We start from the raw sequence: 56,181 nt of genomic DNA, 5'->3' as shown, positions 1-56,181 counted from the left end.
CGTGGTGCTGGCCGACGTGGCGCGGGAGGCGGCGAATGACGTGATCGAGCGGTTGCGCGCGATCGGACTGCACCGTACGGGCAGCATCGAGATCGAGCAGGTGCGTACCTGGCTGTCGCGCAGCGGATTCGATTGCGAGGTGCGCACGCCGGGCAGCAGTGCGGACGCCGTGGTCTGGGCCGATGTCGCCCAGCGCTCGTATGAGGAAACCGAGCTGAACTGGACCTACCTCAGCTTTATGACCTTCGCTACGGTGATCGCCGCGATCGCGATCGTGTTGGATTCCCAGATTCTGGTCATCGGGGCAATGGTCCTCGGTCCGGAATTCGGGGCAATCGCCGCGCTCGGAGTCGCCTTGGTACGCCGCCGATTCGTCTTGCTCTGGCTCGCCGTGCGCACGCTGCTGCTCGGCTTCGCCACCGCCATCGCCATCACCTTCACACTCGCCTTGCTTGGGCGCGCACTGGGCTGGATCACCGTGGATGCCGTGACCGGCCCGCGCCCCGGGACGGCCTTCATCTACACCCCCGACAAGTGGTCGTTCATTGTCGCCGTCGTCGCGGCCGCCGCCGGAGTACTCGCGCTGACCTCGGCCAAGGCCGGAGGAATGGCCGGCGTTTTCATCTCGGTGACCACGGTGCCCGCCGCGGGCAATATCGCACTCGGCGCTGCCTTCGGTGTCGGGCCGGCGATCTGGGGCAGCACCCTGCAACTCGTGGTGAACCTGTCTGGAATGGCGCTGGCAGGCTGGGCCACCTTGGCAGTACAGCAGGCGGTGTGGTCGCGCGTGTCGGTACGCCGCGCCAAGGCGATGGGCAAACCTCGTCGGATGCTGTAGCCACCACGCGGTCGGCGAGAGTCGCAGGCGGATTCGCTGATGCTTCAAGCCCTCCCCAAGCTCGTTGGCCTGAGGAAACCAATCAGCCGACGAGCCGGCGGCTCGCATCGCTGGGCGTCAAAGCCTCGCGCGGCGGGCACCGCGGCGCCGTGGCCGCAGCTGGTACAGGCGGTACCAGGCCAACGCGAGGAAGGCGGCGCCTAGGCCGGCGACGGCTCCCATGTCGACCAGCCAGGTGCCGAGGCTGTGTTCCCACAGCGGGTCGGGTCCGCCCGTGTGCGGTGAAAGGGTATCGAGGTCGAGGGTGGCGGCTCCCGCGCCGTATCCCCAACGGGACGGCGACAGGTAGGACAGTTGCTCCAGGCCGGGTGTGCCGGGGAGCCGGACCAGCCCACCCGTGAGCACCAGCTGCGCCATCGACAGCACAATCAGCAGCGGCAGTGTCTTCTCCGAGGTGTTCACCGACACCGACACCAGCAAGCCCAGTGCCAGCGAGGTGATGCCGAGCATCGACATCGCCAGGATCAGCTCCAGCTCGACCGCCGTGAAAATCCCCTTCGGCGGCATACTCACACCAATGGTGCCGATCAAGACCAACACCGCCGCCTGAAGGGTGGTGATCACACCCAGGACCAGCAGTTTCGACATCAGATAGACCCCCGCTGACAGGCCTGCGGCGCGTTCTCTTCGGTAGATCGTCTGCTCCTTGACGATCTCGCGAATCGCGTTGCCGGTGCCCACGAAGCATGCACCGAATGCCAAAATCATGAGCTTGGTCGGGGCATCGGTGTTGGTTCCCGGCGTCCCGGTGAACCCGTCGCCCGACGGCACCGCAGCGATCAAGCCACCCAGCAGCAGCGGCATCACGCCGAGGAGCGCCAAATAACTTCGGTCCGAGGCAATCACCGCCAGATAGCGCCGGCACAACGTACTCAGCTGGCTGAGCTTGGACTGCTGCGCGGGCGGCGGCGCCGGTGGACGCACTTCTTCTGGACCGACATCATCGGTCAGTCCGACCGCCACGTAGTTCTGGAAGCGTGGCGAAGACCGGAACTCACCGGCCCAATCGCGGTCGTCCTCGCGCTCGAACGCCTGGAACACCTCAGCCCAGGTGCGTTGGGCGAACTGCTGCAGCCCCTCCCCCGGCGGCCCGTAATAGGCCAGCCGACCGCCAGGCACCAGGACCAGCAGGCGGTCGCAGTAATCCAGATTCGCCACGCTGTGCGTAACGACGATGACGGTCCGCCCGTCGTGCGCCAGTTCGGACAGCATTTCCATGACCGTTTTGTCCAGGCCCGGATCGAGGCCGGAGGTTGGTTCGTCGAGAAACAACAGGGACGGTTTGGTCAGCAACTCCAGTGCAACGCTCACGCGTTTGCGCTGCCCGCCCGAAAGCCTATCGATGCGGGTATCGGCGTGCCGCGCCAAGCCGAGCTCATCGAGGACCTCGTCGACCCGTTGCTCGCGCTCCTCACTGCGCGTGTCACCGGGGAAGCGCAGTTCCGCCGCGTAGAGCAGCGCGCGCCGCGTCGGAAGCTGGTTGTGCAGGATGTCCTCCTGCGGGACCAGCCCGATCCGATGCCGGAGCTCGTCGTAATTGGCGTACAGGTCGCGTCCGTCGTAGCGGACCGTCCCCTCTGTCGCGGGCCGTAATCCGGTGACGGCGCCGAGCAGCGTCGACTTGCCCGCGCCGCTGGGTCCGATGACCCCGACGAGCGAGCGCTGCGGGATGGGGAAGCCCAGCCCGTCGAGGAGCACCTTGCCCTCGGGTGTCCGCACGGTGAGGTTCTGCACCGAGACCGACACGTCCCCGGTGTCGACCGACTCGCGCAGCTCATCGCCGACGAGCCGGAACGTCGTGTGCCCCATGCCGATCAAGTCGGACTCGGATAGGTCCGCCGCGTCCACCCGGGAGCCGTTGACGTAGGTGCCGTTGTGGCTGCCGAGGTCGACGATCCGGTACTTGCCCGCACCGATCTTGTGCAGCTCGGCGTGATGGCGGGAGAGCATGAGGTCGAGCGCGACAACGTCGTTGTCGGCGGCGCGTCCGATCCGAAGCGTGTCCGATGTGATCGGGACGACCCCGCTGGGGCGGCCCACCGGATGTGACGGTCGCGCCACTGGCCGGGGCATGCTCGGGTAGGACTTCGTGACCGTTGCTTCATCGTCGAGGTCGTAGCCGGGATCGGGGACGACCATCGTGTCTCCACCGGTATCGCCACCAGGCTCGCGGCCGGATGGGGCTTCCACCGAGCAGGCCAACTGCTCACCGTCCACGGCGTGCCCGAGCTGGAATGTCTCCTCTCGGTCGATCACCATCCGGTCGACACGGTGGCCGGCGAAAAAGGTGCCGTTGAGGCTGCCGATGTCCTCTATTTCCCAACCATCCGCACCCCGCTCCAGAACTGCGTGCAACGAAGATACACGCGGATCGGTCACAACAATGTCGGCTGCCGGATCGCGACCGACATTATATGCGCTCCCAGCGCGAAGCCGATAGACGCGTTCCCTCGTCTGCACCACAAGAATCGGCGCCACAAGGAATTCCGTGGAGGACGGTTCACCGGCCATAACGCGAGTATACGACTGTGTCGCACTGTCGCCGCAATAGTCGGTCACCCCGCGATTCCGGCGCGGTGTCCACCGCCTCGAGCCTCATGCTCTCCAGCGTGCCATCCGAGGTGGAACCAGCCTGACCAGCACAAACCATCCCGACAAGCAGAATGCCGACCACATCCTGACCCGTGGAACCCAGTGAACACGCCCACTCCGCGAAGGAAATCACGGTCGAATTCTCAATCCGAACCGGATCGTGCCGGAAAGTACTTCGAGCTGCGGTATTCGGATTTCTAAAGGTTGAAAATGAATCCGCTCCTTGATGATTGCCCGGAAGTCTTCTAGGCATCATTCGAACAGCCGCGATCTTTGTTTCGCAGACCTTCGATTATGTCGGCTCGTTGCTCGGTGTGCGCTCCTGCCCATCATGATCATCATCGGAACCGACGACCCGACAGATCACCCGCCGGACATCACCGACCACGACGGAGGGTTCGAGCACTCGCCGAATCGGCGGAGTCGCCATCGCCGCGTCCATATACTCCAGTGGTGACCATCGGATTTCGACGGCGTAGCCGCGACCTTCGACGTGACCGAACACATCAGGGCAGCGAACCCCAGCGGTATTTCCACCTCAGCGTCGGCGGCGCCAGCGACCTCAGTTCGTCATGCACTCGATTTTGAGCCGGTAGCACAGGAACGTCTCGTGTGCGGACTCGGCAGCCTCCGAGTTCGGTTCCGCTGCACTACCTTTGCCGTGTCTCACCGACTTTGCATCAGTGTGACGAAGCGCAAGCGATCTGCCACTTCGGCAGGATTCCTGTCACACCCTCATGCCGATGCGAATGCGTTGCGGTCGGGCGCATTTCAATCCTCGGCTGCATCAGCCGTTCAGGCTGCCAAGCCGGTGCGCAGCAGCGCGACCAGGCGGCGTGCGTATTCGGCGTCGGTGGCAAGGGCCGCGCCACTGGCCAGCGCCAACACGTCAGTCACGGTGACGTCCGGCCGCAGCGCCGGTCGGGCGCGCTGCACCAGGTCGCTGGCGGTGGCGGTGATCGACGCATGCCACTCCTCGAACCGTGTCGTCCGGCGGCCGCCGGGGCCCTCGGTCGCGGCCAATGCGAGCGGACGCTTCGTCGCGACGTGCACGACGAACTTGTCGAGCCAGTGGAAAAGCGCGTCGAGCGGCGACGCCGCGTCGATCAGCTCCGCGCCGCAGCGGCACAGGGCTGCCACCTCGTCGGCGTACACGGCGACGAGTAGGTCCGCGCGGGTCGGGAAGTGGCGGTACAGCGTGGCGTTGCCGACGCCGGCGCGCCGTGCGACCTCGTCGAGGGCAACCTCGTTTCCCTCCTCGGCCATGAGCTCTCGAGCAGTGGCGAGCAGACGGGCGGTATTGCGCGATGCGTCGGACCTGGGCCCACGCTTGCCATTCGGGGACATCCCCAGTTACGGTACCTGTACGTAAGTGGGGATGTCCCCGCCTAAGCGCTGAAGGGTTGCCGCCACCATGTTGACCGCTGAAGACCGGTTCGCCATCACGGACTTGATCAACTTGCACGGGCATATGACGGACCGCGGCGATTTCGACGAGTTGCACGCGGTGTTCGCCGAGGAGGTCACATACGACGTGAGCGCCCTGGGCGGCGGCATCCTTGTCGGGCTGACCGCCTACCGGGAGGCCGCCCTGGCGTTAGGCGACGCCCACCCGGTAGCCCACCACGTCACGAACATCGTGCTCGACGAAGCTCCGGACGGAACAGTCCGCGCTGCGTCCAAGGGTCTCGGCGTCATGCGGGATGGGTCCGTCGGTAGCGTCACCTACGACGACAGCATTGAGCGGACCGTCGCAGGCTGGAAAATCACGCGCCGGGTCGTCCGACCCCGCCGGGCGCCGCTGCGACCGTAACGGGCAGCGGCGAGTGCTTTCCGGTCGATAGTCACCCGCCGTTCACCTACGCCTCTTCGAGGGCTTCGCCGATTTGGTGGGCGACGCGATTGTGCTGATCCTGCACCAACCAATGACCGGCCGCGAGGACCAGCGCCACGGGCCATTCGATGATCTCCGCCGCGGCCAGCGCGCCGAGTGCACCGTAGTACGCCAACTGCTCGGGCCTAGGGATGCGGACCCGACCGACCATCGGGACGTCCACCGCGAAACCCTGCGCAGCCAGCACCCGATCGACGGCGTTTCGGTGAGTGGTAGGCAATTCTTCGGCCACTTGTTGCCTCCCCGTCATGGTGTATTCGACAATTCGACGCCTGAGGTCCGCAGGCTGTCTTTCGTGATGAGAACTGGTGTAGGCGTCTCCTCGGATCCGTTGACAGGCGCGCTGACGCAGGTGCTGACCGTGCCGTTGCGCGAGTTGTACGCGGTGCTGTGGCGCCTGGGGGTCATCGAGATCGTCGGCTGATCATCCCGTTGCTGCCCGCCCGCGGCGAACAGGCGCGGAGCGATAGCGGCGACGGCGGTCGCGACGGCGGCCGTCGACAACGCCTGCCACCAGCCGACCGGACCCAGCGGCGTGCTGCCGACCAGTTGACTCACTCCCGGCGTGCTGATCAGCACGCCGAGTACCAACAGTGAGCCGGCCGCGGTGCCGACCACCAGCGGGCTGTGCGAGTCGATGAGGGTTTGTCCCAACTGCGTCGCGACCAACGCCACCAGCGCCACCGTCGACGCGCGGCGCCGCCGGCCCGTGAAGCTCGCCAACACCCACGCGGCTGTCGCGGCGGAGGCGGTCGTCGCACCGCGCACCGCCACGGTCCGCCACAACGCGGCTCGGTCAGGCCCCCGGCCGGTATAACGCAGCTCGGCCCTCGGCGGGCTGACGGCAAGGGCCGCGGCCGGCAGCGCATCGGTGAGGATGTTGACCAGCAGAAATTGGCGGGTGTTCAGCGGTGCCCGGCCGGTGAGCGCGGTGCCGGCGATCGCAAAAGCCACCTCGCCCGCGTTGCCACCGAGCAGCACGGCCACGGCCGCCTGCACTCGCCGCCACAGTTGCCGACCTTCGTCCAAGGCGTCCAGCAGCGAACGGATCTGCCCGTCGAGCAACATGACGTCCGCGGCGGTGCGGGCCGGGTCGCTGCCGCGCGCGGCCACGCCGATGCCGACGGTTGCGGTGCGGATGGCCGCCGCGTCGTTGGAGCCGTCGCCGACCATGGCGCACACGTGACCCAGCCGCTGGATTGTCTCGACGATCTGCACCTTGTGCTCTGGTGACATCCGGGCGAACACCCGCCGGCTCTGCACTGCCTGCTCCTGTTTGCGCCGGGACAGCGCCTCCCATTCGGGTCCACTGATCACCTGATCGTCGTCGACGGGCATGCCAACGGCGGCGGCGATCGCGGTGGCCGTCACGGGGTGGTCGCCGGTGATCAGCCGCACCCCGATGCCGCGGTCGACCAGCTCGGCCAGCACCTCGGTCGCGCCTTCGCGCGGCGTGTCCGAAAGACCCAGCAAGCCGGCGAACCGCAGTCCATCGCTGCACAATTCGGCCAAGGCGTCGGCGTCGTCGCGTACCGATCGGACCTGTGACGCCGAAAGCTGCTGTGTGGCGACGGCAATTACCCGCAGCCCGTCGGCGGCCATCTTGCGCACCTGCCGCCATACCGCCTCGTCGGCGTCCGCGCACGCCGCGAGCACCACCTCCGGCGCCCCTTTGATCGATAACTGTTCGCCGCACACGGATGCCGAGAACGGGCGACCCGACCGGAACGGCAAATGCGCCGACGACTCGCCGCGGTCCAGGTGTCTCCCGGCCTCGGCGACCGCGCTGTCGGTTGCGTGTTCGTGCGGCCCACCGTTGGCGAGCGGTGTGGCACGGACGGCGTGGATGAGCACATCGTCGTCTGACAATCCGGTCGCGGCATGCACCCTGGTCACCCGCAGCCGGTTCTCGCTGAGCGTTCCGGTCTTGTCGAAGCACACCACGTCGACACGGCCGAGCGCCTCGACCGATCGCGGACTACGCACCAGCGCGCCGGCGCGGGTGAGTCGCCGCGCCGACGCCTGCTGAGCCAGCGTCGCGACCAGCGGCAGCCCCTCGGGAACAGCGGCCACGCTGACGGCCACACCGCTGCTGACGGCCTGCCGCAGACCGGTGCGCCGCAGCAGCCCGAGCGCGGTGACCAATCCTCCGCCGACAAGGCTGAACGGCCACGCCTTGTTCGTCAGATGTTTGAGCTGGGTCTGCAGGCCGACGGCCGAGCCGTCCGCGTGCGGGGTCGCGGCGGCACGGCGCGCCTGCGTCCGCTCACCGACGTCGGTGACGATCGCGACCGCGGTGCCCGCGACCACTGTCGTGGTGGCGAACAACAAGCAAGCCCGCTCGGCGACGGGCGCGGCTGGTGTGGCGTCGACCTGCTTGGGCACCGGCAGCGACTCCCCGGTCAATGACGACTCGTCGACTTCCACGTCGAGCACGTGGGTGAGCCGCGCGTCGGCGGGCACCACTTCACCTGGCCGCACCTCGATGACGTCACCGGGGCGCAGGTCGGCGGCATCAACCGTCGCGTAGCGATCGGCGCCGACCAGCTTGCGAGCCGGTGGGTCCTGCGCGGCCAGCAGTCGCCGCAGCAGCCGTTCGGCCCGGATCCGCTGGGTCGCCGCCAGGGCGGCGTTCCCGGCGAGGACCGATCCGACCAGGATCGCGTCGACCGGCGAGCCCAGCACCGCGCTGGCCGCCGACCCCACCGCCAACACCGGGATCAACGGGTCGGACAGTTCCTCGCGCATCGCGCCGGCGAAATCCCACATCGCCCGGCGCACCGGATCGACGACCGAGCGCGCGGGGCGGGCAGCGGATGCCAGTCGCGAGCGCTTGGGCGCTTGGGCGGATTGCGGCGGCTGCAGCACACGAGACACCTGTTCCACAGACATGGCGTGCCACTCGTGCACGCTCGCGGCAGGCGGCGGTGGCGCCCTCAGCGCTCCGCTGGCGAGCCGGTATCCCGTCCATACGCCGACGGCGGCCCCTGCGGTGACCGGGCCCGAGCCGCGGCCACGCACCCCGGGGATCATCAGGAGCGTACCCAAAATTGAAGCGCCGGTGGCGATTTCCACGCCGCGTTCACTGGCTCGACGGGCCGCCGGTAGGGCGTGCACAATCCGCCACACACTGTCCAGGTCGTCGACGAGCACGTCGGCGTGCCACGGCGGCGGGCCGTCTGCGGCGATGCCGATCGCGACGTCGGAGTCGGCTAGTGCCTGTGCCGCGGAACTCGACACCATCGCCACGGTGTGGCCCTCCCGCTGCAACCGGTGCACCGTACGGGCGAGCGCTTCGTCGAGGGACCCGTTCATCGGATCGAGGTCGTCGAACAACGAACGCAGGTCGTCGATCGTGTCGACGTCGACCGACACCAGCTCGGCGCCGCTGCGGCGCACTTCGCCGAGCACCGCCGACGCCAGTGGGTGATGCGCGTAGCGCACCAGCACCGCGCTGCGCCTGTCATCTCCGGACAGCGACCGTGTCACCGGCTGCCACCCGAGTTGCAATGCACCGCAGTCCAATTGGTCCTGTGCCCACTCCCATACCACCGCCCGCTCGTGCTCGGGCACGTCGCGGATGCGCGCAACCCGCAGTTCGTCGCAGCACAATGCCCGAGGGTCGAGCACCACGGCGTCGACCCGGTCGAGGCGCCGGAACACCCCGGGCCGCAAGGGCAGGGCGCCGTGTCGGTCGGCCAGGCCGCGGGCGAGTGTCGCGGCGAACGACTCGCGGCTGGCGCGGGCCGCTTTAGGGGCGGCGACCACGACGGCGGTGGCGGCGGCGTCGAGGGCGCCGGTGAGAATGCCGATCGCCGGTGCGGCAGCCGCCTGGGCCAGTCCACTGCGGTCTCCGTGGCGCTCAACCGGTCCCGGCGGCAGCGGTCCTGGTCGGTCACCAGGCCGGATACCGTCGATACACGTCGCGTGCGCCGCGAGTCCCGGTTCGCGGCGTTGCCAGATGGTGGCCGCGGCGCGGGTCTCGGCGGCCTTCGCGAGGTGGATGAACATGTCGACGCCCAGCGACGCCGGCAATTGGGTGACGGTGTACACGGCGGCCGCGGCAAGCGCGATCGCGGTATCGGCGGCGTTGGCGCCGAGGCGCTGTTCGACGGCGCGACGCAGCCTCGGCTGGTGATCGACGAGCGCGACAACGGCGTTGAGGCCTACCGGCAGCCCCCGCAGACCGACGACGCGGCCGGCCAGTGCGACACCGAGCCCGGCGGCGTTCATCGCCGCCGAGACCATGCTGCCGGCCAGCACGATGCCGTCGGCGGGCAGGTCGACCGGCAGGTGACCGGAATCGGGGCGCCGATTTTCGGCAGCGGCCACCACGCCACACAGCTCGTCGATGGTTGTCGTTTCGTCGACCTCCGCGATGACGCGCGACAGCGGATAGTTGAGGGTCGCCGAGATCACACCGCGATGCCCGCGGAGGGCGGCGAGTACCGCGGGACCCACATCGCGGTCCGGTTCGCGCTCGGAGAGGCCGCGCACTTCGATCCAGCAGCGGTCGTCGCCGCGCCACCGGCGCCGGGCCGGCTTGCCGCCGAGCAGTTCCGTCGCGGCCTCGGTGATCGCCTCGACCACGCGGCCGGCGGGCATCATGCGCATCGGCAAGGTCGCGAGGTCCACGCCCGCTGCGGTGACGGCCGCAGCCGACCGCACACCCGTGTCGAGGGCGCGCAGAGGCATCGACACGGAGGTCCGTATCAGTCGGCTCAGGTCCACGTCGACGGCTAACGCTTGCTCGGAGAGCGCTTCGACGGCGCCGTGCTCTTACGCGCAGGGGTCGCGCCTCCGTCGCCTCGGCGGGGCGCTCGGTCGCCTTCCGAATGCCGCTCGAGTTGTTCCGGACGACCGGGAGCGTTGGGCGCCGAGTGACTGCCCGAACGCTGACTGAGCTGCCGGACCACCAGGGCGGTGCCTCCGACGCCCAGCAGCACAGGCCAGTCCACCAGACCCACGGCGCCGATCGCCACCAATGTCAGCGCGGCCGCCGGAGTCGAGTGACTACCTCTGCTCAGCCCGCTCTTCACGCCGGCCGCGGCACCCTGCATGCCGCCGATCACGCCGTTCACCGCGGCCCCACCCACAGCCCCGGCCGCGGCCGTCGTAGCATCGGCCGTCCAGGTAATCACGTCTACCGCGCCTTCGGAAATGTTCATTACCCCTCCGTCGCGTTCACCATTCGGACACCAACTAGCAAACCGGAGTTTACTCCGGAGACAGAGTCATGTCGTTCGGAGCGCCGAAGACGTGCCCGCCAACTTGCCGAACTCTCGCCGGCACCGCCCCGAAGGCCGCACCACACAAAATGCAGGCATGTCGCTACATAATCGCGACACCGACCTGCCGCTGGAGGAACTGGTTTGCGATCCGCCGCTCGGCGATATAGCTCCGGTCGGCCAGCTCTTGGTAATGATGCAGACCGGGTTGGCCAACTTGTGGCAATCGTCCAGGCGCGAGCGCAGAATGGTCGCGGGGACCTGGTCGACGGCGCCGATCCGGAATCCCATGTGCACCAGGGTGATCGTGTACATGCCCGCGCCGTAGCCGAGGTCCGGCGCGATGCGTGGCGTTCTCGGACCGCGCTGGCATTGACACATGCGGCGAAACACGGTCAGAGACCAGACTCGACGGGATCCGCAGCGACAGGGCAAGCGCTTCAGTTGTGTGCATCGGCAGGTAGAGATGGTGCAGTCGGCTCCGGGTTACGATGCCGCGCAACCATTTCTGCATCAACGCTCGTTGCCGTCGCTGTGGAACAGCCCGCCGAAGCTCTCCGGCGTTACCTATCCTCGGCGCTCCAACGCAGTCATCGTCTCGAACCGCACGAGCCGTAACCGCTCATTGGGGCACCATCCCTTCTGCAGCCCGAACAGATAGGGTTGTTGTCTCTCGGTTCCGGTGGGTGCATGGCCCGCATCGCGTGCCACTAGATGGCCAGCATGAGTATTGCCAGCCCCACCGGGCCGAGGGCCGCAGACCGGCATCAGGGACATGCCCCGCGCACGCAGAGGGCCGATCAATGAGCTTCCGGCGACGGCCCTCGCTTCCGGAGAGGCAGCGCATCGACCTCGAAGGAGATTGTTGGTGTTCGCTGGCTGGGACTGGGGCACTGTTGCCCACGACGTGACCGTGATCGACGATGCCGGCGGCAAAGTCGAGAGGTTCGCGCCGCCACACACCGAAGACGGCATCGCGCGGGCATTGGCTCGCCTGGCCACTCACGGTGATCCCGGCACGCTGCCGGTAGCGATCGAAACCACCCGCGGGCTGGTCGTGGACCGGTTGCTGGCCGCCGGGCACCCGGTAATCCCGGTCCATCCCAACGCTTTTCACGCTGCCCGTCCCCGCTGGGGTGCTGCCCGCGCCAAGAACGACCCAGGCGATTCGTTCAAACTGGCCGACTACATCCGCACCGATATCCACCGGCTGCCGACCCTGGCCCCCACGCTGGCGCAGACCTTGGAACTGCAGGCGCTGACCCGCCAGCGCGGCGATCACCTGGGCTTGCGGATCGCCGCGGTCAACCAGCTCTCCGCCCTGCTGGACGCGCATTGGCCCGGCGGCAGAACAATCTTCGCCAACCTGCACTCGCCGATCGCATTGGCATTCCTGGATCGCTATCCCAACCCCGAGTCGGCCGCCTCGCTCACCGCTGCCCGTCTCGAGGCGTTCTGCCGTCGGCGCAGCTACAGCGGTCGACGCTGCGGCGCTGAGTTGCTGGCCCGGCTGCGGGACGCACCGACCTCGGCCAGCCGCCTCGGCCAACCGATCATCGCGCAACTCATCCGCGCACAGGTCGCGGCCGTTCGGTCGCTGCAGACCAGCCTCGACCAGCTCGACACCGTGATCGCCGAAGCCGCCACGGCCCACCCGTATGCCCGGCTGCTGGCTGACCTGCCGCGCATCGGCGTGCTCAACCTGGCCCAAATCATCGGTGAGATCGGCCCAATCCTGGAGCGCGCCAACAGTTTCGACCAGCTCGCCGCCGAAACCGGTCTCGCACCGGTCACCAGGGCCTCCGGCAAGACCCACACCGTCGCGTTCCGCCACGCCACCAACCACCACGCCCGCCAAGCCCTGGTCACCTGGATCGACAACAGCCGCAGAGCCAGCGACTGGGCCGACCAGCGCTACACCGCCGCCCGCCAACGCGGCCAACGACACCCCCACGCCATCCGAACCCTCGGACGAGCCTGGCTGCGCATCATCTGGGCCTGCTGGCGCACCAAAACCGCCTACGACCCCGGCAAGCATCAACCAGGTCAACGACCGATCGCCGCGTAGGGGTTGACTCAGGGAACTCATGCGGGGTCATCAGAACCTTTGCCATCACGCCGCCTCCCGCGCTGCCTGATCCCAGTCGATGACAACGCGTTCCGGCACCCAGCCGCGGTGCAGGTCGAACACCTTCGACACCACACGCACGCGACACCGCCGGTTGATCCTCCCTACGATGCTGAGAGCGTCACCCAGGTCGTCACACTCGTCGAAGTCCGCGGCTGCGTCACTGCCGGGGAACCGCAGCTCAACCACATGCCGGACCTGTCCCGCCAGCGTGTCCCGGTACGCCGACTGCCGCGCCCGCGACCGTTTGCCGGTGGCGGCGACCCAAGCCTCGACCTCACGCTCGGGCACAATCCCGGCGGGGCCTTCTATACACTTCGGGGAGGTGTGGACGCTGTCGGACATTACCGCGAACCAGCTGAGCGCATCCTCGAGGCTGTCGTGTTCTTCCACTTCCAAGTCACTCCACCCGTACGTCCACACGAGGTAAATGCCTGCAGGGCCGGTGGATTCGCTGCCGTCAAGACGGATCGTGTACGCGTTCATACTGCTCGTTCTCCAGTGTCGGGTACCCACTAGACACGATCATGGGGTTCGACTGGTTCATCGACGGTGTCCACGATGACGGGACCACCCTGATTCAGATTCAGTTGCTGCCGCAGGCCGCGGGATAATGGGGGCGGCAGCGGCAGCGGACTCGTGGCCGCATCGCGCGCAGTGCCGACCCCTACCGCCAGCTAGCTGCGTGCCATGTTCGGTGACCTCGAAGTGGCCTGATCAGCGAGCCCGTTCCCAGCGGTGGGTGGGCGTCGTCGAATTACTCGCGGACCTGAGCGTTCACTGTGGGATGCGCGTCACCGCTGTCCGCGCCCAGACCCGCGAGCAGGCGCAGCCCGTCCTCGGCGGGGCTGCCGGGGGCCGCAGACAGCACCAGCAGTTCCATGCCTGACTCGTCCGGTAGTGCGAAGTTCTCCTGGTGCAGTTCCAGCAGTCCGACAAGCGGGTGCCGGTACGCCTTGCGTCCATGTGCGCGGGCGCGCACGTCCGCGCGGGCCCAGAGGCGGCGGAAGCGCTCGCTGCCCATCGCCAGCTCGCCGATTAGCGAGGCCAGACGGGGATCCTCGGGGTATTTGCCGGCGGCCAGGCGCAGGTGCCCCACCACGTCGAGGGTGCATTTCTCCCAGTCCGCGTAAAGACCGCGCTCGGCCTCCTCGAGGAAGATGTGCCGGGCGGTGTTCAGGCCCGGCATCGGCCGGCCATAGAGGAGCCCGGCGAGGCGGTTCCCGGCGAGCACGTCCAGTCGGTGGTCCATGATCAGGGCAGGTGCGTCGGCGACCAGGTCGAGGACGCGCAGCATCTCTGGCCGGACCCGCCCGCCCGGCACCTTCGCGTGGCGGCGGCGCTGCCGGGCGAGCCGACAGAGGTGCCCGCGTTCGGTCTCGTCGAGGCCGAGGACGCGGGCGAGCGCGTCGAGGACCTGCTCGGAGGGCTGGGTCGCGCGGCCCTGCTCCAGGCGGACGTAGTAGTCGACGCTGACTCCGGACAGGTGCGCGACCTCTTCGCGACGCAGCCCTTCGACCCGGCGGTGCCTGTCGGTGGGGATGCCGACGGCCGCCGGGTCGACCCGGGAACGCCGGGTCCGCAGGAAGCCCCCAAGATCGTCCATGCCCCCAGTATGACCTCGGTGGCGCCGGTGAAGGTGGTCCTGCCGTTACCAGGAAGTCCCGTCCGATGGAAGAGGCGCCCCTGAACGCCGGGCGCCGCGGCGCCCAGGATCGAAGGCACCCGATCCGAAGGAGTTCCTATGAAGACGCTGATCGTCTACGCCCACCCGGAGCCGAAGTCGCTCAACAGCTCGCTGAAGGACCTCGCGGTGTCCACATTGGAGACCGCCGGGCACGAGGTACGGGTGAGCGATCTGTATGCCATGAACTGGAAGGCGGTCGTAGACGCCGCGGACTACGGCCCCGACGCCTCGAGTCCGCTGAAGGTCGCCCTGGACTCGGGCCGGGCCTTCGACGCTGGGACGCTCACCCCGGACGTCCTCGCCGAGCAGGAGAAGCTGCTGTGGGCCGACACGATCATCTTCCAGTTCCCGCTGTGGTGGTACACGATGCCCGCGATACTCAAAGGCTGGGTGGACCGGGTGTTCACCTACCACTTCGCGTACGGCGTGGGCGAGCACAGCGACACCAGGTACGGCGAGCGCTTCGGCGAAGGCACCCTCGCGGGCAGGAAGGCTCTGCTGTCGGTGACCGCCGGCGGCCCGGAGTCGCATTACGCCGATCGCGGTATCAACGGCCCCATCGACGATCTGCTGTTCCCGATCCACCATGGCATCCTCTACTACCCAGGCATCGAGGTGCTGCCGCCGTTCGTGCTGTACGGCGTCGACCGGATGACCGGTGAGGACTACCCCGACCTCGCCAAGGCCTGGGAGCAGCGCCTGCTCACCCTGGAATCGACCGAGCCGATCGCGTTCCGGCGGCAGAACTTCGGTGACTACGAGATCCCCTCGCTGCACCTGAAGGAGGGACTGGAGCCCGCGGGCCGCACGGGTTTCGGGCTGCACGTGCGCGGCTGACCGCCCGCCTCGTAGCGAGAAGCGACGAGGCTGAAAGACAGGTTCGCTGCGTCATGGTCGAGCGGAATGTAGCCGACCTCGTCGACGATGATCAGTTTGTAGCGCCGGATTCTCAGCTCGGTATCGATTGGCCCATCTGATGTGCGGCTGCCAGCCGGGCATTCGGTGTCGAACAACACCGAAAGCCCGGCCTGAGCCGCTTCGACTCCGAGCCCGATCAGCAGCCTGCGAGAATCCCGGAAAACCCGGATCAACTCGTCTCTTGACCCGACGATCTCGGCTGGTCAGATAGCGTTTGTGGGGCGGGCGGGGCTCGAACCCGCGACCAATGGATTATGAGATCAAACACTCCGAACACTGTCCTGACCAGGAAATATGCGGGTCAGTCACCAGCGAATGAACAAAATACATTGCTGTCGGACAGCTAAGCTGGCGATCTTGATTGCCTCACGACGACACCGGACTCACTCCCAGTATCTCGCACCACCGTAGGACCAGATCAGGCTCCCTTTGCGAGACAGCATCCTTGTACCGTGAACTGTTCGTGACGAGTATCGATTTGTTGGAGGGCCAACTCATCAGGTGTAGGCGATCACCAGAGGCATGCCGTGCAATGTATCAACCCCGACCGGCGGTGTCCGGACAGTACTGGCAAGGCACACTGACGGACCCGAGCGTCAACTCTGTCCATATAGACGCATAGGCTCCAAACCTACCGGCGGGGCTGCTGCACCGGGGGAGATGGTAGACATCTTGCTATGAAGGGGAAATCGCTTCTGAGGCAACATGTTTGGACAGGTATGCTTCGCCGAAGCATACCTATACTCGCAGTATGCGTTCTAACACTCGCGACCGCGTGGGTTGGTTTGATGCTGCCCAGGACAGTCGACTTCTGGAAGATCGCCGCCCAGCCCCTAGCGACTGCCTTTGCGGGGGTCGGAGCAATCACTGCAGGTGCGTTAGCCTATCTGAACGGTCATCGCACCCGAAAACAAGACCATCTCCTCCACGAGAGCAAAGAGTTGCGCGCCCAGGAGCTCGCACTCCGGGAACGCTACATAACAATTGCTGGTCAACTCGCCGATGCTTCCCATGCTATTCGACTTGCCGCCGTCTACTCCCTTTCATCCCTCGCCGATAACTGGAACGGATTCGGAAATACTGCCGAAAGCCAGGCATGCATCGATCTTTTAAAAGCCTACCTCAGGGTTCCGATTGAAGATTTACCAAAACCAACCAAAGAAGATCAAGCCGAACGCGAACTCCGACAGATAATAGTGCATACTATCGCAACTCGTCGAAAATTGCCGATCGACGATCAGAGATCCTGGGCTTTATCTGATACAAACTTGCCAGGCGCTTCGCTACGTGGATGCAAACTCGATGGTATTGATCTGACCGGCGTGAATCTACGAGGCGCCGATCTCAGAAATGCGTCACTGTATCAAGCGAATTTGACTGATACGTCACTAGAAGCAACGCGTTTGGAGAAGGCGAAATTTTCAAGCGCAGATCTGTCTCGATGTAATCTAACGTTCGCATGGGCGAACGGAGCTTTCTTCACGGGAGCCAAAGGGCCAGGAGCGAAATTCACTCACGGAAGATTGCAAGGTGCCGTACTCTATGACTGCAACTTGATAGACGCCAATTTCGATGCCGTGGAGATGCAGGGAGCCTTGCTTGCAGGTGCGGTCCTCCGAGGCGCCAGCTTTGTCGGCGCAGATGCTGCCAAAGCCCACTTCCAACGAGCCGACCTCACGTCGGCTGAACTTTGGATGGCCAGAATGGAAGACGTCGATCTGAGTCATGCGAATCTAGTTGAAGCAAAGTGTTCGAATGCCAAGTTGGCCGGATCCAATTTGCAGCACACCGATTTCTCCGACGCAGATCTGACGGGCAGCGATCTACGCAACGCAAGATTATTCGGAGCTATTCTTCATCGCTCGAACATGTCGAATGCTGATGCTCGGGGGGCCTTATTTTTGAATGCTGACCTGAATTCAGCGAACCTGTGCGGAACAGATCTAACCGGAGCCATGATTCACACCGCGAAACTTTCCAAAGAAACGGTCGATCAACTCTTACATCTGCGCGTTCAGCTTGAATTGGTCGAGAACCAGAAGCCAGACGGACATTCTGACGCAATGATAACCGTGCGGAGTATGCCCGATATCCAGGGAGTCGTTTTCTCACCCGAGACGAAATGGCCAATTGGGGGAATTTATTTCCCAACCAACGACGATAGAAGCAGAAGCAAACCTCCCATCCTCTGACTCTATGTAGATTCGAATCCGACGGAGGTCACACTGTGGCCAGCGCGAATGCACCGCGATCCCTGGATGCCAGATATGTGCCGTATGGCGGGATTTTCAGTGCCCATTTCGCGGCGCTACGCAGCCGATTCGCCAGACCCGCTAGGCGGCGATCTCATCGGGCGCTGCCGACTCGGCCCACGCCCCCAGGGTCGCGGGTCGAACGTCACATCGCAATCAGCACACTTGACGAGCATGGAACCTCCTCGCCATATTGGACCATCGGCCACTGACAACCTCGGCGTAGCGCAGGCCAGACGCCCAGCACCCGCCCCGCTGAATCGGCTACTCAGCCCCAGGGTGTCGACTCGAAGCCCGCAGCCTTCATATCGCGCTTGGCCTCTTCCATGTAGGAATCGACCTGCTGCTTCAACATGTCCATGAAGCTCATCGCGTCCCGCTCCGCGTCGGGGGCCTCGTAGCGCTGCCGACCACACTCCTCGCGGAAATCATTGATGAAGGTGTTCAGCTCGTCAGCAGCGGCCTTCAGCGCCACGGGTTTCGCGAACGGCTCAGTGGTAGTGCGGAACACGGTCAAAACCGCTGTACACAGCCTCGTTCCGCTCGCCACAAGTTTGTCCGAACCCACCATCTTCAGCCGATTGAACGGTGTCGTTATACGCTTCGTCGCCTCTGCTTGTTGGCTGCTTCATCCAGCTTTCCGGCGGCATTGGGGTCTGGTTTCCCTGTCCCGGTGATGAAGGCGTCTCGCAAGGCGTTGAACATGCCCTTCGTGTCGATCGCGTTCATCAATACGTCGCTGCATTCAGCTGCTAACCCAGTAGCGGCATCGAAGACCGTCTGTTGCTCGCGTAGCTGATCCTCGCGGACCTCCTTGCGGTTAAGCACCGAGTGCTCTTGGTCAGCCTTGCGCTTGTCGCTCGCTCGGAGAGACCACCCCGCGATGACGGGTCCGACGACACCGGCTCCAAACAGGGCTCCCCACCCAAATCCAGGTTGGGTGAAGAAGTCAGACACGGGGCTCATGCTGGGGAGCATAGAGGCCGTCGCCGACAGACTCGGCAGTCTCTATGCCCAGCCCACTTCTGGTGTACCGCCAGCGTCCCTACAGTGTCCCTAAACGGGCAGATACGAGCGGGATGGGGCAACATGCCCCCAGTGTCGAGACAGCAGATGAGCTGCTGCCCGATCCGCAATTGTCGCCAGGCGGCGTTCTCATCGGTAGATCCCGATTCGAGATCAACGTTGACCGATGGCTACTGCACCACACCCGGACCTGGGACGGGACCCAACCCTCACCCTTCCAGAAGCTATCGATGCCCATGCACCAACACGCCCCGTTTCGTCTTGACGCATAGGCATCAACTCGACCTCGGCTGACTCACGAGAATTCCGGCCGGTGGGTTGGTGCAAGCAGCCCATTTTGGCGCCCGTAGGCCAGGTAAACGCAGTCGTCGCATACGACACGGTTACGGCCGCCGGGGTCGTAGATGAATCCTCCGTCGGCTCCGACCCCTCGATTGCATTCGATGCACAGGCTGCCGAACTGATTGCGTTGCATAACGTTCTCCCTAATCAGGTTGGTGATCCGGATCAGCGGGGCATAACTTGGCGCTGCTGGTCGGCACCGCTACCGGTCGCGAGCGGGGGCTCAGAGCACGATCAGCAGCGCGAGCAGGATTGCTGCAATGATCCCGAGGGTGACGGCGAGCTTTCGCGCGGTCCGCACCGCGCCGGTTTCGCTGTGAAGGGCTGTGGAGAGCCGCTGATTTTCCTCCTTCAACCGATTCGCGGCCGTGATAACTCTGTCGAGATCTGTGGTGGCCTTGTTGGCTTCGGCGCTCTTGGTGTCGAGGTCGGCTTTGAGCTGACCGATCTCGGCATCCCGGGTTTGAAGGTCGTGTTTGAGGTTGGTGATGGTGGCGGATTGTTGTCGGGTGCGTTCTTCCCAGTCGGTCACGGTGGCCCATCCTCGACGGCTGAGATCGATGTACGCCCAGCCGAGTTCGTTGTCGATCCATTGCTGCAGAAATGAACTCACCGACAGCTGCGACTCGCGCATCCCGCGGCTATGCGCGCAGTAGAAGCCGGTGAACGCGGTGTATTCGTCGTCGGGTGGGTCGAAGTCGGCGATACCGAGCGCTGGTATGCGCGACACCCAGTCACAGTGGCGGGTCAGCCAGACGATGTGGTCGACGCCGGCGATTCTCAGCCCAGTTGTGCGCTCACGGGCGACTTTCTCGGCCAGCGGCGACCATTGCACCTCTACGGCGAATGATCGGTCCTGGTAGTGGCCGTAGACATCCGGGGTCTGGTTGCCGACCGATTGTTCGACCTGGGCGTCGGTCATGCCCATCTGGCGCAGTTGATTGCGCACCCAGTGCTTCATCCGATTGTGCAGGAACGTTTCCTCACCGCTGTGGGCCTCGGACCGGCCGGCCGCGACCGTGCCAGGTCGGTGGCGCAGGAACCGGCTCTGGTCGCGTTCGACGACGGTGAGGTCGTTCTTGCATCCCAGGCAGCTCAGTCCTTTGCGGAGGTGCCAGCTGTTGAAGACGGCGGGATCGATGATGTTGACGTACTCACCGCCCGGTGTCAGTGCTGCTGTCATCATCTGCCGGGCGGGGCGTCCCGCAGCCGATGCTTTGTTTCCGTTCCCCGCCATGGCCCTGCCCCTGCATGTTCTGATCCGGGTCCTACGATCGCTGACTGTACGGGTGGGCACCGACACTTTTATGGTCGATGGACTTTCTCTCAAGACGCGAAAATGCTGTCCCCATTGATGCCTATGCCTCAAACGTTTTGATGCATAGGCATCAATTACGCCGCCGCGACGCCGAACGGCTGTTGACATACCCCGCAAAGGATCGGTCCAGCATCGATCGTGCGCTGGGCAGCCCGTACCCGACGCACCGGATCGCATTCACACGTTAGGGCTCGCCCGCTGCGTGGGGCGCGCTCCTCCTCACCTTCGCCATCCTCACCGCCGTCGGCTCCGGTTCCGGCTTTGCCTCCTGGTCCCGGGTCATGCTCGGAACGGCGGTGCGCGATGAGCACGGCTTCCAATGCTTCGATCTGTTCGCGGTACGCGCGCGCGGTCGCGTCGGTGATGCTGGTCTCTGACCATCCACGGTTGGCCTGGCGCGCGATCGCCAACCCGAGCTCGTTCGCGATGGCCCGATATCTCGCGTTGTGGTAGGCCCCGCCGCGGCTGGTGTCCTGAATGCCACGTGTGCGGGCAACCCCGTGGGCAGCTTCGTGAAGCAGTGTGCCGAGCACGTCTCGTGCACCGAGTGCGAACCCTTCGCCGCCGACGAACAGCTCTGGCATCCACTCCTCACCATGTACCCAGCGGTCCGCACCGAAGTGACCCAACCGCACCCCGCGTGGTGAACCGATCGAACCGGCCGCCATAGTCACGACCACGTCGGGAACGTCAATGTGCTTGGTGCGGATACCCGCCCACACCGCTTCGATGACAGTCACGACCGATCCGGCAAATGCATTCATCGCAGAACCTCCCCGACTTGATGCTTATGCATCAATAATACTCTCGAAAACTGTTGTTCACCAAGGCTTTTCATGAATTTGACGCATAAGAATCAAGTTGATGCACAAGCGTCAATTCTCCGAATTCGCGTTGACGCGTGTGCATCAACGCACCCGTTCCTGTCTTGACGCTTGTGCATCAACCCGCCCCTGCTGACTCTTCTGTTGTGGTTCCCTACCACCCCGGCACCGCCCCGCCCGCTCGCGTTCCACGACGGTTCCAATGCACTCCTCGCGGCCTGAAACATCCGCTCGCGCACCTGAACTTGCTTCCCCGCACTGAGCGCGCCCTTGCGCGCGAACACGACACCGTAGGTGGCGCAGCTCTATACGCAACTTCCGCACCTGACGCAACCCCGCTCCCAACCCCTCTTTTGTGGTCCCTCCCTTTGTGGTCTCCCCTCCCCTACTGAACTTTCCCTCTTGTGTTTTGTGTTGTTTCCTGCCCTGCCCGGCTGACACTCTCTATGAACAGCGAAGCCATAGAGAGTGTCAGCCGGGCAGGGCAGGAGGCGGCGCAAAACACCCCAGGTCAAACGCCAGTTTGACCTGGGGATGCCGGTACACTGCCGGGACTTGAAAATCCCGGCACGCTCCCGGCACTGTCCCGGCATTGTCCCGGCACCGAACCACCTTTGATCTACGCAAAGCGCGCCGCTCGGCTGGCCGTGCACAGGTAAACTCGTGGGGCAGTAGGGGTTTGACACGGCCTCCGCCATGCACGCCGGCGGGTGGTTGAAGGGGAGACGTGATGAATAAGAATCCGGTTCCGTGGCCGATCGAGCCTCACACGATCGCGAAACACGCTCTGTATCGGCAGTACTTCAGCAAGTGGTTTCCGATCATGACCAACGGCTTCGGCGGAAACGTCACCTACGCTGAAGGATTCTCCGGGCCCGGCGTCTACACCAACGGCTCACCTGGCTCGCCGGTGATAGCACTGCAAACCCTCGTCGGCGATGCTCGCAATCGCACCCGCTACAAGAAAATGCGACTGCTGCTTGTCGACCACGACGAACGCTGCGTAACGCTTCTACGAGAGCGTATGGCAGTCGCGTCGCAGCCGGTCAGCCTCGAAGAACTGGCGAAGTACGGTATCGACCTCGACATCCGCAAGGGCTCGTGCGTCCCCACACTCGAACAGTTGCTGACTGAGCACAAGGCGTGGGGGCGGCCGATGCTGGTCGTGCTCGACACCTGGGGCGGCGGCATACCGATTGACCTGGTACGACGGATCGCGCAGAACCCCCACAGCGAAGTCCTGATCACGATCCAACCCCAGTACTTCGCTCGGTTCGCCGACGTCGACTCGATCAACCACGGCGATGAGGTATTCGGTGGGAAAGCATGGCGTCAAGTCAGCGATCTGCCTGCCGATCGAAAGGCGCGGTGGGTGATCGAGCACTACCGTGATGTGATCCGGGAAGCCGGTTTCGCGTACATCTTGGATTTCGAACTCATCGACAACCGGGGGCAAGCTCTGTACCTGGTGTTCGGAACCGATCACCCCCGCGGCCTGCAGAAGATGAAAGAGGCCATGTGGGAAGTCGATGACGTCGCAGGCGTTGGTTACCGCGACCCCCGTGATCCAGATCAACAGACGCTGGAGATCGTCTTCGAACCGAACACCGAGCCGCTCAAGCGACTCCTGCTGGACGAACTACGCCGGAATGGTCCGGCGGCGGGGAAGTCGGTCATGCAGCTACGCGCATTTGCGTTGTACCGCACCGTTTTTAAGGAGAGTCAGGTCCTTCCCGCTCTCGAAGCGCTGCTCGACAAGGGCGCTATAGAAACCACAGAGCCCGGACGCGTGCGTATGAACAGCAACGTCCGGGCTCTTCGGCAGTGCTAAACCACAACGACAGGATCTACATCGGCAGTTGTCGGCATCTCGTCCCACAATTGGCCGTCCAGTTCGCGCCCGAGCGCCTTCGGTGTCCGGCCACCCCATTGCTTGAAGAAGAACGGCACATCCGCAGCCTGGCAGGTATCTCGAATGTGGCGAACCCATGCCGGGTCCATCGGCCGGTTCTCGGCGCCGGATTCCCCGCCCGCGATCACCCACCCGATCCCGTCAAGCACCAAGCCATCCAGCGGCCCCAGCAACGGCTCACACGACAGGAACCGCACCGCGGCGGGCACATCTCGCAAATGGTCGATACGGTCGAGGTAGTCGGAGTTCTCCACCGATACACCCATCCACACATTGCCCGGCCATTCCAGCCGGTCAGCCAACCGCTTCAACCGCACCGAACGCTTGGTGAGCACTTGGTAGGTGTGCTGGGGCGTTTCACGCATCACGTCGAACACGTCGCGGATGAACCCAATCGGCACCTTCGCATGGAATAGGTCCGACATCGAGTTGACGAACACCACCCGCGGGGCCCGCCACCGACGTGGCACGTCTAAGGCTTGCGGATGGATGCTCACGCCGAACCCCGGGCCGGACGTACGGGCGTCGCCGTCGCGCTGGTATTTATCAGCACCCATCGCTTTCAGCCGTTTCGCCAGCACCATGGCATAGCAGTGATCGCAGCCCACCGACACCCGGTCACAGCCGGTGACCGGATTCCACGTCGCCTCAGTCCACTCGATACCCGACTTATCCGACATGACACCCTCCTCCCGAATGCCCCTGACACTACGACACGATGTATTCGTAACCCCGGAGCACGCACCGTTCGGCTCCTTTCTCAAGAGTTCTCGTCCGTCACAACCGGATTCGTGTACTTGGTGGCGGCGGTCAACGTGCGCGTCACCGTGGACGAACTCAGCTCGACGTACTCGGCGATGCGGGCATGAGACCAACCCTCCTCGTGCCGCAACCGAAGAATCGCCGCGACAGTGTCTGGATCACGACGCCCAGCAGGGTCGCCACTGCACACCTGCTCCGCCACCATCACCCACCGGTCGATGCGCGCTGGTGCGCTGGTGCGCTCGTGGTGCGTTGGAGCTTCGATCTCGACCTGATGCGCGCTATCCAACTCCGGCACCGCCCGGTGGGCGGTCAACTCTGTAGATGTCGAGCGGGTCTCGGTGTGGACCTCGCGTACCGAGACGGTGCGTACTGGTTCGGGGTCGTGCACTGGTTCCGGTTGGGTGTGCACGGCTTGTGCGGTGTGGTGCTCACGGCCGATCATGTGCGCGAGCGCGGCGCCCATGCCGAGGACGGCGACCGGGAGGCAGGCCACCAGGACGGTGACCGGCCACGGCGCCGAGGTGACGCCGGTGGCTTTCATGAGGTGGTAGGCGACCTGACCTACTGCCCCCAGTACCAGGCTGCCGAACGCTGACCACTTCGCGTAGCTGCGGGTTCGGTCCGAACGGATCCGTCCCGACAGCCACACATACAGCGCGTAGGAGGCGTAGGCCTCCATGCCGATCGGCAGGGTGATCGCGGTGTTGATCTCGAAGTCGTCGGCGATACCGGGCAACGGATGCACCGGGCCGAAGCCGGTCAGCTCGCCGAGCCCGACCCAGCCGGACCAGATCGCGACGAACGCAGGCAACGCCAAAAGCATTACCGGCCATGGCCGTAGAGCGTTTCCGGTGGCGTGTGCACCGGGTTGTGCATCGTCTGGTGCGCTGCGGTGCGCAGCCTGGTTGCTGCGCACCGTCTGTGCACCGGGGTTCCGGTTCACTGCTTGCTCCATGCACCGGCCGCACCGGTCGGGGTGTAGGTGGCGGTGAACAGTCGTGCCTTCGGGTAGGCGGGGTCGGGTTCGGTGTAGGTGACCGACAGGGTGTCACCGGTCTCGAACTCGACATCGCCGGCGGCTTCGAGAGCGGCGCCGATGGCCTGTTCCATGCGCCAGCTCACATACAGGTTCCGGGGTCCGGCGGCGGTGTCGAGGGTGATGACCAGCTGGGTGACCGGCTGGCCGTTCTCGTCGCGTTCGACCTCACCGGGTGCGCCACCGAACTTGAGCTTCGGCTGCTCGACCGCGGCAGTGATGCGCCCGGTCACGGTGGTGCCCGGCTGGGCGTTCTTCCCGAACGCCGATGTCGGGCGGGCGGCGTTGCGGAAACGGGCACTGAGGTTGGTAGTCATGAGGATGGTTCCTTCCGGTTGTGGTGAATCGGGTTCAGCGGGAGCGGGTTCGGTCAGGACGGTGAAACCGCGGACGGGCCTGCTCCGGCCGGGACTGCTGCCGGTGGGGTCGGTCCAGGTGCGGGACCGGTTCGAGGTCGGTCAGGTCGTATCCGGCGTCGAAGTGGTCGGACAGGTCCTTGCCGCTGCGGGCCTGCACGACGCGGACTTCGCCGACGCGGTCGGTGAGTGTTTCGGCGACCTTGCCGGCGTGCTGGTAGCCGGGGCGGTCACGGTCGGCGACCACAATCACCCGCCCTGCCCCCGACAGCCAGCGCGCATGCTCGGGCGTCCAGGACCCGGCGCCCATCGCGTTGCAGGTCGCGATCAGCCCGGCCTGGTTTGCCCGTTGCACGTCCTTCTCGCCTTCACAGACGAAGATCTCCCGGCCGGTGTCCAGGGCTTCACGGATGTCGGCGAGCTTCCACGGGATCGGCGCGAAACCGCCCTTCTCCCACTCGGTCCCGGTCCAATGCGCCTGCCAGAACGATTTGGCGTGCCCGTGCTCGTGCGGGGTGTGTACTCGGGTGACCGCGCCCTCGACACGGCCGCCCGGCCATTTGTAGACGTAGGTGTCCACGTTCTGCCCTCGCCCGGTCTGCGCCCCCAGGTCCCGTTTCGCCGGGATCGGGAACTGGGCTGCGGCGATCGCGCGTTCGACCGGGGTCAACGCTCGGCGCTCGGTAACGCCGTACCGCTGACCGTGCACACCGGTGTTTCGCCGGTTCGGATCGCGGTCGGGCAGCCGGTCCCACAGGTCGCGCACCCGCAACCCGACCCGGTCGAGTACCTCTTCGTCGTTGCAGCGTGCCCAGCACCGCACCATCGTTTTGCCCTGTCGCGGGTCATACCGCACACCCAAACTGGGGTTGTGATGGTGGCCGTCGGCCTCGTGCACCGGACACAGGTAGTTCGTCCACTGCACCGGATCACGCGGGATCCGCGCCGGACCCACCGTGCGGATGAGCGCGTCGGTCACGACCTGATACGAACGCCCCTGCAGCGGTCGCGACTCGGTCATCGTCACCGCCCCCGCTCGATCTCGGAACGGGTGTGGGCCGCGGTGAGGACGCGGGCCTGCTCGATACTGCGCCGCTGCACCCCGTCCAACCGGTCCGCACCGGGCGAGGCGAGTATCCGCCGCATCGTGCTCGGATTGCACGCCCACTGGGAATGGGCTTCCTTCAGGAACTTCCACTCACCCGGGTGCGGGCCGTAGTGCCAGCCCTGATCGATCGCGGCACCTTCGGTGTACAACCGGTGGATATCGGCCTCGGTCGCCTCAGGCCGATCCGTCATCCGCCTCAACCGGTCGAGTTCGGTGAACGCCTCACGCATCGCTTCCTCATGCTCGATGTGCATCGCTCACCGCCCCCGCTCGACCTGCGGTCGTGGCCGGTCGTTGCCGGTCAGCTGGCGGGCCTGCTCCAGGCTGCGGCGCTGTACCCCGCTCACCCCGGCTCCGCCGTTGTGGTCGATGTCGGCGAGCATCCGGACCATCACCTTCGGCGACCGTTTCCAGTCCTCGTGCGCGTCATCCAGGTACTGCCAATGCTGCGCGTGCGGCCCGGACTCCCACCGGTCCGCCAGGACCTGCTGTTGCATGTCGATGAGCTGGATCTCGGCCTCACTGGTCGAGGGCCGGAACATCTGCCGCCCCAGCTCGGCGTAGGTGGAGTAGTCCGCGCGCATCGCTTCTTCGTGTTCGCGTTCCATCACCGGCTCCTCTCGATACCGTTGCGGCCATGCCCGTTACGTCCCGGATGCGGCCAGGACTGAGTGTCCGGGCCGGCCTGCTCATGGCCGGTCCCGGTGAGGTCGCGCAGGTAGCTGGCGCGCTTGCCCACCGGACCGGTGTCGCTGGACTGCCGTGCCTGTTCCGAGTTCGGTTGCGGGTCGGCGCCATTGCCGTTGCTGTGCTGGCGGTTGCCGTAGCGCTCGTGGGTCGGGGTGGCTTGGGCCAGCTTCTGCACCGCTTCGTCACGCTGGGCTTTGAACTGATCGCGTTCGGACTTGTACTGGTCACGCTCAACGGTCAGCTTCACCACCCGCAGCGAGTTCTGCCGCAAGTCCTCCAGTTCACGGGTCTGACGCAGGTTGATGTTCTTCAACGACTCCACCTGCGCCTGCGTGGCCTCCAACTTCCGCTTGTGCTCGTCACGATCGGCGCTGACCGCATCCAACCCGCGCTGCAGCATCCCGACCCGCGACCCAAGCCGGTCCCGGTCGTCGCTGATGTCCTTGAGCTGGCGCTCGACCTCGGCGAGGCGGTCACGGCTGGGCTGCGGCTGTTCGACGGGGGGGTTCGTCTCCGGCTCAGCTGTACGTGTCTGGGGTTGCGCGCCGCGGCGAGTGTGCTCGTCACGCAGAACGCGGATTTCGTCGGTGACCATCCCGAGTGGTCCGTCCACGACCTCGCTGCTGTCGCGGCGGCCGCGCTCGCGGATGGTGGCGGTGAAGTCCTCACCACGGCGGCTGCTGGTTTCGCGGTAGGCATCGAGCTGGTTCAACGCCCAGTCGTAAGCCTGCTCGCGGGTTTCGAACGTCCGCAGCTGCGGATGATCCTCACGCGCCACTCGGGCAAACTCGTGCTCGTCCATATGGATGACATCAGCCGGACCGACGTTCACCACGAACGGCTTCGACACCACATCCCTTCCCTGCCAGGGACGATCGACCGTTGGACGGGACTGCTCGGCGGCATGCCGGGTGGTGGCGACCGTTTCGGCCTGATCGGCACCGAGAATGTGGGTGTCGGCGATGATGCGGTGGCGGTTGGCTGCGGTCTCGCGGTCGTAGGCGGCCCTCTGCTCGTAGGTCATCTCGTCGTAGGGGGCGCGCTCGGCTCGCAGCTCACCGTAGCGAGAGAGCCGCTGGTTCAGTTCCTCCAGAGACACACGCTGCGCAGCGTTGGTCGGCTGCTCACGGACGGTGCGGGCGACCTGCGCACGATACTTCAACGCGTCGATACCGCGGACCTTATGCGCCTTGGCGAACAACCGGCCCGGCTCGAACCGCGGGAACGTCGTGGCTGCGTCCAGGCCGTCCAGGGCGATGCCCTGCTCGGTTTTGGTGAGCCGGTCGTTTCCGACGATTCGGGCGCGTAGGTCGGTGGCGTGCCTGTTCAACGATTGGGTATCGCGGTAGCGGCGTTCGTGGTCCACGCTCGGGTTCTCGGCGCGGTCGGTGACCGCGAGGGCGTGGGTGCGGTAGCGGTCGATCATCTGCTGTGTCCACACCAACTGGTGCTTGCGTGTGGTTTCCTCGGCGCGGCGCTGCTCACGCAACACCACACTGATCTGCTTGCGCACCCGACGCCGCTCCAACCAGGTAGCGGCTTGGGCGTGCAAACGCAGCATGTGGGTCAGGGAGTGGCCGAACTTGCGGGCCTCGGCGATCAACTCGTCTTCGACACTGCGGTCAGACATAAGAGTGGTTTCCTTTCTTGGAGTGGGGTGTTAGAGGGACTGGGAAACGGGTGTGGTGCGGCTGGTTTCGTGCCGGGTGCGGGCGGTATCGATCCGGTCGACCAGGCCGCGCACGATCGCGGCGAGGGTGGTGATGACGACGGCGAATGCCGTGCTGACGGCGCTGGTGAGGGTGGTGAGGACGTCGGGGATGCTGGGGCGCAGTGCGGCGTTCCACCACAGGTAGGCCAGCCACCCGGTGCTGTAGGCGGCGAGCGGGCCGGCCACCATCCAGGGCTGCCCCCACGTGGCGAGCGCGGTCGCGGTGACCACAACAGCGGAGCCGCCCGCCGCGCCGCGGACCAGCCGCCGCCGCGCCGCCCGCCCGGCCGCGGCGGCCGCTCTCGGGTCGAGCGGCTTGTCCCCCTCGTCGGTGTCGGTGTCGGTGTCGTCGTTCTTGACCAGGCGCAGCGTCGGCCTGGCGGGTGGTTCGGTGTCGTCGGTGGGCTGCCGGTGCTGTGGTGGTGGGTTGTCGGCGGCGGCTGTGACGTCGGCGAGGTAGTCGGCGAATTCGTCGGCGAGGATGTCGCCGATGGCCTTCGGGTCGATCGGTTCGTGGCTCTCGTTGCGGCCCTCGTCGGGGTCTTCGTCGTTGTGGTCGTTGTTGTCGCGGAAGATGCGCATGGTGTTGCCTCGCAATCAGATTGGTGAAAGATGTGGATGGGTTCAGGCGACGGCGGTGTCGCCGGAGATCTCGGGCTTGGCCGCGGGCTGGGCGGCGGATTCGGCCGCCGGTGTGCCCGGCAACGGGGTCAGTTCGGTCGGGTCGACCTGAACGACACGGCCCCATTGGGCGCGGCGTGCGCGGGCGTAGACGACCTCGCCGGTGTCGAGCTGGCGCAGCACATCTGGGTCGACCAGCCACTTTTCGCCGACGGAGACCTGGCCTTCGTCGCCGTGGCGCTGGCCCTTGATCAGATGACGGCTGGGCAGCATGCCGCGCACGGAACCGAGGTGTTTGCAGAGGTCTCCGGCGTTTTCGTTGTAGCCGAGGATCAGCCCGCCCGCGCAGGCTTTGAGCAGCCGGTTCAGGGTCCACTCATCGCGTGCGAGTCCTTCTTGGGATTGGGCGGCGAACATCAGCGCCACCCCTTGGGAGCGGCCTCGCTCGCACACGTCGATCAGGCCGATGGAGCCCTGTTCGGTGGTGGTCGCCGAGACCTCGTCGATGATCACCGTCACCGAGCGCCGCTGGTCTTTGGCGGTTTGCCCGGCGCGCAGCATCACCATCCGCAGGATCGCAGCGACTTGGGCGCGGGCGGCGTCCTTGTCCAAACCGGGCACCGTCACGTACAGCACGTCGAGGTCGTCGAGGTTTTTGCCGCCGTCGAACACCATGCGCCCGTTCTGGTCCTGCAACAGATCGAACAAGTTGCTGGCTTTGATCAGGGCGTCGTCCAGTTGCGGCACCTTCTCCGCCTGCAACGCGTCGATCATGCGTTTCACGTCGGGGGCACCGCCCCAGAGATCGAGCAGGGTGTCGGCGTTCAGCCGCTCCAGGAACTCCGTCGACGAGCGCGGCGGCCCGACCGGGGCGTCGACCACAAGGGAGATGATGCGGCGGCGCATCTCATCGAAATGCTGGCCCTCACTGGTGGTTGCCTGACCGGCGTTGAGCAGATCCCCGACCACCCCGCGCATGTCACGCGGCAGCATGGTCTTCCACATCTCCAGCCGATCCCCGTCCGGGCCGACCGTCGCGATACGGGCGGGGTCCATGCCCTTGCGCAGGGCGATGTCCCGGATCTCCATGCCGAGTTCTTTGTCGTCCTGGCCGCCCTTGCAGGAGATGATCACCTGCAGCGGGCGTGGGTGCTTGCGCCGCATGCCCGGCACGTCTTTCCAGGCCTGCCAGGCGGTCCACTCGTACTCGAGCATCCCGGCGAAGTAGCGTTTGATGGTCTCGGTCTTGCCGCCGCCGGTGGTCTTGACCACGGCCAAGTGCCGACGGGCCTGCTTGTGTGGGATCACCAGCCACTGCTGATGCCGCGCGGTCAGCTCCTGCCACAACCCGGACGTTTTCGCTGTCGTCGTGTTCGCCAACGGCCCCAACACGATCCCCTCCCCCACCGTGTAGGGGGCACCCAGCTTCGCCGTGGCGGCGGCGCGAGCGAACTTGCGCGCCAACATCGCGTCCTTCACCCGCTCGGTACGACCCAAGTTCTTGAGCCCCACTGTGTGGGTCTTGTGCACGAACTTCGCCCACACATACGTCGCGGTCAACGCCGCGAACGGCACCCCGAGCGCGAGCATCATCCGCAGGCCCGACCAGTCACCGTCCGCGAGTTGCCCAGCGCCGGACCACAACAGAGCAGCCGGGGTGGTCCACGAACCGCCGGCCAACGCCGAGGTCGCCGGGAGCAGCAGGGAGGCGATCGCGAAGTTCCGTAACCGGTGTGGCGCCAGCGGCCAGCGTGCGGCGACAGCGACGATCATGACCAGCATCGCCACGATCACGACACCACACACGGTGGCGGTGCCGACGGCGTGGGTGACGGCGGTCAGGTCGGGCAGGTCGATACAGTCGAGCTGGCGGATCGGCGGTTTCTCCGGGTGAATCCCGATCGACGGCGCCGGTCCCTGCTCGATCGGCGGCGCGACCGGTGCTGGTGTCGGGGTGGCGGTGTGGAGTGGGTCGCAGTCGTCGGGGGTGATGATCCAGTGGCAGTTCTGGTTGGTCATGATGCTTCCTGCTGGGTGAGATGAATGAGGGTGCGGCGGCGGCGATTCGGGCTCTGCTGCTTGGCTGCTTCGCGCATCGCGGCGTAGCGGGGCAGGAATTTGCCCCATTCGCGGTCGAAGTCGCGGATCACCAGATCCAGTGCCAGATCGCCGAATTCCTTGTCCGGCAACCGCTGTGATGCGGCGGTGACGTTGTCGTAGACGCCGGTGGTGCGGCACAGATACAAAACCCCGACCATCGCCTCGTCGGTGCTGTCACGGGCAGCGCGGATCGCGCCCCGCAATGCGACATCCATGTGCTCGGGGTCCTTCTTCGACAACTCGACCTCGAGCGCCCACCAGCCGTGCCGGCCCTTGACCACACCCAGGAACCGGCCGTCGTGCACATGCGGGCGACCCAACCGCGGTTCGCGGCCGCTGCTGAACAACACGGGCTCGCTCGGCTTGCGCCGCGACACCGGTCCGGCGGCGTTCTGGGCGCGATGCCGCAACACCCGCTCCGAGGTCCAAAGCTGCGGGTCGGAGCCGACCAGCATCACCCGGGCCTGGGCGACCGCGCGGTAGTGCTCGGCCAATCCCAGCGGCGGATGCCAATCCGACGGGCGCCACCCCAGATAGCGGGCCGCGGTCACCCGGGTCGGCACCACCCACTTCTCGCCCGCTTGGACGTCGTCGAGCTCGTAGATGCGGCCCTCGGCGTGTAGCTGTTTGGCCAGGCTGTAGACGTGGTTGCGTTCCATGCCCAGAAACCAGCCCAACACGTCCAACTGCATCCCGTGCATGTCCACCAGCCCCCGCAACGCCGTCGTCTTCCGCGGCGTCGACCGGCTCACCCGCTGACCACGCAACAGGTCCTGAACGGTGGTGCGTGGCAGTCCGACCCGGCGGGCGATCTCGGCCTGGCTGACCTCACGAGCACGCAGCGCAGCGACCTCGCCGAGCACCTGCTCCACCTGCCGCGCCCGGACACCCAACTGGCGGGCGATGTCCTGATACGTCGCGCCGGTCGCGCGTAGACCGGCGATGATCTGATCGCGGTGATCGAACTCCAACTCGGCGTACCGGTCCGGCCGCGCCGCGGTCTTCGTGTTGTGGTTCATCGGGTTCGCTCCCTTCCCTGCCCCCGAGTGCGGCGTGCGGCGATATCGGCGCGGGCCTGCTGAATGAACTCCCGCATATCGGTGGCGTCGATCCCGCGGCGTTCACACGCCCGCACCGACCGCTGCCAGCGCGCGAGCTGCAACGCCTCCAACTGCGCTTCAGACGGAACACGTTTCGGCACAGCGGTTTCCGTGTCGTACAAGTACGCCTTCAACGGCCCCCGTGCCCCGCCCCGCGACCGCAGGATTTGGGCCTCGTACTCGCGGGTGGGGCGCTGCCCCTCGCGCGCCAACTGACGCCGGGTACGCAGATGCTGCGGCGCCATGCCCCACGGCCACGTCGGCAGCCCGAACTTGCGGCCTTCCGGATCCAGAAACTTGCTCATCGCGACCGTCCGCCCGGTCGAAGGCCAATGGCCTGTGCGTGCCGGTTCCACGCCGCGATGTAACGGTCGAACGCCTCGACCTGGTCGCGTTCCACCGATGCCCACATCACGCAGCAGTGGGTCAGCTTCGCCTGCTCGGCCTCGCAATCTCGCCAGCGCTTCAAGTCCTTCGACTCGATCGCGGCGACGATCATGTCGTTCAGGACCTCAGCAACGGTGTCGACTCGATCGCAATCAGCCTTGGCCGCCACCCAATCCGCGCGTTCCATGTTCACCGCGCCACCCCCGGCAGCTGCTCACGAGGGACACACGACCCCGGCCGCTCCACCGGAACCCCGGCACTGACGGGGCGGCAGATGTTCGGTGACGGCGTGTAGTCCTGCTGATCGATCCACGCCGCCGTGCACCCGCTCATTCCGACGAGCAGCAGCAGCCCGAACGCGACCAGGCGCACCGTCGGCGGCAGCATGCCCAGCGGCGCGAACACCGCACCGGTCCCGGTGAACTCGGGGCCAGCCATCGAATGCAGCGGGTTATGTGGACCGCGGCCACGGTCGAAATGGGTGACCGTGTACCCCTGCACAGGCTGGTCCTGCCGCCACGGCGCGCTCACCGCGACCGCCACCGATCAGCCTGCGACCGATCAACCTGCTCATACTCCGGCTGCGGGTACTCGCGCACCTTCTCGGCCAGCTCCCGCACATGCCGAAGCCAGTGCTTCAGCGTCCCGGCCATATCGCCAGCCGCGTAGCCCAGACCGGAAGCGGTGTACTTGACGTTGACGCTGCCGAGCTCTTCGCACTGCCACGGCTGGGGTCCGGGCTTGTCATACCGGTCGGCATGGGACTCCAGCGCCTTGTACCGGCCCTGCAACGCGGTCGTCCGCAGCTGCAAAAACTCCTGCTCACGGATGATGGCGTCCAACTCATCCAGCAGATCGGCCGGATTATGCAACGGCTCGCTCGCGCTCATCGCCGAACCCCCCACCGCCGCGACGACCGCCACACCGCGACCGCAACCAGCAGCATCACGGTGACCCCGACAACGGCGGGATGAGTGAGCGTCAGGAAACCGACCGACACCGCAGCGACCGCGGTGCCAAACGTCCGGGCGCGCATCACGAGTCACCACTTCCACGACGGTTCTGCCCCCGCCGACGGCGAGACTGAGCTGACTTCAACGCGAGTCGCGTGTAGTGGGCCTTCCGCGCCTGCGCCGCCCGGTATGCGCGCTCCTCCGGGCTGAGCAGCCCATCAGGATCGACCAGGCGGTCGAACTTCGTCAGCAACGCATCGCGAGCCTTCGCCGTCCTAGCAGCCCGATCTGAGGTCTTCGCCCATGACTCGTGCGCCGCGATACGCGCCTGCAACGTCCTCTCGACCGGGGTGCTCACGCCGCACCGCCCGAGTAAGTCGCCAGCACGGCGGGCCGAACCAGAGCCAGCAGCTCATCACGCTCGACGCGCAGCAGTCGCCCGTTGATCCGGTATCCGTTGAGGTCGCCGGCGGCGATCCAGTTGCGGATCGTCTTCGTATCGACGTCGATCAGCGCGGCTGCGGTCTTGAGACTGATCAGGTTCCGCGCCTCGGGCGTCTCGACGAATGTCTTCTCAACCAACGCTCGTTCCCTTCGAAAGTAGGAAATTCCTTGCGGTTCCCTACTTTTCGACAAATTGAGAGGCACGAGCACCTCATAGGTGGACTTCTGCGGACGTCTCCGGTAACGTGAAGACGTCCCTACTCGTCCCTCAATTTTGGAGGCGACATGCCGAACGAGCGACTGCGTGATGCACTGCTCCGGAACGGTCTCGACATCACTCACGTCGCGGAAGCCGCTGGCGTCGAAGCGAAGACCGTTGAGCGATGGATCACGAAGGGACGGATTCCGTACCCGCGGCATCGCAACACTGTGGCGGCGCTCGTCCGGGAAACGGAGAACTACCTCTGGCCGGATGCCGTTGCGGCGGAGCGTAAGGCGGAGATTGGCGAATCCGAGGTGGTAAAGGTGTATCCACACCGGAGCGCAATTCCGAGCGACGTGTGGAAGCGGCTTCTAACTGGCACCAGTGAACAGCTCGACGTACTTGTTTTGGCGGGATTGTTCTTGGCAGAGGAGCCAGAGTTCGCGCGGACGATACGACAGAAAACGCGAGAGGGATTGAAGGTCCGGCTGTTGTTCGGCAGACCCACCGCGCCCGAGGCGAACAAGCGGAGCGCCGAAGAGCGACTGGCGCCCGGCACCGTCCCATCACGTATCAGCAATGCTCTCGCCCTTATCGAGCCACTCTCGAAGATTGACGGCGTCGAACTTCGGTACCACGACACCACGCTGTATAACTCGGTGTTCCGCTTTGACGAGGAGATGATTGTGAACGCCCACGTCTATGGCTTGCCTGGCGCTCACGCCCCGGCCTTACACCTTCGCCGACTTCCTGCTGGCGACCTGTTCGAGACATACATGACAAGCTTCGAACACGTTTGGGCGGGAGCCAATTCGGAAGTTGGTAGCAATGAGTCGAACTGACTACTACCACGACCCGAACGCGCCGACCCCGAACAGCGTCAAGGTCGCGGTCAGCGCTGTAGTTCGGGATTCCGTCGGAAGAATCTTGATGATTCACCGTACAGACAATGACCTTTATTCGATCCCGGGCGGCGCACTGGAGGCCGGTGAGACGATCACACAAGCGCTCACACGAGAGGTCAAAGAAGAAACCGGGATTGACGTGCGAGTGACCGACCTCATCGGCATATTCTCCAATCCGGAGCATGTCATCGCGTATGACGACGGAGAGGTGCGCCAGGAGTTCTCGATCTGCTTCCACGCCGACCCGATCGGTGGCGAACTTCGAACCAGCTCAGAGTCGAAAGATGTCAGATGGGTTGAGCCCAGCAAGATTTCGTCGTTGAGCGTCCATCCCTCGATCGCGTTGCGAATAGAACATGGTCTGAGCACATCAGCAGACCCGTTCTACACGTGACAACCGAATTCACAGCCCTATCAGCCATGCAGTAGCTTCTCGGTACGCTCAGCTGCTTCGATCAACTCAGGCGCCGCCTCGTCCAGCGACTTGGAGACGACATGGTCCGGGCCATACCGTTCGCGAACCTCGGCAACGCGACTGCGAACATCTGTTGTTTCTCCGGTTGGGGTCGTCGTCATATCGGCCCACCAGAGGGCATCGCGCAGCGCTGTCTGCTCATCTGACCAATCAATCTCGATGTCCCGGTTTCGCGCCTCTACACGCGCACAGGAATGGTTGGCGACGAGAGCGCACAGGCGCGTCGGCGCTCCCTGCTGTCGCAGGAACTCAGCGCCGTCGACGGGATGGAATCCAGTCCTTCGGATCGATGGCGCATAGCCGATATCGTGCAGCCAGGCCGCGACAAGCAGGAGGTCGGCGTCGTCAACTACGTCAACGGCCTGCTTGGCGTGTCGAGCGACGCCCTGGACGTGCTGCCATCGTCGAGACATACCGTCGAGACTTTCCTGCGCGAGCCGCGCAGCCCAGGCGACGAAGTCCTCGGTCATAGAGATAACCGTAACGCCTCGCCGGACGGCCCACCGATGCCCCAAAGGTCGATTGGCGATACCGAGGAAGCCGCCGTCCTACAACTTGTCGCCCAGCCGTGCCCGGCGGTGCGCGGACTTCGCCCGGCTGTCCGCGACCGCGGCGCCGTACCGCGCGAGCATCTGCCGCGACCGCCATCCCGCGAGCATCATCAGGTCTTGCTCCTGGCCGCCACTGTCGAGCCAGGTGTGGGCGAAGAAGTGGCGAAGTTGGTGCGGATGTAACCGTTCGATTCCAGCTGCGTCGCAGCGGCGTTCGAGCATCTGCCGGATTCCGGAATCCGTCATCGAACCGCGATACCCGAGCCAGAGTGCGGGATTGTCGTTCTTCGCGCCGGAATGTTTTGCCCGCACCCGGAGGTACCGCCGTAGCGCCGTTCGGGTCTTGTCTCCGAACGGGCACGTTCGCGGCCGGCCGCCCTTGCCTAGCACCAGCACCGTGTTCTCGTTGAAGTCCAGCGAGTCCACCTCGAGCGGTGCGAGCTCGCCGCACCGCATCCCGGTGTCGGCGAACAGTCGGATGATGGCGTTGTCCCGTCGGTCGGTGAAATCGACCCCGTCGCATTCTGCGAGCAGTGCCTTTACCGCGTCCATACTCGGCACCGGCACTTGCTGATCAGGGACCGCCGGCGGGCTCATCTTGTCGAACGGATTCGCGTCGATGATCTCCTCGGCAGCGAGGTACTTGAAGAACTGTTGCAGCGACCGGTACTGACCGCGTGCGTACTCCGGCGACAGCGGCTCGCCGGTCCGCTGATTGGGCCGCGTGAGCAGGTCCTCGATGTAGCCGCCGATATGGGCGCGGGTGATGTCGGGTGCCGTGGTCGGCAGCTCGCGCTGTTGAAGGAAGTCGGCGAAGTACCTGATTCGGGTGAGGTAGCCGTCGATGGTCTGCTTGCTCCGGTTCTTGCGGCGCAGCTCCGTCGCGAAGTCTTCCGCAAGCTCTCGGATGTCGTCTAGATCCAGCCCCATCACCGGATTCTACCGGCAAAATACATTGCTGTCGGAGCGCTGTTCTGGACTAACTCGGCTGTCGAGTTCAGCGTTTCCGCTGGTCAGATAACATTTGTGGGGCGGGCGGGGCTCGAACCCGCGACCAATGGATTATGAGTCCACGGCTCTAACCGACTGAGCTACCGCCCCTCGCCGCGGTAATCCGCGAGCATGGGGGATGCTACCGGGTCGGGCGGGGTATAAACCAGTTGGATGGCCAGTGGCTCAGGGTGCGATCGTTCCGGAAACCTTACTGGAGGGTCAGATATGGCCGGTCTGTTCAGGAACGTGCTGAAGGCGCATCAGTGGGTGTACGAGCACAGCGGCGGGCTGGTGGGGCATCGGTTGCTCTTGGGGAATCCGACGTTGCTGCTTCGGATGGTGGGCCGCAAGACGGGAAAAGAGCGGACCGCGGCGCTGACGTACGGGCGCGACGGCGAGGATTATCTGGTGACGGCTTCCAACGGTGGCTCGCCGCGGCCGCCGGCGTGGTTGGCGAACCTGAAGGCCAAGCCGGAGTGCGAGATTCAGGTCAAGCGGCGGAAACTGACGGTGCTGGCGCGGCCGACGCTGCCGGATGATCCGGACTACGCTCGGCGGTGGGCGATCGTCGACAAGGTGAACAGGGGCCGCTATAGCGCCTATCAGAAGCTGACCAAGCGGCCCATCGCGGTCGTAGTGCTTACCCCGGTCGGCTGAGCGGGCTCAGCTGTCGGGGTAATCGTCTCGCCAGTCGTCCTCGTAGTCCTCGGCGTCACGTCCACCCCAGGGCTCGATATCTTTCGGCGGCCTGCTGGCGAACTGCACCACAGCTACGACGATGCCGAGGACCACGATGACGGCACCGACGACGATCAGAGTTTCCACGCAGGCACCCTAGCGCCGTCGCCGACACCACGCACTACAACAATTCTCCAGTTACGGGGTAGTTCACACTGTTAACAAAGTGCGTCCTAAGGTCGCCCGGGATTCGATGAGGGCGTGCGCCCGATCGGCCTGGTCGAGCGGAAAGGTCTGACCGATGACGACCTCCAGGCGACCCGCGGCGACCTCAGCCTGTGCGCGCTCGGTGACCGCATGCCAGTCGGTGTCGGCGCTGGTGATGTCGAACAGCCCGTACACGGTGATGCCGCGCGCCGCGGCCGCCGCGCGATCCAGTGCGGCGAATTCTCCTGCGGCGGCGCCGTATCCGAGGAACCGGCCACCGTCCGCAACTGCCGCGAGCGCGGCCTCGCCCAGTGTGCCGCCAGCGCCGTCGAAGACGACCTGCACTCCCCCGCTGGCGGCGTGCGCCTTCGCCGACCAGTCGGGTTCGGAGTAGTCGACCACCGCATTCGCGCCCAGTCGTGCCGCCAGCTCGAGCTTCGCGGCGCCGCGGGCGGCGGCGACCACGTTCGCGCCCGCCGCACGGGCGAGCTGGATCAGCAACGTGCCGAGCCCGCCCCCGGCGGCGGTGATCAGCACCCACTCCCCTGGTTGCACGGCGGCGCGGTCGAACACCGCCAGCGCGGTCCTGCCGTCGTGCGCTAGCGCGACAGCTTGCGGCATGCTCAGCCCATCAGGCACGGTGACCAGCGTATTTGCCTTGGCCAGCGCCTTCTCGGCGTACCCACCGATCGGCAGTCCGCCGCCGATCCCGCTGGCCGCGGTCGGGGTGGACACCCGCTTCCCCACCCAGGCCGGATCCACATCCGGGCCGACCGCCGCGACAACGCCCGCGATCGCACCGCCTGGCACGTATGGCGGCTGGATCGCGAAGAAGTCGGTGCCCCAGCCGCCGCGCAGCCGGGTATCCAAGAACATCACGTCGGCGGCCGCTACGTCGACCACCACCTCACCTGGTCCGGCCACCGGCTCCGGCAGCTCGCGCACCGCGAGCACTTCCGGTCCACCGAACTCACTGGCCTGCACAGCCCGCATGACATAACCTCCATCGTTCCTTGCCGCATCGGACACCGACCAGCATGAAACATGAAGCATGGTTGAGGTCAAGTCGTGCGACGACGGTCAGGAACCTCCACCGCAGCCGCTGCTACTTCCGCCACCACAACTGCTACTACTTCCCCCGCCGCAACTACTGCTACTTCCGCCACCACAACTGCTGCCACTCCCCCCACCGCAACTGCCGCCGCCCCCGCAGCTGCCGCCGTGGTGATGATGATGGCCGCCCCCGTCACCCGGATTCCAGCCCCCGCCACAGCCATTCGACCGACTCGGGTCGTAGCCGCCTCCGAGACCGACTCCACCAGCCGCCCAGAACGGGTCCGAACTGCTGGGCGCCCCGCCGTAATACCCTTCGCCGCGATGTCCCGGGCGCCATGGCCCGTACGGTGGCGGAAGGTACCGGTTGCGTTGGGAGCGGAGCACAATGAACACCACGAGGGCAGGTACGGCCCCGAACAACACCACCACCAACAACCCGAGGAAGACAAGAATGATGGTGGCGCTCATATCAAGACGGTAGCCGCAGTGATGCGCATGCGTACAGTGAACTGTGGCGTTATTCCGCTTCCGTAAGTCCACGGTCGACCTGACGACGGTGCACACCATCGTCGACGCGCTGGAACTTCCCGAGGCCGTGTACAAGACCTGCCCGTGGCAGCCGCGCGAACTGGTGGAGACCGGCCTGCGGCAGTGGCTGCGCTGCTGCGGCGCCGCGATGCGCGATGACCAGGTGATCGGCATGCCTTCACACGCGGTGGACGAGGCATGGCACGGATTCATCCTATGCACGCAGCGCTACGCCCAGTTCTGTGCGGCAGCCTATGGCCGCTTCCTGCACCACTTCCCGGAAGGCGCTGGGCCGCCGGGTAATTCACACGGCACGATGGCCGAACAGCTCGGCCGTACCGTGGTGGCATGGTCGCTGGTGGCCGCACGGGACGAGGAGTGTGTGCTGTGGGACCTGGACCGCAGGGCTGGCGTCGACCAGCCGTGGGGCGTCGATGCCGGGCGGGTCGAAGCCGTCGAGGCCGAAATCGCCCGGACGACTGAGAACCTCATGTGAGCGTCACCCGTCTTCTCCTTGCCGACCGGGTCGGGCTCACAAGTCGAGCACGAGTCGCTCACCGTCGGCACGGGATACGCAGACTAGCATCTCACCCGCCTCGTGTTCTGCGTCGGCGAGCACGCTGTCCAGGTGGTCGGGTTCACCCGCCGGCACCCGGACCTTGCATGTGCGACAGAAACCCTGTCGGCACGAGTACGGCTGTTCTGGCCGGCCTGACAGGATGGTGTCGAGCGCGGAGAAGTCCACAGCGACCTCGACCACCGGTCCGTGAGAGGCGAATTCGATCCGCGCGCCTTCCCGCACGGCTGTAGCAAAGATCATGCATATATAGAACTTTTAGTAACATACAAATTCAGGACTAACTGCCGGATATTAGAACGCGTTCCAGTAGGCTTTCGCTATGGAACGATTGACCGGATTGGATGCCAGCTTTCTCTATCTGGAAACCGGGACACAGCACTTGCACGTGTGCGGACTGCTGATCCTGGACCCCTCCTCAGGGGACTACTCGTTCGACAAATTCAAGGCCGAACTCGGTCGTCGACTATCCCTGATTCCGCAGCTGCGCCGCCGGGTCGTCGAGGTGCCGTTCCACCTCGACCACCCCGTCTGGATCGAGGACCAGGATTTCGACCTGGACTACCACGTCCGCCGCATCGCGATCGCCGCACCGGCCGGACACCGCGAACTCGCCGAACTCGTGGGGGACATCGCCGGCCGCCCGATGGACCGCGATCGCCCGCTCTGGGAGATGTCCCTGGTGGAGGGCCTCGCCGACGGCGAGGTCGCGGTGATCTGCAAATATCACCATGCCGCGGTGGACGGCATCACCGCCGCCAACATGATGATGCACCTGTGCGACCTGGAACCAGGCGTCACCAGGCCGGAGCCGGACCAGGACTGGCAGCCCGAGCCGAGGCCGAGCGAGTGGCAACTGCTGGCCCAGGCGGTGATGAAGTTCCCGGCGAAGATGGGGATCGTCGGCATGGTGCCGAAAACCCTCGGCGTGGTCGCCGGTCTCGCGCAGCGACGCCGAAACAACAAGGCCGGCATGGCGATACCGTTCTCCGCCCCTCGCACACCGTTCAATCTGGCGATAACCCCGCATCGCGCCGTCGCGTTCACCCAGGCCGAGCTCGACAAGATCAAAGAGATCAGTACCGCGTTCGGGGTGAAGGTCAACGACGTCGTGCTGACCATCGTGGCGGGTGCGCTGCGCGACTATCTGGAAAAGCACGACCATCTGCCGGATCGCTCGCTCATCGCGTCGGTGCCGGTCTCGGTCCATGATTCGACGCGACACACCGCGGGCATCAACAAGGTGTCCACACTGTTCGTGCGGCTCGGCACCGACGTCGCCGATCCGGTGGAACGCCTTCACCAGGTGGCCGAGGCCAATTGCGGAGCCAAAGAGGAACACGACTTGATGGGCTCGGACTTTCTGCAGGACTGGTCGAAGTACGCTCCGCCGAACACCTTTCGGCTCGCCGCACGGATGTACTCGTCGCTGAAACTGGCCGAGATGCACCCGGTGGTGCACAACCTGGTCGTGTCCAACGTGCCCGGTCCGCCGATGCCGCTGTACTTTCTCGGCATACGCGTGGACGGCATGTACCCGTTCGGGCCGGTGTTCCATGGCGCGGGACTCACCGTGACCGTGTTGTCGAACAACGGCAAGCTGCATTTCGGTTTCATCGCCTGCAAGGAACTGGTACCTGACATCGCGCAGCTGGCCGACGCGGTTCCCGGCGTGGTCACCGAATTGCTGTCCGCGGCACGAAACTCAGTGTGATCGCCGCTCATACGGCGGATTTCCCCGCAGCGCCACCTTCGCCATCGCCACAGGACCGAACCGACTCAGATGACCTCGGGTCGCCACAGTCGATCTCGGGACGGCGACCGGCTTCGACCGCACCTGAGCTACTGTCGCGGGATGCGCAGCGGCGCATTTCTGTAACGTGTTGCGGACGATTTCGGAGAGACGGAGGTACCGCCATGGGTCGGTTGACCGGCAAGGTGGCGTTGATCAGCGGCGGAGCGCGCGGCATGGGCGCCGCGCACGCCAAGGCGCTGGTCGCCGAGGACGCGCGCGTGGTAGTGGGCGATGTGCTCGACGACGAGGGTGCCGCGGTCGCCGAGGAACTGGGTGACAACGCCGCTTACCTGCACCTCGACGTGCGTGAGCCGGAGCAGTGGCACGCTGCCGTTACCGAAGCCGTGCGGCGCTTCGGCTGGCTGAACGTGCTGGTGAACAACGCGGGCATCGCCAACGGCAACACGCTGGTCGCCTTCGAGCTCGCCGAATGGCAGCGGATCGTCGACATCAACCTGACCGGCACGTTCCTCGGCATGCAGGCCGCGACGCCCGCCATGATCGAGGCGGGCGGCGGCTCGATCATCAACATCTCCTCCGTCGAGGGCATGCGCGGCAGCCCCGGGCTGCACGGCTACGTGGCCACCAAGTTCGCCGTGCGCGGGCTCACCAAGTCCACGGCACTGGAGTTGGCGCAGCACAAGATTCGGGTGAACTCGGTCCACCCCGGCCTGATCCGCACCCCGATGACCGAGAACATCCCCGAGGACTTCCTGCAGATCCCGCTCGGCCGCGCGGCCGACCCGTCCGAGGTCTCCGCCTTGGTGACCTTTCTGGCCAGCGACGAATCGTCGTACTCCACCGGCGCCGAGTTCGTCATCGACGGCGGTCTGACGGCGGGCATCCCGCACAAGTTCTTCGACAGCTGACCGATGCCGAGAAGGATCACACAGCTGCGGTAACCACGCCCAGTGGCGGCGCGCCCTGCGCGGCTGCCTCCGACTTGCAGTCACCCTGCGTCGCGCAGTCAGCGCCACCGTGCTGACCTGCCGAATCGCGCTCCGAGCCGGCCGCGGCCGCCCTATCGGCACAGACCTGACGAAAGCGTGACAGCCCGGGCCGTGGCACGCGACTTTCCGGGGAGCACCCGCCCGTCTCGCCTCGCACGAATCTGATGCCGATGCGCATTCTGCTGACCGACGGTTGTCGAAGGACCGCCGGATGGCGGGGCGGCCCGGCGAGTTGGCCAGGTCACAGCTTGATTGGGCCTTTCGGACCGGGGTATGCGGTCGGTGTCAGCCGACAAACGATTCGGAGGAATGTCATGCCGGAGCATCAGAGCGGACCTCGGGAAGCTGTCGAGGGTGTCGTCGAGGACATCAAGGGCAAGACGAAGGAGGCTGCGGGCGTCGTCACCGGCGACGAAGACCTGAAAAAGGAGGGGCGCGCGCAGCAGGACAAGGCCGAATCCCAGCGTGACGCGGCGCAGAAGGAAGCGGAGGCCGAAAAGGCACGCGGGGAAGCCGATCTCGACGAGGCGCGCCAGAGCGCGCACCAGAGTGGCAAGGACGTCTAGTTTCCGATGCGGCGGTAGGGGGGTACGACCCGTTCCCGGTCGGCGGCGATTTGCCGCCGCCGGGCCGCCATCGTTCCCCCTGGTGGAATTCGTTGCCCGCCAATCATTCGCTATAACGTCCGCAGTATCCGCGCGATGACCTGACACCAAGGCCTCTTGAAGTTCCCAAGATTGGGGGTACAGCAGTGACAGGCACTGAGCCCACGCGTCGACTGCGGACGTGGCCGGCATTGCGCGTCGATGACTGGACTCCCACGCGCGAAACCCTGCATATGTGGACGCAGATCGTCGGCAAAATCAGACTTTCCCGGGCTCCGCTGGTCAACCACTGGTGGCAAGTCACCCTCTACGTCAGCCCGCGGGGACTGACCACTTCTGCCATTCCGCACTCTGCGGGCTCATTCGACATCGAGTTCGACTTCGTCGACCACAGGTTGCACATCCGATCCAGCGATGGCCGGACCCGGCAGGTTGCGCTCGAACCCAAGCCGGTAGCCGATTTCTATGCCGAAACTATCAGCGCCCTAGGCGAGCTGGGAATTCCTGTGCAGATCCAAGCCAAACCCAATGAGGTTGATCCGGCGATCCCGTTCGCCGAGGACCACGAGCATCGATCCTACGATGCCGCGGCCGCCAACTTGTTCTGGCAACAACTGGTCGCCGCCGACCGCATCTTGCACGAGTTCCGATCGCGCTTCACCGGCAAAGTGAGCCCAGTGCACTTCTTCTGGGGAGCGATGGATCTCGCGTGCACCAGATTCTCCGGGCGGACAGCGCCGCGGCACCCGGGTGGTGCCCCGAATTGTGGCGACTGGGTCATGGTGGAGGGCTACTCCCATGAACTGAGCAGCTGTGGATTCTGGCCTGGTGGCGGGGCCGAAGGTGCCTTCTACGCCTACGCGTATCCGGAGCCCGAGGGATTCGCCGACTACCGCATCGGCCCGCGAGAAGCCTTCTACAGCCGAGACCACCGGCAGTTCCTCCTGCCGTACGAGGCGGTCCGGACCGCCGAAGCGCCGGAGCGGGCGCTACTAGAGTTCCTTGACACGACATATGAGTCCGCCGCCGAACTCGGCCATTGGGACCGCTCCGCGCTGGAGGCCGACCCGGGGCGCTGGAACCACAAGCACCGAATACACAACCCATGGCAGGTGGAGCCGTGACCGACCGCCAAGCTCTGCCGGCCCCGAGCACGGAGGCGCCGATGCCGTCCTGGCCGGGCACCTCTAATTTGCCCTTCCCCGTTGGGGATCGGCCTGCGCGACACCGTAGAAGTCGGGCAAGTGCGCAGGAACAACACGTTGATCCGATCCCGGCCCGATAGCCGACGCACTGGTTCGATTCGCCGAAGTGGTCACTTGGGATCCGACTGGGCGGGAGCCACACCGCGCGTGCTGCCGTCGGTGGTGTCTCCGACCCACACAGCATCTGGCCCCAACCATCGTTGTACGCGGGTCGGGGCGTCGGCCGCAATGAGCATCATGACCACGAGCGTCAACCCGAATGACAACATCGCCAGCGCGGTACCAAGGCTGATGCGCTCGGTCAAAGCCACGCCGAGGGCCGGTGCCACCGCTCCGCCGAGGGCCCCGACGTTGTAGGTCAACCCCAAGCCCGCGGCGCGCTCGCGAACGGCGAAGTATCCGCCGATCCATTTCGGTAGCAGGCCGGAAATCCCCTGGCCGAACATCTGCTGGATAAACAGCAGAACGCCGAGCAGGACCAGACTCGCGCCGCCGACAGCGAAGACAGGGAAAATCAGCAGCTGCGACAGCGCCAGGCTCACCCAGTATGCCCGCGCCGTCCCGAACCGGTCACCAGCGAATCCGGCAACGCAACAGCCCACAGCCGTACCGAATCCGGCGAAGAACAACACCGTACTGGCGTGGCCAGGGCTGTATCCGAGATCGCTCTTCAGGTACGTGGGCAGTAGTGCCTGGATCGGCCACGAGTATAGGAACGCGGCGAATACGGTGACCATCAAGGTGACCGCGGTCGGCCAGCGGACACCATTGATCTGCACCGTGTATGACACGAAGACCAGTGCGGCCGCTACCGCGAGTACAGCCACCACAACGCCGTGCACCGCATTGGTGAATATCAGCAACAGTGCGGCGAACGCCACTGCGGCGAGCACGGCATTCACCACCGCCCTACCTCCACGAAACAGCACATGCAACGCCGATGACGACTCTCGCGGAACGACTGTGACTTCCCAATCTCGTGACTCGGGCAGACTGCGCCGCAACCAGACGGCGACAATGATCGGCGCGACTCCGATCAGGAACAACGCGCGCCAGCCGAAGACGGGAACCACGAGGGCGTAGGCACCGGCCGCCACGACAGTTCCGATCGAATAGCCGGAAATCAGGAACCCACTTGCCTTGTTCCGCAGCTGCGTCGGCCAGGACTCGATCACATAGGTGGAGCTGGCGCCGTACTCTCCGGCCATCCCGAGCCCGATGATCAGCCGCGCGACGAACAACACACCGAACGACGGCGCCAGCCCGCAGCCGAGGGTGCCGACGCTGAACAGTCCGATCGAGGCCACCATGGCCGGTCGCCTGCCGTAACGGTCGCCCAGCGCGCCCAGCGCGAGACCACCCGCCCAGCGGGAGATGAACGTGGCCGACACCAGGCTCGCCGCCCGGGCCGTAGTCAGCCCGAAGGCTTCTTCGACTTCGGTCAACACCAAGGTGATCAGCACGAAATCGAAACCGTCGAGCAGGTAGCCGAGCCAGGCGGCCGTGAATGACTTCCACTGCTGCACATCGATCTGCCGATACCACGGAAGTGCCTGGGCCCGCGCGGATTCCGCGTCACTGGTCACGGGAGTGTCCACACCGAATCTCGTCAGGGCAGCAGGCCGGCTTCGGCGAGGATCGCCTCGATCTGCTCGACCTCTCCGTCATCGAGCGGAAGCTGCGGTGGTGCCGTCACGGCGTTGCCGATCACCCCCCGCAGCTTCATCGCGGTTTTGAAGGCCCCCAACGCGGCGGAACCGCGGCCCATCCGGTCCGGTGCACCGACATCGACGATCGAGAACAGGCGCAGCAGCCGCTCCTGCTCAGACCGCGCCGCAGCTGAATCGCCATTGCTCATGTGTCGGTAGACGGCGACGAACCCTGCCGGATCCACGTTCGCCAGCCCAGGGACGGCTCCGTCGGCACCGAGTGCGAGCATCGTGTCGACCAGAAGTTCCGAGCCCGTGAGCACGGCGAAGTCGTGCAATTTGCGATCCTGCTTGCCCAGCACGAGAGCACGGAAGGAGGCATCGGCACCGCTGGAGTCCTTGATTCCGGCCAGCACCCCATCCTCGGCCAAGCGGAGCACCAGGTCCGAGTCCAGTTTGCTGTGTACCGCGATCGGAATGTCGTAGGCGATGATGGGCAACTCGGTCCGGTCACGCAACATCCGATAGTGCAGCTCGATTTCGGCGGGATGGGTCCGGGCATAGAACGGCGCGGTGACCACCACACCGTCTGCGCCTGCTCGACCGGCCATGTCGATGTGCTCGGCGACACGCAACGTCGTCGTATCGATACATCCGACGAGCACCGGCACACGTCCGGCGACGTGGTCCACCACCGCCTCCACCACCAGCGCGCGATGGCGATCGGGAAGATAGGCGACCTCGCTGGTGGAACCGAGTACGAACAGACCGTGCACACCCGCCGCCAGCAGGAAATCCACTGTCCTGCACAGAGATCGCGCGTCGACACCGAAGTTGTCGAGTAGCGGAGTGCACACCGGCGGGACGATGCCCCGAAACGTCGTTGCCATAGTCGGCTCCAATGCCTCTGGATGGGTGAACCGGTGTGCCGTAGCACGCTCGGCGACGATTGAAAAGTCCGTCATCCGACGCAAGGCGAAGTCTTAGTCGTAGGACGTAGGATGTCTCATGACGGTAGAAGGCGGACCAAGGAGAGTCAAGGCCGACGTCGCCACGGTGAGATCGGCTCGCCGAGCCCCGAGTCGTACCATGTCCTCTGAGACGAACAAGTTGACGGCATGGTTGCCAGAAGAGGTCCACAAGGGATGTCACTGCAGGAGCGGGTTGTCAACCTGATTCTCGAACGTGGTCTGGGACCGGGCGATGTGGTGCCGCCGGAACCGCAGCTGATGGCCGAACTAGGGGCGAGCCGCAACTCGGTGCGCGAGGCCCTGCGGGCCCTGCATACGCTGGGAATCGTCGACATTCGGCACGGCCACGGCACCGTGGTCGGACATGCACCGATGACCGCGATGTTGCCCGCCTTGCGGTTCCGGGCCCAGCAGGCGGTCCGGCATGACGCCGACGACCTGGCGGAGCTGGTCCAGGTGCGCCGAATACTGGAGGTCGCGCTGATCGCCGAGGCGGCGCGGCTTGCCGATGACCAGTTCCTGGCGGACCTCGAAGACGCGATCGCCGAGATGGAGACCGGGAATCTGGCCGAAACGGATCGCCGGTTCCATCTGACGCTGTACCAGCGGGTGGACAACGAGATCGCCACCCAGCTCATCGATCTGTTCTGGACTGTTTACCACCAGATCGACGCCGACCTACGTCCCACCACCTGGAAGCGCTCCGAGATCATCGCCAAACACCGCTTGATCCTGCACGCGCTGCGCGCGGGTGACCCAGAGGCCGCGCAAGCGGCGATGTCGGCTCATTTCGCTGATATCGAGACGCGCTCCAGGCGACCGCCGCGGCCGATACCCGCCTCGGCCTGACATCATCCGCAGCGCCACCGGCAAGGCCTGACACCTGCAACGCGAAACACCGGACCGGTGAAACCGATTCGCCGCAGCGCACCCGCCTCGGGCAACGGCACCCCGATCCGATCACCGGCTGAAGCCACAAAGCTGAGTTCGAATCCGATGTCGCCTCCAGCGAGCGCGGTTCGGCCCATCGCATCACGGCCGCAACCGTCCTGACACAGGCCGAAAGTGCGACGAAGCCCCTGGCGTTCGATCTAGCCAGGGGCTTCGTCGTGCCGATCCCGTTCAGCCCTTGACCAGTTCGGGAGTCGTTGTCTCGGGCTCCTCGACTTCCTCCGGGGTGACGGCCCGGCTCGGCAACAGCACTGCCATGACGATCACGATCAGCGCCAAGGCCGCGGAGACGAGGAAGGCCAGGCGCATGCCATCGAGGTGAGCGGTGACGGGATCGGCGCCATCGGCGACGAGCGTGGTGCTGCGGGCCGACATCACCGTCACCACCAGGGCGGTACCGAAAGCCGCGGCGACCTGCTGCAGGGTGCCGAGCATGGAACTGCCGTGCGAATACAGGTGCTGCGGAAGCGCGCCGAGGCCGAGAGTGAAGACCGGGGTGAAGGTCGCGGCCAGCGACACCATCAGCAGAATATGCAGGGCCAGCAGCTGCCAGTACGGCATGGTCATGGAGATCTGGGTGAACCCGGCCAGCGACGCGGCGATCCCGATCGACCCTGGAATCACCAGCAAGCGTCCGCCGAACCGGTCGAACAAGCGCCCAATGGTAGGTCCGAGCAGACCCATCGCCAACCCACCCGGCATTACCAGCAAGCCGGTCTGCAATGGGCTCAGACCACGCAGGTTCTGCAGGTACAACGGCAGCAGGATCATCGACCCGAGCATCGCCATGAACGCGACCGACATCAGAACCAGCGCCTTCGTGTAGATGCCGGACAGCAGGACCCGCAGATCCAGCAACGGAGTGCCGGTGCGCTGCAGCCGCAACTGACGGAGCACGAACGCGGCGATGAGGGCCGAGCCCGCGGCAACGATCAGCGCCGGGCTGGTGAGGTTGCCACTCTCGAACCGGCTGAGCCCGAACACCAGCCCACCGAACCCGAGCGCGGCCAGTGCCACGCTTGCCGAGTCGATTCCCCCGGCTTGTGGTTCACCGACGTTCTCGAGCTGGCGCAGGCCCAGCCAGGTGATCACCCCTGCAATCGGCAGCACCAGCACGAAAAGCCAACGCCACGAACCGATCTGCAGCACCACTCCGGAGATCACCGGCCCCATCGCGGGTGCCACCGATATGGCCAGGGTGACATTGCCCATCACCCTGCCGCGGTCATGCTCGGGCACCACCGTCATCAGTGTGGTCATCAGCAGCGGCATCATCACCGCGGTGCCGCCGGCCTGGATGATCCGTCCGAGTAGCAGCACCGCGAACGACGGCGCGACCGACGACAGCGCGGTACCGGCCAGGAAGACCCCCATCGCCACGGCGTAAGCCTGCCGGGTCGACACGCGCTGCAGAAACCAGCCGGTGGTCGGGATGATCGCCGCCATCGTCAGCATGAATGCGGTGGACACCCATTGCGCCGCCCGCTCGGTGACCGCGAGATCCTCCATGAGTCGCGGGATCGCGTTGATCATGATGGTCTCGTTCAGGATCACCACGAAAGTCGCGAGCACCAAGACCCGGATGACGGTCGGTGTCCGTCCTCCCGAGGCGGGAGCGGATGGTTCGGCGGACATCGGATACCTCCGGAGTATGGACGTTGGCAGGAGTGTGTGGCCCGTTGCCGAGTCACCGGATCGCGTCCCGGCGCCACAGCGGTTGAGACGGCGTCGGCTGATCGAACTCATCGGGCGCGGGTCAGTATTCCGGTCGGCACCGACACAAATCACCCGGTTTTCCCGCTGATAGACCACGCACCCTACTCGGAACTTGCTGTTCAGCAGCCTTTCCCATGAGCTGTCGATACCAGATCGTGAGCCTGGTCACCTATCTCCGGACGGCGTCACCGTCGCCTGACCACGTCTCGCGCGCGACCACGGTTGTCATCACCCGAACGGCCATACGCCGGCGCAACCCGTTTCCGTGTCGTTCGGGCCCCGAAACGGACAAACCGGGGTCGAACTGGTACGTCCAACCTGGTCGCAGCTTCTCCCGACCCGCACCACCTCGCCGATGAACCGGCGACTTGCTGTGCTCGAACCTCTTTCCCGTCCGTTGACTACTCCAGACTGCGCCACGGCATTCCGGCATGTTCGTGATGCCGGGACCGGACGCTACTCGTCCGACGTCGCGGGGCGGCGAGATCCCGGCCGTCAGCATGAATTCAATTCGAGCAGCATGTCATTACAGTCACCTCGTCAGGGCGTTCAGCTGCCGCCTCGTGCGCCGACGAACGTCGTGCCGATCTCTACCATCCGCTCTACGACATAGGCCGGGTCGAGTAATGCCTCCGGGGTGTGGATGCCCGGCGCCACGGCTTCGCCGCGCAGACCGAGCAATCGTTCGACGCCGAGGGCGACGCCGAGTGCGGTCAAGGGGCGCTGCCCCGCCGGGTGGACGAGGGAGCAGCTCGTGCTGAGCGGGGCACCCGTGGGATCAGTTCCTTCGAGGTCGATCCTGACCTCGGTAGAAGCGGGTTCGCCGCGGCGTCTGCTCGCGGTTTCACCGACCGCGAATTCGAAGAGGACGTTCGGTGCGCCTGTCGCGAGGGCCAGGCTCGGGACGTCGAGGAAGGCGAGAATCTGGCCGGGCAGGACGGTGCCGTCGACACTAGGCACGCCCACCTGAGCTTCGGGGCCGGTGACCCAGGTGAAGACGCCGTCGCGGCGGACAAGTCCCCCGGAGGGTGCTGCCGCCAGGCGCTGCATATCCGCTATCCCCGCGGGCCCGCCGGTGTCGGTTTCATCCAGTACGGCGCTGATCCGGATGGTGTCGATCCGGTCGAACTCCCTGGCCGAGTCCAATGTCGCGAGGACGAGGATACCGGCGAAACAGTGGCTGGCCACCAGGATCGGCGCGGCACCTGCCCGCTGGCCGCTCGCGACGACCTCCGGTGCGATATCCAGCAAACCGCTGGAGATACTCAGATAGGGCAACCCGTGGTGCTGTGCATAGCGCAGCCCGTTCAGGCGGTTGTCCCACAGTGCCGCCACGACCGCCGAGTAGTTGTGGTCAGCCGGGAGCCCGAGATCGCGGCGCCGTAGATCAATGGTCACGGCCGTCGCGGCGCCGAGTTCGTCGGCGACGCGCTGCGCGCGATCGAGATCGCGGCCCGCGATTGTCAGCGGCAGTGTTGGGTGCCACCGGCGCAGGATGGTGGCGGTGTTCGCGCCTGCCTGGCCCGAACCGCCCATGATCAGCACTGGTTTCGACTGTTCCACTGTGGTTTCCTCTCGATCGCACATTAAGCTACATTTTGTAGTCTACATTTTGTAGCTAACTGAAGCGACAGCGCAAGGGAGGGCAATGACGACAGCACCGGCACACCGGCACGCGTAATGTAGATTGAATCTATATAGATTCTATCTACATAGACTCGTCTCAGGAGCGGGCAGTGACATCAGGGTTCGTCGGCCGGAGTGTCGAGCTAGGACTGCTGCAGGCTCGCTTGCAGCGTGTCGCGGAGTCCCGCAGGGGCGGCGCCATTGCGATCAGAGGGCGCCGACAGGTCGGAAAATCGCGGCTGGTTCAGGAGTTCTGCGACACGGCGCAAGTGCCATACCTGTACTTCACCGCCACCAAAGGTATGCCGGTCTCCGAATCACTCGCGATTTTCCTGGCGGAGTTGAAGAGATCCGGGATCGCACCCGATCCCGAGACCCTCCCTGAGGGCATCGGCGGCGGCTGGACCGACACATTCCGACTGTTGGCGGCCTCGCTCGGTAATACTCCGGCCATCGTCGTGATCGACGAATTGCCTTGGCTAGCAGAACAAGACACGGTCTTCGACGGCGCGTTGCAAACGGCGTGGGACAGGTTGCTGCAGCACCGCCCGGTCTTTCTGCTACTGCTGGGCAGTGACATCCACATGATGGAACGACTCACCGCCTACGATCGCCCGTTCTATGGGCGAGCCGACAACCTCGTACTCGATCCGCTCAACCCAGCCGAAGTCGGTCGCGCTCTCGGACTCGACGCAGCCCAGAGCATCGACGCACATTTGATCACCGGCGGGCTGCCAGGCATCTTGCGTAGCTGGCCGCATGGACTGCCGCCGCTTCAGTTCATCCGACGCGAATGCGGCGATCCCGCCGCGGCGCTGTTCGGAGTGCCCGAGTCCACCCTCCTGGCCGAGTTTCCCGCACCCGACCAAGCGCGACGCGTACTCGAAGCGATCGGCGGCGGGGAACGCACCCACGCCACCATCGCGGCCGCGGCGGGCAGCCGCAGCGGCGCATTGCCCTCCGGATCATTATCGCCCCTGCTACACCGACTTTCGGCGGACAAGCAGGTGCTGTCAGTAGACCAGCCACTGTCGGTCAAACCCGGGAAACCAGCACTCTACCGGGTCGCTGACAGCAACCTGCGGCTCTACCTCGCCGCCCTGCGCTCGGTTCAGGACCTTGTTCGACGGGGGCGAGGCAACGCGGCCTATGAATTGTTCGCTCGACGCTGGACCTCCTGGCGCGGCAAGGCTGTCGAACCCCTCGTACGAGACGCGCTCGAACTGGCCGCGCTCGCGGGAACGCTGCCCTGGAACGGCGTCACCGCGGTCGGCGGCTGGTGGAACCGCACATTCAACCCCGAGATAGACCTCATCGGCGCCGACCGCTCCCCCGTTGCCAATCGGGTGATCTTCGCCGGATCGATCAAATGGCTCGCTACCCCGTTCGACCGCCACGACCTAGCCGAACTGACTCGCGGGGTCGCCAATGTGCCAGGCTTTGCCCCGCGCGAAACAGCACTGGTCGTGGTGTCCTTGACCGATATCGAACGCACCATCGCCGATACCGTCGACCTGGTGTGGAACGCCGCTGACGTGCTGTCGGCGTGGAGTTGAAAGTTCCGTATCGAATCTTCGCAGAACTCCGACTCATTCGCGCTGATTGCATTCAGCAGTTCCCGACCGCCGATTCCTGTTGTCATTGCATATTCGATAACGCGGGCCGGTTTGATGATCCAGTTGCGTCTTGGCTTCTCCACATTCCATGCCACGCCACCACCATAGGATCAACCCCGGACTGATACGCGTACCGCGTCGTCCGGTTCACATTCGTAGCGCCAAACCGCACCCGGTGGCGTCGTTATCGAGTTCGACTCGTCGCAACCTGGATCAATCCCCGCCCACTCCGCATGCCCTGGGATCGACAGGGTGCCGATGACACAGCGATACCCGCTTTCGGCATCAGCTCGGAACCCGGGCCTCGGCCAGCCCGCCATTCCCACCTCTGCACATCCCTCGACCGCCTCGCAGTATCCTTACGGTCGGTAATATGGCAGATCGATGCCCGCCTCCCTCATCATGGACTCGTAGAGATCTACCCATTCAACGAGAGTTTCATGGGCAAGTGACCCCGGGCAGTCCTCCTCAACGGTCTCTAGGAGAGATTTCAGGGTATCGCCTTGTACCAATAACCCTGGGAATTTTCGATTAGAATCACGAACCAATCGAATGTTCCCGCGATTCGCTAACTCTTGAAGTTCGATATCCACTTTCACTACCTTGGGTAGAAGGTTATATATGGCCTGCTCATGTCGACTGGACCTCTTAGGATGTCGAATCTTCGGCCGTATCCCAGCTCGGCCGGCCCAACCGGAAGTGAGTTATAGATCTTCTTTCTGATCTTGTTGTTAAAATCTTCGACGATGTAGTCCCAGTCGGAAAATGCATGTGCGGTCCCCTCGGCCCGACTGCCAACCAGACTTATCGGCTGCCCGATCTTGTCTGCCGCATTTTGAATACGCTGGGCATCACTGACACTTATGTTGTCAAGAGACGCACCGCCGCCGACCTCTACATTGCACGGCTGTGGGACAAGACCGAGTGGGTCGACCCAGGTTGTGGGGTTGTGAGGGTAAATGCTCGGGTTCGAGGCCGGTAGCAACCCCAGCGGGTCCTGTGTCAAATAGCGACCGGTAGCGGGGTCGTAGATACGGTTCAGATTGTAGTGCAGACCGGTTTCAGAATCGTGTTGCTGGCCAGGAAAACGCAGAAGTGTGGTGACGTCGCCGTTCCAGATCGAGTTACCCCAAAGTCCGACAGTGGCGATGGCCGCAGTGGTTGCGGCGTGTGGGTTGACAACTTCGACGGGAGCGCCTGCGAGGTCCGTGACGATTGCGTAGAACTGGCGATCCACTGTTTCTTGGTCAGTGGCCTGGGTGATCGGGGTGTACGAATCCGGATGGTAATGCCAACGGGTCACCGAATCGGCGGTGGTCTGTTCGATCAGATGGGTATCGTCCCAGGTGTAGTGGGTACATTCGAGGACGGTTCCGTTGGTGGCCAAGCGCAGCTTGGTCGTGCGGCGCCCAAGTGCGTCGTAGGTGTATCGCCACCATTGATGGTCAGGGGTCCAGACGTCGACGAGCTGGTCGAAAGAGTTGTAGCGGTAGTGCCAGACGTCAGGTTTGCGGGACAGGCGAGTAGTGGTCTTACGGATGAGACGACCGGCCTCGTCATAGTGGAAGCGGGTTCGGCCGTCGCGGATGAGCAAGTTGTCGCGGTATTCGCGGCGATGATTGGGTTCGTGTTGCGCTCTGTGGGAACTGTGCCGGGAGGCAAGCAAGGTCGCGGTTTTCCCGCCATCTGTGTCAAGCGAGTTATCCAGGGTCGGCCATGCGCTGGTGATGTTGCTGAGTGGGTCGTAGGTGTATTGCTCGGCAAGCATGCTGTTGCGGGTGATCGATGTGACGCGCCCGGCAGGGTCGAGGATGTAATCGCTCACCACAGAATTGGTGTCGGGGCGAGTGAGGGTGTGGTTGACGAGGTAGCCGTCGGGTCGGTAGGCGTATTCGTCGTGACGGAGTGTCCGGGGGGTGAGGCGCGGTCCGGTGTCGAGGTTCAGTGATGTGGCGGGGTGGGCGATTACCTGCTGGCTGGTAACGCGGCCGATATCGGAAAGCGTTCGGCTGATAGCGATTTCGCCGACACGCCAGCTGTTGAGGCGCCCGATCGGGTCGTAGTGGAAGGCGAGTTTGTGTCCGTCGGTGGTAAGGCCGCGGACTTTGCCGGTGCTGTCGTAGTCCCAGCCCGTGGTGGCGCCGGCGGGGGTGGTGCGACGGATGAGGCGACCGGAGTGGTCGTGGTCGTGGCGCATCGCCGGTTGGTCGTCGAGTTGTTGTGAGGCGAGTTGGCCGGTGGCGGTGTAGGTGAATTCGAGGGTGTGGGTGGGATCTTCGTCTAATCCCGAGACTGCGGTCAGGACTCGTCCGCCGAGGTCGTGAGTGTATCTGATCCAGTCGCCGGTGTCGGTGATAACCGCGGTGAGGCGGCCAAGGATGTCATGAGTATGGTGGCGGGTGACGCCGGTGGCCGGTGTGATCGAGGTGACTCGTCCGGCGGCGTCGTGGGTGTATCGGGTGGTGGCGCCGGTGTAGTCGGTCTGGGTGATCAGGCGCCCGGCTGGGTCGTAGCCGTAGGTCCAAGTCTGACCGAGGGGGTTGATGACGTTGGTGAGACGACGCTGGCTATCCCATATGTAGCGGGTGGTGGCGCCGTCGGGATCGGTGCGGGAGTGCAGTAGGTCGAAGGCGCC

Annotated in this window: 56 protein-coding genes, 1 tRNA gene and 1 pseudogene (2 of these 58 cut by a window edge); 18 read left to right on the top strand and 40 right to left on the bottom strand. The window is 65.1% G+C overall.

Features of this window, described 5'->3' with window-relative positions:
* On the top strand, positions 1–838 hold the 3' portion of the coding sequence (locus OH799_RS33235; RefSeq protein ID WP_406272588.1) for a DUF389 domain-containing protein. It extends 125 nt beyond the left edge of the window; only the last 838 of its 963 coding nucleotides appear in the window; the start codon falls outside the window, past its left edge; its stop codon occupies positions 836–838.
* Between the two features lie 117 nt (positions 839–955).
* Here the strand turns inward: OH799_RS33235 and OH799_RS33230 are convergent, their stop codons facing one another.
* Entirely contained in the window at positions 956–3,409 is a 2,454-nt protein-coding gene (locus OH799_RS33230) for an FHA domain-containing protein (RefSeq protein WP_406272585.1), read from the bottom strand.
* A gap of 876 nt (positions 3,410–4,285) precedes the next feature.
* A complete protein-coding gene (locus OH799_RS33225; RefSeq protein ID WP_406272582.1) occupies positions 4,286–4,837 on the bottom strand; it encodes a TetR/AcrR family transcriptional regulator in 552 nt (183 codons plus the stop codon).
* A gap of 67 nt (positions 4,838–4,904) precedes the next feature.
* On the opposite strand from OH799_RS33225, the gene OH799_RS33220 reads away from it, so the two are divergent.
* Positions 4,905–5,303: a nuclear transport factor 2 family protein gene (locus tag OH799_RS33220; RefSeq protein WP_406272579.1), complete on the top strand. Its 399-nt coding sequence runs from the start codon at positions 4,905–4,907 to the stop codon at positions 5,301–5,303.
* A 46-nt stretch (positions 5,304–5,349) separates the two neighbouring features.
* Here the strand turns inward: OH799_RS33220 and OH799_RS33215 are convergent, their stop codons facing one another.
* Complete coding sequence (locus tag OH799_RS33215) at positions 5,350–5,634, bottom strand: hypothetical protein (protein WP_406272576.1); 285 nt, start codon at positions 5,632–5,634, stop codon at positions 5,350–5,352.
* A 48-nt stretch (positions 5,635–5,682) separates the two neighbouring features.
* Here OH799_RS33215 and OH799_RS33210 point away from each other — a divergent pair, with 48 nt between their 5' ends.
* On the top strand, positions 5,683–5,808 hold the full coding sequence (locus OH799_RS33210) for an Rv1535 domain-containing protein (protein ID WP_357267593.1): 126 nt from the start codon (positions 5,683–5,685) through the stop codon (positions 5,806–5,808).
* Between the two features lie 98 nt (positions 5,809–5,906).
* Here the strand turns inward: OH799_RS33210 and OH799_RS33205 are convergent.
* Together OH799_RS33205 and OH799_RS33200 are read right to left on the bottom strand one after the other, a co-directional pair.
* A pseudogene (locus tag OH799_RS33205) lies at positions 5,907–8,132 on the bottom strand (cation-translocating P-type ATPase); the annotation flags it as partial.
* A gap of 1,991 nt (positions 8,133–10,123) precedes the next feature.
* Positions 10,124–10,552, bottom strand: coding sequence for a hypothetical protein (locus OH799_RS33200; RefSeq protein WP_406272573.1), 429 nt, complete (start codon positions 10,550–10,552; stop codon positions 10,124–10,126).
* 157 nt (positions 10,553–10,709) lie between these two features.
* On the opposite strand from OH799_RS33200, the gene OH799_RS33195 reads away from it, so the two are divergent.
* Complete coding sequence (locus tag OH799_RS33195) at positions 10,710–10,940, top strand: hypothetical protein (RefSeq protein ID WP_406272570.1); 231 nt, start codon at positions 10,710–10,712, stop codon at positions 10,938–10,940.
* A gap of 540 nt (positions 10,941–11,480) precedes the next feature.
* Positions 11,481–12,680 carry an IS110 family transposase gene (locus tag OH799_RS33190; protein ID WP_406272567.1) on the top strand — a complete coding sequence of 400 codons (1,200 nt, stop codon included), beginning with the start codon at positions 11,481–11,483 and terminating at the stop codon, positions 12,678–12,680.
* Between the two features lie 45 nt (positions 12,681–12,725).
* On the opposite strand, the gene OH799_RS33185 is transcribed toward OH799_RS33190, so the two are convergent.
* On the bottom strand, positions 12,726–13,226 hold the full coding sequence (locus OH799_RS33185) for a hypothetical protein (RefSeq protein ID WP_406272564.1): 501 nt from the start codon (positions 13,224–13,226) through the stop codon (positions 12,726–12,728).
* A 271-nt stretch (positions 13,227–13,497) separates the two neighbouring features.
* Entirely contained in the window at positions 13,498–14,346 is an 849-nt protein-coding gene (locus OH799_RS33180) for a helix-turn-helix transcriptional regulator (RefSeq protein ID WP_406272561.1), read from the bottom strand.
* A 138-nt stretch (positions 14,347–14,484) separates the two neighbouring features.
* Between OH799_RS33180 and OH799_RS33175 the strand changes: the two genes are divergently transcribed.
* Positions 14,485–15,264 carry an NAD(P)H-dependent oxidoreductase gene (locus OH799_RS33175; protein ID WP_406272558.1) on the top strand — a complete coding sequence of 260 codons (780 nt, stop codon included), beginning with the start codon at positions 14,485–14,487 and terminating at the stop codon, positions 15,262–15,264.
* Here OH799_RS33175 and OH799_RS33170 read toward each other — a convergent pair.
* Positions 15,183–15,518: an ATP-binding protein gene (locus OH799_RS33170; RefSeq protein WP_406272555.1), complete on the bottom strand. Its 336-nt coding sequence runs from the start codon at positions 15,516–15,518 to the stop codon at positions 15,183–15,185. The genes OH799_RS33175 and OH799_RS33170 overlap by 82 nt on opposite strands.
* Positions 15,519–16,133: 615 nt before the next feature.
* On the opposite strand from OH799_RS33170, the gene OH799_RS33165 reads away from it, so the two are divergent.
* Positions 16,134–17,537 carry a pentapeptide repeat-containing protein gene (locus OH799_RS33165; RefSeq protein ID WP_406272553.1) on the top strand — a complete coding sequence of 468 codons (1,404 nt, stop codon included), beginning with the start codon at positions 16,134–16,136 and terminating at the stop codon, positions 17,535–17,537.
* Between the two features lie 328 nt (positions 17,538–17,865).
* On the opposite strand, the gene OH799_RS33160 is transcribed toward OH799_RS33165, so the two are convergent.
* From OH799_RS33160 to OH799_RS33145, 4 genes are all read right to left on the bottom strand, one after another.
* Positions 17,866–18,114, bottom strand: coding sequence for a hypothetical protein (locus tag OH799_RS33160; protein WP_406272550.1), 249 nt, complete (start codon positions 18,112–18,114; stop codon positions 17,866–17,868).
* 77 nt (positions 18,115–18,191) lie between these two features.
* Positions 18,192–18,563: a hypothetical protein gene (locus OH799_RS33155; protein WP_406272547.1), complete on the bottom strand. Its 372-nt coding sequence runs from the start codon at positions 18,561–18,563 to the stop codon at positions 18,192–18,194.
* A gap of 625 nt (positions 18,564–19,188) precedes the next feature.
* The gene (locus OH799_RS33150; protein ID WP_406272545.1) at positions 19,189–20,202 is read right to left on the bottom strand and encodes a hypothetical protein; all 1,014 of its coding nucleotides are present in this window, start codon (positions 20,200–20,202) and stop codon (positions 19,189–19,191) included.
* Between the two features lie 155 nt (positions 20,203–20,357).
* On the bottom strand, positions 20,358–21,023 hold the full coding sequence (locus tag OH799_RS33145; protein WP_406272542.1) for a hypothetical protein: 666 nt from the start codon (positions 21,021–21,023) through the stop codon (positions 20,358–20,360).
* An 814-nt stretch (positions 21,024–21,837) separates the two neighbouring features.
* Between OH799_RS33145 and OH799_RS33140 the strand changes: the two genes are divergently transcribed.
* The gene (locus OH799_RS33140; RefSeq protein ID WP_406272540.1) at positions 21,838–22,938 is read left to right on the top strand and encodes a three-Cys-motif partner protein TcmP; all 1,101 of its coding nucleotides are present in this window, start codon (positions 21,838–21,840) and stop codon (positions 22,936–22,938) included.
* Here the strand turns inward: OH799_RS33140 and OH799_RS33135 are convergent.
* The 16 genes from OH799_RS33135 to OH799_RS33060 form a co-directional block, all read right to left on the bottom strand.
* Positions 22,935–23,699, bottom strand: coding sequence for a DUF5131 family protein (locus tag OH799_RS33135; RefSeq protein WP_406272537.1), 765 nt, complete (start codon positions 23,697–23,699; stop codon positions 22,935–22,937). The two genes, OH799_RS33140 and OH799_RS33135, sit on opposite strands and share 4 nt — an antisense overlap.
* A gap of 80 nt (positions 23,700–23,779) precedes the next feature.
* Positions 23,780–24,727, bottom strand: a complete 948-nt coding sequence (locus tag OH799_RS33130) for a hypothetical protein (RefSeq protein ID WP_406272535.1) — start codon at positions 24,725–24,727, stop codon at positions 23,780–23,782.
* Positions 24,724–25,137 carry a hypothetical protein gene (locus OH799_RS33125; RefSeq protein WP_406272532.1) on the bottom strand — a complete coding sequence of 138 codons (414 nt, stop codon included), beginning with the start codon at positions 25,135–25,137 and terminating at the stop codon, positions 24,724–24,726. Before OH799_RS33125 ends, OH799_RS33130 begins: the two co-directional genes overlap by 4 nt.
* Positions 25,138–25,171: 34 nt before the next feature.
* Positions 25,172–26,197, bottom strand: coding sequence for a toprim domain-containing protein (locus OH799_RS33120; protein WP_406272529.1), 1,026 nt, complete (start codon positions 26,195–26,197; stop codon positions 25,172–25,174).
* Positions 26,198–26,199: 2 nt separating this feature from the next.
* Positions 26,200–26,538 carry a hypothetical protein gene (locus OH799_RS33115; RefSeq protein WP_406272527.1) on the bottom strand — a complete coding sequence of 113 codons (339 nt, stop codon included), beginning with the start codon at positions 26,536–26,538 and terminating at the stop codon, positions 26,200–26,202.
* 3 nt (positions 26,539–26,541) lie between these two features.
* Entirely contained in the window at positions 26,542–26,892 is a 351-nt protein-coding gene (locus OH799_RS33110) for a hypothetical protein (protein WP_406272524.1), read from the bottom strand.
* Positions 26,892–28,604: a hypothetical protein gene (locus OH799_RS33105; protein ID WP_406272521.1), complete on the bottom strand. Its 1,713-nt coding sequence runs from the start codon at positions 28,602–28,604 to the stop codon at positions 26,892–26,894. Before OH799_RS33105 ends, OH799_RS33110 begins: the two co-directional genes overlap by 1 nt.
* Positions 28,605–28,634: 30 nt before the next feature.
* Complete coding sequence (locus OH799_RS33100; protein ID WP_406272518.1) at positions 28,635–29,267, bottom strand: hypothetical protein; 633 nt, start codon at positions 29,265–29,267, stop codon at positions 28,635–28,637.
* A 42-nt stretch (positions 29,268–29,309) separates the two neighbouring features.
* Positions 29,310–31,325, bottom strand: a complete 2,016-nt coding sequence (locus tag OH799_RS33095) for a hypothetical protein (protein ID WP_406272515.1) — start codon at positions 31,323–31,325, stop codon at positions 29,310–29,312.
* The gene (locus OH799_RS33090) at positions 31,322–32,425 is read right to left on the bottom strand and encodes a hypothetical protein (protein WP_406272512.1); all 1,104 of its coding nucleotides are present in this window, start codon (positions 32,423–32,425) and stop codon (positions 31,322–31,324) included. Before OH799_RS33090 ends, OH799_RS33095 begins: the two co-directional genes overlap by 4 nt.
* Positions 32,422–32,811 carry a hypothetical protein gene (locus OH799_RS33085; RefSeq protein ID WP_406272509.1) on the bottom strand — a complete coding sequence of 130 codons (390 nt, stop codon included), beginning with the start codon at positions 32,809–32,811 and terminating at the stop codon, positions 32,422–32,424. The genes OH799_RS33090 and OH799_RS33085 overlap by 4 nt, the downstream gene beginning before the upstream one ends.
* Positions 32,808–33,086 (bottom strand): hypothetical protein, encoded by a 279-nt coding sequence (locus tag OH799_RS33080; protein ID WP_406272506.1) that lies wholly within the window; start codon positions 33,084–33,086, stop codon positions 32,808–32,810. The genes OH799_RS33085 and OH799_RS33080 overlap by 4 nt, the downstream gene beginning before the upstream one ends.
* Complete coding sequence (locus OH799_RS33075) at positions 33,083–33,331, bottom strand: hypothetical protein (RefSeq protein WP_406272503.1); 249 nt, start codon at positions 33,329–33,331, stop codon at positions 33,083–33,085. Before OH799_RS33075 ends, OH799_RS33080 begins: the two co-directional genes overlap by 4 nt.
* Before the next feature lie 89 nt (positions 33,332–33,420).
* Complete coding sequence (locus OH799_RS33070; RefSeq protein ID WP_406272501.1) at positions 33,421–33,783, bottom strand: hypothetical protein; 363 nt, start codon at positions 33,781–33,783, stop codon at positions 33,421–33,423.
* Complete coding sequence (locus OH799_RS33065) at positions 33,780–33,929, bottom strand: hypothetical protein (protein ID WP_406272498.1); 150 nt, start codon at positions 33,927–33,929, stop codon at positions 33,780–33,782. The genes OH799_RS33070 and OH799_RS33065 overlap by 4 nt, the downstream gene beginning before the upstream one ends.
* Before the next feature lie 271 nt (positions 33,930–34,200).
* The gene (locus OH799_RS33060) at positions 34,201–34,428 is read right to left on the bottom strand and encodes a helix-turn-helix domain-containing protein (RefSeq protein WP_406272495.1); all 228 of its coding nucleotides are present in this window, start codon (positions 34,426–34,428) and stop codon (positions 34,201–34,203) included.
* A gap of 147 nt (positions 34,429–34,575) precedes the next feature.
* Here OH799_RS33060 and OH799_RS33055 point away from each other — a divergent pair, with 147 nt between their 5' ends.
* Positions 34,576–35,334, top strand: a complete 759-nt coding sequence (locus OH799_RS33055) for an XRE family transcriptional regulator (protein ID WP_406272492.1) — start codon at positions 34,576–34,578, stop codon at positions 35,332–35,334.
* Positions 35,321–35,791, top strand: a complete 471-nt coding sequence (locus OH799_RS33050; RefSeq protein ID WP_406272488.1) for an NUDIX hydrolase — start codon at positions 35,321–35,323, stop codon at positions 35,789–35,791. Before OH799_RS33055 ends, OH799_RS33050 begins: the two co-directional genes overlap by 14 nt.
* A gap of 20 nt (positions 35,792–35,811) precedes the next feature.
* Here OH799_RS33050 and OH799_RS33045 read toward each other — a convergent pair whose 3' ends face one another.
* The 3 genes from OH799_RS33045 to OH799_RS33035 form a co-directional block, all read right to left on the bottom strand.
* Positions 35,812–36,342, bottom strand: coding sequence for an HD domain-containing protein (locus OH799_RS33045; RefSeq protein WP_406272485.1), 531 nt, complete (start codon positions 36,340–36,342; stop codon positions 35,812–35,814).
* Between the two features lie 78 nt (positions 36,343–36,420).
* Positions 36,421–37,353: a tyrosine-type recombinase/integrase gene (locus tag OH799_RS33040; RefSeq protein WP_406272482.1), complete on the bottom strand. Its 933-nt coding sequence runs from the start codon at positions 37,351–37,353 to the stop codon at positions 36,421–36,423.
* 97 nt (positions 37,354–37,450) lie between these two features.
* Positions 37,451–37,524, bottom strand: a tRNA-Ile gene (locus OH799_RS33035).
* Positions 37,525–37,641: 117 nt separating this feature from the next.
* On the opposite strand from OH799_RS33035, the gene OH799_RS33030 reads away from it, so the two are divergent.
* On the top strand, positions 37,642–38,073 hold the full coding sequence (locus tag OH799_RS33030) for a nitroreductase/quinone reductase family protein (protein WP_406272479.1): 432 nt from the start codon (positions 37,642–37,644) through the stop codon (positions 38,071–38,073).
* Between the two features lie 6 nt (positions 38,074–38,079).
* Here OH799_RS33030 and OH799_RS33025 read toward each other — a convergent pair whose 3' ends face one another.
* Complete coding sequence (locus OH799_RS33025) at positions 38,080–38,241, bottom strand: hypothetical protein (RefSeq protein WP_406272476.1); 162 nt, start codon at positions 38,239–38,241, stop codon at positions 38,080–38,082.
* 63 nt (positions 38,242–38,304) lie between these two features.
* A complete protein-coding gene (locus OH799_RS33020) occupies positions 38,305–39,294 on the bottom strand; it encodes a zinc-binding dehydrogenase (protein ID WP_406272473.1) in 990 nt (329 codons plus the stop codon).
* 574 nt (positions 39,295–39,868) lie between these two features.
* Here OH799_RS33020 and OH799_RS33015 point away from each other — a divergent pair.
* Entirely contained in the window at positions 39,869–40,381 is a 513-nt protein-coding gene (locus tag OH799_RS33015) for a hypothetical protein (RefSeq protein ID WP_406272470.1), read from the top strand.
* Positions 40,382–40,417: 36 nt separating this feature from the next.
* Here the strand turns inward: OH799_RS33015 and OH799_RS33010 are convergent, their stop codons facing one another.
* A complete protein-coding gene (locus OH799_RS33010; RefSeq protein WP_406272467.1) occupies positions 40,418–40,705 on the bottom strand; it encodes a 2Fe-2S iron-sulfur cluster-binding protein in 288 nt (95 codons plus the stop codon).
* A gap of 79 nt (positions 40,706–40,784) precedes the next feature.
* On the opposite strand from OH799_RS33010, the gene OH799_RS33005 reads away from it, so the two are divergent.
* From OH799_RS33005 to OH799_RS32990, 4 genes are all read left to right on the top strand, one after another.
* Complete coding sequence (locus tag OH799_RS33005) at positions 40,785–42,176, top strand: WS/DGAT/MGAT family O-acyltransferase (protein ID WP_406272464.1); 1,392 nt, start codon at positions 40,785–40,787, stop codon at positions 42,174–42,176.
* A gap of 203 nt (positions 42,177–42,379) precedes the next feature.
* A complete protein-coding gene (locus tag OH799_RS33000; RefSeq protein WP_406272460.1) occupies positions 42,380–43,126 on the top strand; it encodes a glucose 1-dehydrogenase in 747 nt (248 codons plus the stop codon).
* A gap of 395 nt (positions 43,127–43,521) precedes the next feature.
* A complete protein-coding gene (locus OH799_RS32995) occupies positions 43,522–43,773 on the top strand; it encodes a CsbD family protein (RefSeq protein ID WP_406272457.1) in 252 nt (83 codons plus the stop codon).
* Positions 43,774–44,045: 272 nt separating this feature from the next.
* Positions 44,046–44,936: a DUF5996 family protein gene (locus OH799_RS32990; protein WP_406282813.1), complete on the top strand. Its 891-nt coding sequence runs from the start codon at positions 44,046–44,048 to the stop codon at positions 44,934–44,936.
* A 191-nt stretch (positions 44,937–45,127) separates the two neighbouring features.
* On the opposite strand, the gene OH799_RS32985 is transcribed toward OH799_RS32990, so the two are convergent.
* Positions 45,128–46,603 (bottom strand): sialate:H+ symport family MFS transporter, encoded by a 1,476-nt coding sequence (locus tag OH799_RS32985; RefSeq protein ID WP_406272454.1) that lies wholly within the window; start codon positions 46,601–46,603, stop codon positions 45,128–45,130.
* A gap of 23 nt (positions 46,604–46,626) precedes the next feature.
* Positions 46,627–47,556: a dihydrodipicolinate synthase family protein gene (locus OH799_RS32980; protein ID WP_406282810.1), complete on the bottom strand. Its 930-nt coding sequence runs from the start codon at positions 47,554–47,556 to the stop codon at positions 46,627–46,629.
* Between the two features lie 255 nt (positions 47,557–47,811).
* Here OH799_RS32980 and OH799_RS32975 point away from each other — a divergent pair, with 255 nt between their 5' ends.
* Positions 47,812–48,486: a FadR/GntR family transcriptional regulator gene (locus tag OH799_RS32975; RefSeq protein WP_406272451.1), complete on the top strand. Its 675-nt coding sequence runs from the start codon at positions 47,812–47,814 to the stop codon at positions 48,484–48,486.
* Between the two features lie 273 nt (positions 48,487–48,759).
* Here OH799_RS32975 and OH799_RS32970 read toward each other — a convergent pair whose 3' ends face one another.
* Complete coding sequence (locus tag OH799_RS32970; RefSeq protein ID WP_406272449.1) at positions 48,760–50,223, bottom strand: MDR family MFS transporter; 1,464 nt, start codon at positions 50,221–50,223, stop codon at positions 48,760–48,762.
* A gap of 630 nt (positions 50,224–50,853) precedes the next feature.
* The gene (locus tag OH799_RS32965) at positions 50,854–51,867 is read right to left on the bottom strand and encodes a saccharopine dehydrogenase (RefSeq protein ID WP_406272446.1); all 1,014 of its coding nucleotides are present in this window, start codon (positions 51,865–51,867) and stop codon (positions 50,854–50,856) included.
* A 173-nt stretch (positions 51,868–52,040) separates the two neighbouring features.
* On the opposite strand from OH799_RS32965, the gene OH799_RS32960 reads away from it, so the two are divergent.
* Positions 52,041–53,486: an ATP-binding protein gene (locus tag OH799_RS32960; RefSeq protein ID WP_406272444.1), complete on the top strand. Its 1,446-nt coding sequence runs from the start codon at positions 52,041–52,043 to the stop codon at positions 53,484–53,486.
* A gap of 419 nt (positions 53,487–53,905) precedes the next feature.
* On the opposite strand, the gene OH799_RS32955 is transcribed toward OH799_RS32960, so the two are convergent.
* Together OH799_RS32955 and OH799_RS32950 are read right to left on the bottom strand one after the other, a co-directional pair.
* Entirely contained in the window at positions 53,906–54,139 is a 234-nt protein-coding gene (locus OH799_RS32955; protein WP_406272441.1) for a DUF6959 family protein, read from the bottom strand.
* A 5-nt stretch (positions 54,140–54,144) separates the two neighbouring features.
* Positions 54,145–56,181: the final stretch of a putative T7SS-secreted protein gene (locus OH799_RS32950; protein ID WP_406272438.1), read on the bottom strand. The gene runs 3,429 nt beyond the window's last position; 2,037 of the gene's 5,466 nt are visible here — the last part of the coding sequence; its start codon lies beyond the right edge, outside the window — the gene reads right to left on this strand; the stop codon is at positions 54,145–54,147.

Source organism: Nocardia sp. NBC_00881 (assembly GCF_045207455.1).
Taxonomy (GTDB): Bacteria; Actinomycetota; Actinomycetes; order Mycobacteriales; family Mycobacteriaceae; genus Nocardia.
Note: the sequence above shows the minus strand (reverse complement) of the source record. Positions and strands in the feature narration are given on the sequence as shown.

Excerpts from the sequence above, each read along its gene's own strand:
- OH799_RS33140 (WP_406272540.1), top strand. The coding sequence starts at position 21,838 with ATGAATAAGAATCCGGTTCCGTGGCCGATCGAGCCTCACACGATCGCG.
- OH799_RS33225 (WP_406272582.1), bottom strand. The coding sequence starts at position 4,837 with ATGTCCCCGAATGGCAAGCGTGGGCCCAGGTCCGACGCATCGCGCAAT.
- OH799_RS33195 (WP_406272570.1), top strand. The coding sequence starts at position 10,710 with ATGTCGCTACATAATCGCGACACCGACCTGCCGCTGGAGGAACTGGTT.
- OH799_RS32980 (WP_406282810.1), bottom strand. The coding sequence starts at position 47,556 with ATGGCAACGACGTTTCGGGGCATCGTCCCGCCGGTGTGCACTCCGCTA.
- OH799_RS33125 (WP_406272532.1), bottom strand. The coding sequence starts at position 25,137 with ATGACTACCAACCTCAGTGCCCGTTTCCGCAACGCCGCCCGCCCGACA.
- OH799_RS33150 (WP_406272545.1), bottom strand. The coding sequence starts at position 20,202 with ATGGCGGGGAACGGAAACAAAGCATCGGCTGCGGGACGCCCCGCCCGG.
- OH799_RS33095 (WP_406272515.1), bottom strand. The coding sequence starts at position 31,325 with ATGACCAACCAGAACTGCCACTGGATCATCACCCCCGACGACTGCGAC.
- OH799_RS33105 (WP_406272521.1), bottom strand. The coding sequence starts at position 28,604 with ATGTCTGACCGCAGTGTCGAAGACGAGTTGATCGCCGAGGCCCGCAAG.
- OH799_RS33085 (WP_406272509.1), bottom strand. The coding sequence starts at position 32,811 with ATGAGCAAGTTTCTGGATCCGGAAGGCCGCAAGTTCGGGCTGCCGACG.
- OH799_RS33220 (WP_406272579.1), top strand. The coding sequence starts at position 4,905 with ATGTTGACCGCTGAAGACCGGTTCGCCATCACGGACTTGATCAACTTG.
- OH799_RS33065 (WP_406272498.1), bottom strand. The coding sequence starts at position 33,929 with ATGCGCGCCCGGACGTTTGGCACCGCGGTCGCTGCGGTGTCGGTCGGT.
- OH799_RS33045 (WP_406272485.1), bottom strand. The coding sequence starts at position 36,342 with ATGACCGAGGACTTCGTCGCCTGGGCTGCGCGGCTCGCGCAGGAAAGT.
- OH799_RS32990 (WP_406282813.1), top strand. The coding sequence starts at position 44,046 with ATGTGGACGCAGATCGTCGGCAAAATCAGACTTTCCCGGGCTCCGCTG.
- OH799_RS33070 (WP_406272501.1), bottom strand. The coding sequence starts at position 33,783 with ATGAGCGCGAGCGAGCCGTTGCATAATCCGGCCGATCTGCTGGATGAG.
- OH799_RS33050 (WP_406272488.1), top strand. The coding sequence starts at position 35,321 with ATGAGTCGAACTGACTACTACCACGACCCGAACGCGCCGACCCCGAAC.
- OH799_RS33115 (WP_406272527.1), bottom strand. The coding sequence starts at position 26,538 with ATGCACATCGAGCATGAGGAAGCGATGCGTGAGGCGTTCACCGAACTC.
- OH799_RS32970 (WP_406272449.1), bottom strand. The coding sequence starts at position 50,223 with ATGTCCGCCGAACCATCCGCTCCCGCCTCGGGAGGACGGACACCGACC.
- OH799_RS33090 (WP_406272512.1), bottom strand. The coding sequence starts at position 32,425 with ATGAACCACAACACGAAGACCGCGGCGCGGCCGGACCGGTACGCCGAG.
- OH799_RS33000 (WP_406272460.1), top strand. The coding sequence starts at position 42,380 with ATGGGTCGGTTGACCGGCAAGGTGGCGTTGATCAGCGGCGGAGCGCGC.
- OH799_RS33230 (WP_406272585.1), bottom strand. The coding sequence starts at position 3,409 with ATGGCCGGTGAACCGTCCTCCACGGAATTCCTTGTGGCGCCGATTCTT.
- OH799_RS32975 (WP_406272451.1), top strand. The coding sequence starts at position 47,812 with ATGTCACTGCAGGAGCGGGTTGTCAACCTGATTCTCGAACGTGGTCTG.
- OH799_RS33005 (WP_406272464.1), top strand. The coding sequence starts at position 40,785 with ATGGAACGATTGACCGGATTGGATGCCAGCTTTCTCTATCTGGAAACC.
- OH799_RS33215 (WP_406272576.1), bottom strand. The coding sequence starts at position 5,634 with ATGACGGGGAGGCAACAAGTGGCCGAAGAATTGCCTACCACTCACCGA.
- OH799_RS32995 (WP_406272457.1), top strand. The coding sequence starts at position 43,522 with ATGCCGGAGCATCAGAGCGGACCTCGGGAAGCTGTCGAGGGTGTCGTC.
- OH799_RS33210 (WP_357267593.1), top strand. The coding sequence starts at position 5,683 with ATGAGAACTGGTGTAGGCGTCTCCTCGGATCCGTTGACAGGCGCGCTG.
- OH799_RS33075 (WP_406272503.1), bottom strand. The coding sequence starts at position 33,331 with ATGGCTGGCCCCGAGTTCACCGGGACCGGTGCGGTGTTCGCGCCGCTG.
- OH799_RS33020 (WP_406272473.1), bottom strand. The coding sequence starts at position 39,294 with ATGCGGGCTGTGCAGGCCAGTGAGTTCGGTGGACCGGAAGTGCTCGCG.
- OH799_RS33155 (WP_406272547.1), bottom strand. The coding sequence starts at position 18,563 with ATGAGCCCCGTGTCTGACTTCTTCACCCAACCTGGATTTGGGTGGGGA.
- OH799_RS33180 (WP_406272561.1), bottom strand. The coding sequence starts at position 14,346 with ATGGACGATCTTGGGGGCTTCCTGCGGACCCGGCGTTCCCGGGTCGAC.
- OH799_RS33200 (WP_406272573.1), bottom strand. The coding sequence starts at position 10,552 with ATGAACATTTCCGAAGGCGCGGTAGACGTGATTACCTGGACGGCCGAT.
- OH799_RS33010 (WP_406272467.1), bottom strand. The coding sequence starts at position 40,705 with ATGATCTTTGCTACAGCCGTGCGGGAAGGCGCGCGGATCGAATTCGCC.
- OH799_RS33030 (WP_406272479.1), top strand. The coding sequence starts at position 37,642 with ATGGCCGGTCTGTTCAGGAACGTGCTGAAGGCGCATCAGTGGGTGTAC.
- OH799_RS33055 (WP_406272492.1), top strand. The coding sequence starts at position 34,576 with ATGCCGAACGAGCGACTGCGTGATGCACTGCTCCGGAACGGTCTCGAC.
- OH799_RS33165 (WP_406272553.1), top strand. The coding sequence starts at position 16,134 with ATGCTGCCCAGGACAGTCGACTTCTGGAAGATCGCCGCCCAGCCCCTA.
- OH799_RS33100 (WP_406272518.1), bottom strand. The coding sequence starts at position 29,267 with ATGCGCATCTTCCGCGACAACAACGACCACAACGACGAAGACCCCGAC.
- OH799_RS33135 (WP_406272537.1), bottom strand. The coding sequence starts at position 23,699 with ATGTCGGATAAGTCGGGTATCGAGTGGACTGAGGCGACGTGGAATCCG.
- OH799_RS33040 (WP_406272482.1), bottom strand. The coding sequence starts at position 37,353 with ATGGGGCTGGATCTAGACGACATCCGAGAGCTTGCGGAAGACTTCGCG.
- OH799_RS33175 (WP_406272558.1), top strand. The coding sequence starts at position 14,485 with ATGAAGACGCTGATCGTCTACGCCCACCCGGAGCCGAAGTCGCTCAAC.
- OH799_RS33185 (WP_406272564.1), bottom strand. The coding sequence starts at position 13,226 with ATGAACGCGTACACGATCCGTCTTGACGGCAGCGAATCCACCGGCCCT.
- OH799_RS33110 (WP_406272524.1), bottom strand. The coding sequence starts at position 26,892 with ATGGAACGCGAACACGAAGAAGCGATGCGCGCGGACTACTCCACCTAC.
- OH799_RS33120 (WP_406272529.1), bottom strand. The coding sequence starts at position 26,197 with ATGACCGAGTCGCGACCGCTGCAGGGGCGTTCGTATCAGGTCGTGACC.